Raw genomic sequence first — 57671 nt, forward strand, 5'->3', positions numbered from 1 at the left:
GATAGCTCTGATAGCTCTGTACAGATCAAACAAGGTTATTCCATATCAAAACCAAACCTTTGGTTTCCACTAACCAAACCCTGACATGCCATGTATGAAAAGCCGGACAATTGATTGGCATGAATTATATAAAGGAACCGGTAATGGAATTCACTGAGCAAGATAGAGATGCTTTGTACCAAACGTTGATGTCACAAAAATCTCGAATGCGAATTACGCAGATGGAGTTTTCAAAAAAGCTAGGAATGAACCAGTTGGATTTTTCGCGAGTGCTAAGAGGGGAGAAAGCATTAACCATGTCTTTCGTTAGTCACTTCTGTCGTTTGCTTCATTTGGATCCAAGGAATGTGCTCCCTTCACTTAAAGAAGACAATGAATCCGGGCCCAAAGTGGTTTATCTGAAAAGTAGAATGAGTGTTGATGGTGAGATCCAAAATGCTTATATCGAAGGCAATCAGGTGATCGTAGAGTATGCACATACCGTTCAGAACCATTGATTTTAGATCGAGCTCTGAGTTTTACCTCTTTTTCTACAACTTTTTCACTTAGGGTGTGGCATACTTATTTAATCCCTTGATTTACTTAAGTGCGTTATGAAACCTTTAAAAGTCCTTTTGCTTGTTGCAACCAGCATGTTTTTGTTTGGTTGTGCAGGCGGCCCAATTAAAACCGCTACTAAATTCACCAGTTATGAAGATTTTCGACCTGGCCCTGATGGAGGCGTTGATTTAGTTTGGGCAAGGATAGGGCTGCGTGACGAACAACGTTTGAAATCCAAGTTAGACGCTTATGACTCTGTGGTGATCGACCAAGTCTTTGTGTTGGCAGAAGAAGGCACATTAGATCAGGAAGACATTCAGGAGCTCACAGATCATATGGTGAGCTGTTTGGAAGCGAAAATATCGCCTCATAAAACGATTGTCGATGAACCAACAGGGAACACGCTACGTTTGAGTATTGCCTTAAGTAATGTTGAAACGCCCAATCCGATCTTAGCCGTGACAAGCAGTGTGCTGCCGTTTGGCCTTGCGATGTCGACTATATCTAAGGTGACGACAGGCGAGCACACCAACGTTGGGAGCGCCAGTGTTGAGCTATTGGTCAGTGATGCGCAAGACGGCACTCCATTGTTTGCAGCTATCGACCGCGAAGCGGGTAACAAAGACTTTTCTACTATGATTGATTCGTTAGATGATGCCAAAGATGCGATCAACTATTGGGTTGAACGTTTAGGTGATACTCTACAGAGCATCGACGACGTCTAGAAAGAGCTTGTAATGCTAGAGAAAGAGAACCTAATTAAGCTAGCCAGAATGCAAATGCCATTTGGCAAATACGCTGGCCGCACCTTGATTGACCTACCTGAAGAATACTTGCTGTGGTTCGATAAAAAGGGCTTCCCACAAGGTGAGCTGGGCGACTTAATGCAGTTATGCTTAGCTCTCAAGATTGAGGGCTTAGATTCTGTGGTGCAACCGCTTAAATATGACTATTAGTCCTAAGTAGCCCCAGTCCGTCCCCCCAAAGTTCTAAACTAAAACCCATACACATAAGTGACGAGTGGTGGTTTTTTGAGGAACATTTAAAAGGCAAGAACTGAATCTTGCCTTTCTAGTTTACCCCACTAGAGTCGCTGTAACTTTAATATCGCCCCTTATCACCTTTCCTCAAAGCTCTCGTCTTCATTATTAATTATTAGTCATCCACTATGTTCATTAATGACGAGTTCAAAATCTACTAGCTTTACCTTGCCCTCAGTGACCTGTACACACAGACAGTTTATTGCTTATTGAATCAATCATGGCCTAAAGAAGAGTGGCTTTTAACTCTGAGTGAGCACGAACTTAACGAGGGTGTTGGTGTTAAGTCGTTGAATGGTATGTGGATTTGTGGGTAACTAAGAATGATAACGAGCGTTACATCGGCGGCAATATGTGTTTGCACGTTGTCACACTGAATGTGTAGACCCGATTTTATATTAAATGCATAGCATCCAGTTGGTTATAAGCAACCTTTTTGATACATTGGCTGGGTGAATTCGTGTTTGCACGATATTAAAATGTTATGAGCTTCCAAGAATTAGAAGGAAAATATGGCAGTTTTAGAAATTCTGACAGCACCAGACCCAAGGCTTAAGGTCAAAGCGGAAAAGGTGCAAGATCTTTCGACGGTACAAACATTAATAGACGATATGTTGGAAACGTTATATGCGACTGACAATGGTATCGGTTTGGCATCGACACAAGTTGGTCGCAAAGAGGCGGTTGTTATTATCGACCTTTCAGAAAGTCGAGATGAACCGTTAATTTTGGTTAACCCTGAAGTGGTTAGTGGATCGGATAAAGCATTGGGTCAAGAAGGTTGTTTATCAGTTCCTGACTATTATGCAGACGTAGAGCGTTTTACTTCGGTTGTTGTGTCTGCTTTAGATCGCGAAGGTAAGCCAATTACTATCGAAAGTGATGAGTTTCTAGCTATCGTAATGCAGCACGAAATAGACCATTTGTCGGGAAACTTGTTTATTGACTATCTTTCACCACTTAAGCGTCAAATGGCTATGAAAAAGGTCAAAAAGTACGTTAAAGCGCACTCTCAACCCCGCTCATAACTAATAAGGATTAAGGTGTTGCGCAGCCAACACTAAATCCCAAGTGTTGAACAAGCCCGAAGCCACCTTATCAATCAGTTAGCTGTTTTTCGCTATACGCTTCAACGCCTATACGCATGAGTGGCATATTTGCTATTGTAGTCAGTAGTTTAGAGCGGATTACTGACTTATGAAGTAAGACCTTACCATTTTGGTCTACGGCATGAAGGCTAAAGTGGTTTTTAGCTAGGTCGATACCGCAGAAATAAGAATATTCAGACATGGTGCCTCCGGTGCAATTAAGTACCACATAAGTGTGGCAGATCCTCGGGAGGGGGAATCCATGTCATTCGTTATAAGCAGGAGAGTAAATTGAGAGAAATTTGGTATGAGCAATTAGAGAGGGTATATTCAAATATTCTTGCTTTCATAATTCTGGGTTTATTTTCTGGTTTTATAGTTGGTGGTCAAAGTACGTTAGAGAGCTGTGAGTGGTTAAACAGTTATCTAAAGTTTGCAAATATAGAAATAGATTATGGTGATTTTGGTAGTAGCCTTCTTTCAGAGCATCTAGCTCCAAATTCACTTACACTGATCCTTATTTTTACATTTATCTTATCAGCTCTGCATAGAATTTTTTTTGGAGCAATTGAAACTAAGCCAGGATATAAAAAAGGAGTTACTTATAGTTTAGTTAACTTTGGGTCATTACTCGCTATTGCGTGGCTTGGACTTATGGTGGGAATATCCTTTCCAGCTTTAATTTTTGATGGTTTTTCTACAGCAATGCGATTTTGGATAATATCAATATACCCAATAATGTTTTTAATTGAAGTTGTATTTTGCTTGAAGCTTTTATATTGGGGTGGGTTGTGCGAGATACCTGTTTATATCGAAGAAAGGAAAAAATGGAAAAGGCGAACACGTATTGAAGGCGTTTTTGTCTTAGCTGTGGCAATGTTTTTTGTTACTTTCTATGAGCAATATCAAAACTTTATGAATTATATAGTTGAATTTCTGAAATCTGCATTATAACAAAGCCATCAATACGACCACCAACGCTCGGCATTCTAGGTTTGAATTGGCTGTGGTGTTTTCGCTGGTCTATCAACATTATCGTAATGCGTTATGGCGTATTATGGTAGGCGTTATACGATAGGAGATAAATGTGGAATTTGGACTGTTGAAATCAAATCGTCGCTACGTAGCAGATGATATTGAAATTCGACCACTATGGGACATAGATAGAGTGATTTCTGAATTTCAATATGAGGCAAATATTAGTGATGGGTGGATATACCCTCCTTTAGTTGAAGCTCGTAAATTGAAACGAGAAGCCCACCCCAAAAAGTTCGATGTGTTTGCAGAGTACTATACCTTGCCAGCAACCCATTCTATTATCTTTCACCCCTACGATTATGAAAAAGCGAAGTTTCTTATTCTTGGTATAGGCTTCTTTTTTGGTGTTTACCTTTCGCCTGCTGAGTATTACAACATAGGCAAAGTGGCATACGCAGAAGGGAAATTAACAGGGGTTATACCTATTGGAAAAGATATTGAGTTAGCTCTGAATTATTTGGCTAAGTTTTATGATGATAGCTCAGACGAAAAGCGGGCTGGGATGTTTGCAGTAATTCATTGGTTCCTCATCGGACAATCACATTATTATCCATGGGATCGCTTTGAAGCTCAGTATAAAGTTCTGGATGGGCTGTTTAAGTTATCAGGTATTGCTCGTTGTCCTCATACTCAGCGACCTGCTGCGCTTGCTCAAAAGTATAGCCTCTTACTACCTAATTGGGCTGAGCTTGAAAACGGTAGTAGCGTTTTATCGAAATTAAGAAATGAATTGGCTCATGAGGCATTATATGCGGGGAAACCAATTGGCTATGCGCACCCAGAACAAAATTATGATGTTGATTTTTCAAGTTTCAACACTAAGTTGATAGCTGCAACATTAGGGATTGAATCAAGTTACTTGCAAGCTTCGTCACAGGATAGACAGTACAGCGCTTGGAATATCGTATAACAAATAAGGGCTAAGGTGTTATGCAGCCAACACTAAATCCCAAGTGTTGAACAAGCCTGAAGCCACTTTATTAAGTAAATTGTACGATTGGATTTTAAGGGCACATCGCTTTGAGGATTTTCTAAAAGCGAGCGAGGCCAAGATAAGGTTGCGATAGCAACCTTATCAACCAGTTAGCCATTTTTCATTTCTTTCGTCGTCACATCTGCTCCTGTTTCGCCTGTGTAATTTTCCACATACCACCCCTAAGTAGAAATCACCGAGTTTGAAGATCGTGTTCTTACCTGATAACTGCGCAATCGATAGCGTGTAAATAATGTTATACGGGGTGTTTTAAATATAAAACACAAAATAAATTGCGTTTTTTTTTAATTAGTGATTGAAACTGTGGTTTTTACTAGTTAAGTTACAGGGAACAAGAAGATAAATGCTGATGGAAAGTGACGTGAGATAACGTGCATTCAGCCTCAAGGATAGAAAATAGGAAGAAGTAAGCAATGTTCCAGACTGATGATGTAAGAATTAACAAAGTAAAAGAGTTATTACCACCTGTTGCTGTTTTAGAAAAGTTTCCTGCGACAGAAATTGCTTCTTCTACAACCTTTGAAAGCCGCAAAGCGATCCACAATATTTTAGAAGATAGCGATGATCGCTTACTTGTTATTGTTGGCCCATGTTCTATTCATGATACAGAAGCTGCGCTTGAGTACGGTAAACGTTTGAAAGTGCTACGCGACGAACTAGGCGATAACCTTGAAATCGTCATGCGTGTTTACTTTGAAAAACCACGTACCACTGTTGGCTGGAAAGGCCTAATCAATGACCCGTACATGAACGACACGTTCAAACTAAATGACGGTCTTCGCCTAGGGCGTAAGCTACTACTTGACCTAACTGATATGGGAATGCCTACGGCGAGTGAGTTCTTAGATATGATTACGCCGCAATATGTTGCAGATCTAATCAGCTGGGGCGCAATTGGCGCACGTACGACAGAATCTCAAGTTCACCGTGAACTGGCTTCAGGCCTATCTTGCCCAGTTGGCTTCAAGAATGGTACGGATGGCAACATCAAGATCGCAACAGATGCAATTCGCTCTGCAAGCGCTTCTCACCACTTCTTGTCGGTAACTAAATACGGCCACTCAGCTATCGTTGAAACCGCAGGTAACCCTGACTGTCATATCATCCTACGTGGTGGTAAAGAGCCAAACTATAGCGCAGAGCACGTTGGCAAGATTAAAGAAGAGCTAGAAGCTTCAGGTCTTCCACAGAAGGTGATGATTGATTTCAGCCACGCGAACAGCTCAAAGCAGTTCAAACGCCAAATGAACGTTTCTGATGACGTAAGCGCACAGATCTCTGGCGGTGACAAAGCTATCTTTGGTGTGATGATTGAATCTCACCTAGTTGAAGGTCGCCAAGATCTTGTTGATGGCAAAGCTGCAACCTACGGCCAATCTGTTACTGATGCATGTATTGGTTGGGAAGATACTGAAACAGTACTTCGCCAACTTGCAGGTGCTGTTGAAGCGCGTCGTAACAAGTAATCTAATTATTACGGCCAGTCGCTAAGCGGCTAAAAATTCAAAGCCCTTATTAGCAATCGCTAATAAGGGCTTTTTTGTGGATCTTAGTTTAAACGAAAAGCGCTTTGGACTCTTAAATGAGAAAAGACAGTAACTCGTCGACTTTAAGTGACAGTAAAGTTCTATCTTGCTTGGTTTCCACGTTAAGGCGTATCAACGGCTCTGTATTGGACTTTCTTAAGTTGAAGCGCCATGTGCCCATATTCATGCTGAGCCCGTCTGTGTGATCGATCTCAACGGCATCAACTTGATAGTGCGACAACACATAAGCCATGACTTGTTCTGGGTCTGAAACTCTGCGATTGATCTCTCCCGAAGAAGGGAATCTATCCATACTTGTGCTGGTCAGTTGGTTAAGAGACTGTTTGGTTTTCGACATCAGTTCAATAACCAGTAGCCAAGGAATCATTCCTGAATCGCAATATCCAAAATCACGAAAATAATGGTGTGCGCTCATCTCACCACCGTAGACAGCATTCGTTTCACGCATCTTCTCTTTGATCAGTGCGTGTCCCGCTTTAATCCCAATGGCTTTTCCACCACGTTTGTGAGCGATTTCAATCGTGTTCCATGTCATGCGCATATCGTGCAATACAGTGGCGTTAGGCTCTTTTAATAAAAATGCTTCAGCAAGTAACCCGACAATGTAATAACCCTCAATGTAATTGCCTTTCTCGTCAAAGAAAAAGCAGCGATCGAAGTCTCCATCCCAAGCAATACCAAGATCGGCAGAGTGTTGTAAAACGGCGTCTCTGGTGGCTGTTTGGTTTTCTTTAATCAATGGGTTCGGAATGCCATTAGGGAATGTTCCGTCAGGAGTATGGTGAACCTTGATGAAGGTGATCGGAATATCGAGCGTGACAAAGCGAGCTTCTAAATCATCAATAATACGCCCTGCGACACCGTTTCCTGCGTTCACCACAATTTTCATAGGTGAAAGCTCAGAAGGAGATATATAAGAGAGTAGGTGGTCTACATAAGGGGCGAGAATACTGGTCGATCTACTAGAGTTACTTGGTTGTGCATGAACGAACGGTAAATTGCAGTTCAGTTCTTGATTGAGTATTTTAATGCGTCGTTTGATTTCATCTAACCCACTGTTTTTACTTATCGGGCTAGCGTCTACACCTACTAATTTCATTCCGTTGTAATTGATTGGGTTGTGGCTTGCCGTAATTTGGATTCCGCCAATCGCTTTTAGGTGACGAGTCGCAAAGTAGACTTCTTCAGTGCCAGTCATTCCAAGGTCAACGACGGTTATCCCTGACTCGATTAAGCCTTTGGTCATGGCTTCTTGTAATGAAAGGGACGTTTCTCGGTTATCACGGCCAATCACGACTTTCTCCGATGCATCTGAATCTTTGGCATTTCGTGACAAAAGATATCCACCAAATGCTTTTCCAAGCAGATAGGCAAACGGTTCATTGATTTGGCGACCAATGATGCCGCGAATGTCGTTGTTCTTAAAGCAGCTAAGATCTAATGTTGGTTTCATTGAATTGTCGCCGCTTCTATTTCGATGTGTTGTTCTGAGGCGGAGAAGCTTGTTCGCTTCGAACATCTCGCCCATAGCTGTCTTGATATCGAATGATATCGTCTTCACTTAAGTGACTGCCAGTTTGAACTTCAATCATTTCAAGAGGTGTCTCGCCAGGGTTCTCTAGGCTGTGAATATGGCCCAACGGAATGTAAGTAGATTGATCTTCTTCGACGAGGTAGGTTTTCTCGTTGTTGATCACTTTCGCAGTGCCAGCCACGACTACCCAATGTTCTGCTCTATGGTGATGCATCTGTAGTGAAAGCTTATGTCCCGCTTTTACGGTGATACGCTTTACCTTGTCACGCTTACCTAGATCGACCACATCGTATTTACCCCAAGGCCTAAAGACTTCTCGGTGGTGAATGTGTTCTGTTCGACCCGCTTGATTCAGTTGGCTTACAATCGATTTCACGCCCTGAACCTTGTATTTATTCGCAACTAATATCGCGTCTTTGGTTTCGACAATGATCAGATTGTCGACACCTACAGTCGCAACCAGCTTATTTTCCGCGTGGATGTAGTTGTGTTGAGAATCGACGGTTAATACATCACCTTCAATGACGTTATTGTGCTCATCTTTTTCGCTTACATCCCAGATAGCGGACCATGAGCCAATATCGTTCCAGCCGACATCCATCGGGATCACAGCTGCGTGTGAGGTCTTTTCCATTACTGCATAATCGATTGAATCGCTCGGACTGCTTTTGAATGCTTCAGCGTCTATACGGATAAAGTCGAGGTCGGTATTTTGCTTTGTAAGAGCGAGTTTACAAGCCGCCAATATCTCGGGGTGGTGTTCGGCGAGTTCTTCAATATAACGAGATGCCTTAAACATGAACATGCCACTGTTCCATAAGTACTGTTCTGAGCGGATGTACGCTTCTGCAGTTTCTCTATCGGGCTTTTCTACGAAGCACTCTATGGTGTAGGCATGATGGACTGATTGCACTGTAGTGTTGGTTTCTATTTGCAGGCTAGCGGGAAGTGGTTGGCCTTGTTTGATATAGCCATAACCAGTCTCTGGAGCATTCGGGGTTATACCGAATGTCACCAGTTTCCCTTGTTTTGCGTAATCAACACCACGGCTAATTGTTTGTTGAAATTCAGAGGTTTTAGCGATGTGATGATCGGCAGCTAACACTAATAATATAGGGTCATATTCGTTCGATTTTTTATCCATTGATTTGCTTAGAGCCTGTAGGGCAGCAAGCGCAATAGCTGGGGCTGTATTTCTGCCTACAGGCTCTAATAGGATTCCACTGTGTTGGATTTTAGCAGCGCGAACTTGTTCTGCAGCAATAAAGCGGTGTTCTTCATTACAGATGATGAGTGGGGCATCGCAGGTACTATCTGTTAAGTGCTTCTCAAGCCCTTGCAGGCGTTGAAGTGTTTGTTGAAGCATCGACTGTTCGCCAGCAATATTGAGAAATTGCTTAGGGTAAAGTTCGCGAGACAGAGGCCAGAGGCGACTTCCGGAGCCGCCAGCTAGGATCACAGGTAAAATCATAGAGTGGTAATTAGGTGTATGTGAATACTGGCGCCATGTTACCACGCTTCACTCTGTTTATTTATCGATAACCAGTTTACTTATCGATAACCCATCGACTTAACGACAAGCTATAAACGATAAGCAATATAGATGTGCTTCTTAATGACCTTCTGAGTTGGAAATGACCATACCTTGAGCTTCGCCAAAATCTTGAGGATTGATCTTGAGCGTTTGTGTTGGGAAGGCGATATCAGCATTGTGCTTATGAATAATCGCTAACACCTGCAATAAAACATCTTGTTTCACTTCGTGGTATCTCACCCAATTAACCGTCTTGGTGAAGGTGTAGATAAAGAAGTTGAGCGTTGATGGCCCGAATTTATCAAAGTTAACGATCAGCGTCTGTTTGGCATCGATGTCAGGGTGCGTTTCAAGCATGGCTTTTACGTCATTCACAATCAGAGCAAGCTTGTTTGCGTCTTGATAGCGGAGCCCAAAAGTTTCATTGATTCTGCGGTTCAACATTCTTGATGGGTTCTCCACCACAATGTTACTGAACACAGAATTCGGTACGTACAAAGGGCGCTTATCAAAGGTTCTAATGATGGTCATGCGCCAGCCAATGCGTTCGACTGTGCCTTCGATTTGGCGGTCTGGTGAGCGTATCCAATCGCCAACTTTAAATGGGCGGTCGAAGTAAATCATCATCCCACCGAAGAAGTTCGACAGTAAGTCTTTAGCCGCTAAACCGACGATCAAGCCACCCACACCACCAAAGGTGAGTAAGCCGGAAAGGCTGAGCCCAAACGCCTGCATGATGGTCAGTCCGCCCATCACCATAAAGAACAAGCGAGCGACTTTCGCGATAGCTTGTACTGTGGTTTCGTCTCTGGTTTTTTGTTCTAAGACGTACGCTTCAGTGTTGGTGATCATTCGCAAGGTAAACCAAACGAAGGTACAGATAATTAATATGTGCTTAAGTGTTTTTAACCAATTAATTTCATTACCAAACTGGTCTTGAAGGATTAACCCCACAGAGACAGTTGCAGGCCAACACCAGAGTAATGTACTGACAGGTGTTTTTAGTGCCTCTAGCAGTAGGTCATCCCAGTGGAATGGGGTTTTCTGAACCAGAATTTCTAAGCGATTATGGATAATTCGCCAAGCGACCCAAGCGAGAAAGCTCGCAATAGTGATGAATAGGACGCTGTTTGCCCAATCACTATGGCTCTGGTTAATGTAGGTTTGTACTTGGGTTATGAATTCATTCATTGTGTGTACTGCCGCAGAAATAGTGGGTTAGAAATTAGCAGAAATCACTTTTGTTCTCTACCTTTATAAATCAAGCGATTAGCTGACAATTGTATCTCTATATGGATATATAGTCGTTTTTTTGTATGAAGACAATTTCATTATTTGTTTTCGATGCTACGTAGCTTTGTAAGTGGAGTAATAAATGAGTGACAAACAATATGCAGTTATTGGCTTGGGACGTTTTGGTCTCTCTGTTTGTAAAGAGCTACAAAGTTCAGGCTCACAGGTACTCGCCGTTGATATTGATGAAGAGCGAGTGAAAGATGCGGCGGCTTTTGTTTCTCAAGCGATTGTTGCGAACTGTACAAGCGAAGAGACAGTTAAAGAGTTAAGGCTCGATGAATACGACATGGTGATGGTGTCGATTGGATCTGACGTTAATTCCAGTATTCTCACAACGTTGGTCGTTAAAGAATCAGGCGCAAAAGCAGTCTGGGTGAAGGCGAATGATAAGTTCCACGGCAAGATTCTCTCTAAGATTGGTGCTGACCACATCATTATGCCCGAGCGAGACATGGGTATTCGTGTCGCGCGTAAAATGTTGGATAGACGCGTTCTTGAGTTTATCGACCTTGGCAGTGGCTTAGCGATGACGGAAATCGTTATTGGTTCTAATTTGTTGGGTAAGAAACTTGGTGACCTTAAGCTGTGTAAAGAAAATGGTGTTGAGGTACTTGGCTTTAAGCGAGGCCCGAACTTAACGAAAGCACCAGAACTGGATGTGAGTTTAGAAATTGGGGATGTGGTGATCATCGCTGGGCCGAAAGAGACTTTATCTAGAAAGCTACGCAATTGGTAATTGGTAATTGGCAATCGGCAATCGGTAAGTAAGGTAACAGTATGAATTCGGTAAAACGAAAAGGTACTTTCTACACCCTTAAAAGTGATAAGAAGCCACGCAAAGGCTCTGAACCTAAGATTATCCTTACGAGCTTCTTAGGTGTTCTTATCCCCTCAGCAATCTTGCTGACGCTGCCTGTGTTCTCGGTGACAGGGCTAAGCTTTACGGATGCACTGTTTACTGCCACGTCAGCGATCAGTGTGACAGGTTTAGGTGTTGTCGATACTGGTCAGCACTTCACCTTGGCAGGAAAAATCTTACTGATGTTCTTGATGCAAGTGGGTGGGTTAGGGCAGATGACCCTGTCTGCGGTACTGCTCTATATGTTTGGTGTCCGATTAAGCCTTAAACAACAAGCATTGGCAAAAGAAGCACTTGGACAAGATCCTAAGATTAACCTTCGTAAGTTAGTGAAGAAGATCATCATCTTTGCATTGGTGGCGGAGTTTGTTGGGTTTGTGTTGCTCTGTTTCCGTTGGGTGCCTGAAATGGGATGGGCAACGGGAAGCTTTTATGCACTCTTTCACGCTATATCTGCATTCAATAACGCAGGTTTCGCGCTGTTCTCAGACAGTATGATGAGTTTTGTTGATGATCCTTTGGTGATATTTACATTAGCAGGTTTGTTTATTTTTGGTGGACTTGGTTTTACAGTCGTCGGCGACTTATCGAGTAACTGGCGTAAAGGTTTCCAACACTTGCATTTACATACCAAGATTATGTTAACAGCGACACCAGCTTTGTTGTTGGTGGGTACGGTGATGTTTTGGTTATTGGAGAGAAATAACTCAGCGACGATGGAAGGCCTCTCTATACAAGGTCAGTGGTTAGCTGCTTTTTTCCAGTCTGCGAGTGCTCGTACCGCTGGTTTCAATAGTGTCGATTTGTCTCAATATACGCAACCGGCATTATTGGTGATGATAGTACTGATGTTGATTGGTGCTGGTTCGACTTCCACTGGTGGTGGTATTAAGGTCTCGACTTTCGCGGTTGCGTTTGTTGCAACTTGGACATTCTTGCGTCAGAAAAAGCATGTCGTGATGTTTAAGCGCACCGTGACTTGGCAAGCGGTAACAAAGTCATTGGCCATAATTGTGGTCAGTGGAGCGCTATTAACCACCGCGATGTTTTTGTTAATGCTCACTGAGCAAGCCGCGTTTGACCGCGTGATGTTTGAAGTGATTTCTGCCTTTGCGACGGTCGGACTGACTGCTGGGTTAACCGCAAACCTAACTGAACCCGGGAAATACATTATGATTGTGGTTATGGTAATCGGACGTATTGGCCCTTTGACTTTGGCGTACATGTTAGCTCGTCCAGAACCTTCTTTGTTGAAGTACCCAGAAGATACGGTGTTGACGGGCTAATAATGTTAACGGGTTAATAATGCTAACAGGCTAGGATTTATAGTTCTTGTTAGCGTGTTAGAAAACAAAGCCAGCGATATGCTGGCTTTGTTGTTATAGGTGTAGCTCTAATTTCTTAGCACTTAGCCTTCGAACATTTCAATATATTCTTCGTAGCCTTCTTCAGCCAATTTATCTGCTGGGATAAAGCGCATAGCGGCTGAGTTCATGCAGTAGCGTAAACCTGTTGGCTTTGGACCATCTTTAAATACATGCCCTAGGTGAGAGTCACCAAATTTACTACGAACCTCTGTTCTTGGGTAAAGTAGCTTGTAGTCAGTAGTTGTTACCACATAAGCTTCGCTGATTGGTTGTGTAAAGCTCGGCCAACCTGTACCTGACTTGTATTTGTCTTTTGAAGAGAACAAAGGCTCACCCGTTACGATATCAACGTAAATACCTTCTTGCTTGTTATCCCAGTATTTGTTGTCAAATGGGCGCTCTGTTGCGTCGTCTTGTGTGACATCGTATTGCAGTGAAGTTAGAGATGCTTTGATCTCTGCATCAGACGGCTTGGTGTATATTTTAGCATTAGCTGTCGCATTTTTGCCATCGATGATTTGGCGGATCGTTTTCGGATTTTCTTTTCTATCATCACCGAAGATTTTATCTAGGTACTGATCACGACCAGAAGCGTAGCGGTAGTAGTTATAACGAACCTTACTCTTCTTGTAATAATCTTGATGGTATTCTTCTGCTGGCCAGAATTTTTCAAACTTAATCAGCTCTGTTTTTAGTGGCTCACCAAAGATCTGAGCTTTGTCTATTTCCATCATGAAATTCTGAGCAACGTCTTTTTGCTCTTGGTTATGATAGAAAATAGCAGGTCGATATTGAGGACCTCTATCTACGAATGAGCCTTTATCATCGGTTGGATCGATGTGTCTGAAGAATTGGTCAAGTACCTGCTCATAGCTAACTGCATCTGGATTGTAAGTCACGTTGATCACTTCGATGTGTCCAGACTTACCCGAGGAAACTTGTTTGTAGGTTGGATTTTCTAATTCACCACCGGAATAACCAGAGATAACGTCAGTGACGCCGGTCAGTTTTTCTAGGTCGGATTCTGTACACCAAAAACAACCACCAGCCAGTGTCGCGATTTCACTTTTACCTGAATCCATCGCTTTATCCATTGTATTGGCAGTGCCAGTCTGGCTTACAAATAGCGAAGTCAGTGGTAGTGCAACCACGAGTGATACCAATATTTTAGATAATTTATTCATAGATACCTCATCTTGACGTTTTCTCATTCGATTTTGAATGTACGAATAGAGACAGGGTTTAGATGGAAAAAATTACACTATTCATGAAAAAAATATCTCAAACAGAAAATCTTGCTCATAAATGCTGCCAGTAGTAGGGTGTCCATTATTGATATAATAGATAATGATGGCGGTTTCCGTACATCTAAGGAACAACATGCAAGCAGAAGTTAAATGGGTCGAAGGCTTTAAATTCCTAGGTCAATCTCAATCAGGTCACTCTGTCGTTATGGATGGCAGTGGCGGTGCTACCGCGCCAAGCCCTATGGAAATGGTGCTAATGGCTGCTGGCGGTTGTAGCTCTGTTGATGTGGTTGATGGCTTGAAATCTGCAGGCCAAAGCATCACAGGCTGTAATGCAAAACTTGAAACGACACGTCGTGAAACGGCACCAAAAATCTTTACTGTGATTAACATTCATTTTGAAGTGTCGGGTGATGATCTTGATCCCGAGCTTGTAGCTAAGGTCTGTGCGGATTCATTAGAAAAGTACTGTTCAGTATGCTTAATGCTGGGTGCTGGTGTAGAGATGACCCACAGCTGGGAAATAGTCTAGTCTCTGATTGTACAGCTTGGCGGTAGACTGATTTTTACGGCTTCTACTTATAGCTGACGGCATATGGGGAGAGCCTGATAAAGGAAAGGGCGGAGCACTTGAAAGTGCTCCGCCCTTATTATTTTAATTAAGGTAGAGTGCTATTATTCAGCAGTTTCTACGATAACTTCTTCCATTTGCGCTTTTTCTTGGTATTCGAAGCTTGGGATCGTTGCGTCAACACGACGGTTTTGCGCACGACCTTCAGCTGTAGCGTTTGATGCTACAGGGTTTTCTTCCCCTTCACCTGAAGCTGCAATGCGGTCAGCTGCAATGCCTTGCTCTTCAATGTATGCGGCTACAGCAGCAGCACGCTTCTTAGAGATCATCATGTTGTACTCTGCTGCACCTGTTGAATCAGTGTGACCAACAACATTAACTGATGATTGAGGGTGAGCTTGCAGTACTTCAACTAATGGCATTAATGCAGTTTTGCCTTCTGAAGATAATTCAGTGCTGTTTGTCTCAAACATACCTTGAGAGAAGCTTTCAGTTTTAGCTTTAGTAACCACAACTTCTTCTTCAACAACAACGACTTCTGGTTCGGCAATTGGCTCTGCAGGAGCCTGTGTTACAACGGCTGCAGAAGCGGCTGCTGCTGAAGCCGTTGTGTTACCTGTACCAAAGTTGTAGCTAAGGCCAACGGTAACAAAGTTAGAGTTTAAGTCTTGAACATAGTTGTCATCGAAATCATCGAAGTATTGGTACTCAACACGAACAGCCCAATCTGAGGAAAGTTGCTTCTCTAGACCGATACCGGCTGAAAGAACAACGTCTGTTTCACCGCCGTGCGAGATGTAAGCAGGACCAGCTTTGAAGAATACATCGAACTCTTGTTGTACTGGTAGGCGGTACATTGGCGTTAGTGAGATAGCGATTAGAGGGTCGCTAAAGTTACTTGTAACCCCATTTTTGGAAAAGCTTGTATTGTAGTCACCTAAGAAATCAGAACTTAACTCGATACCTAGTCTGTCAGTGAAGTTATAGCCAGAGTATATCCCTGCACCAATTGCATCATCATCACACTTTTCACCGCTTACGCATGCGCTATCTAGCCAACCCATGCCTACTTTTGCACCAACATAAGTGGTTGCAGCAATAGAAGGAGCTGCCGCTAAGCCGGAAGCTGCGACGACAGCACACATGATTTTAGAAAGTTTTTTCATAATCTTATCCTTGGGTTGATTTTTATTGTTATCTGAACTGACCTGTAAAGCGATAACTTACTGGCTAAGACACTGCGACCGTAAGTAAATCAAGGCGTTGATTCAGGTAGAACTTTTAAGGAACTACTAATGTATTGTTAGTCTGATTGCGTATGATAGTCAATCGGATTGTTGGTATTCATAGTTTTCAAGGCGCTATTTATAGCTTTTTTGTTGATCAATTGTTGTCTTAAATGTTGGAAACGATGAAACCTCGTATCATTTTAAGGCGATATGAGGTTTCATCTTTTTGTGTGAACGGATTATTTGGCTACATAGCCTGAGTTGTAAGGTGGAGCGGAGGCTTAGCTGTTACGGACGCTCACCGGCTAACAAACGCTTTTCGATATCTGCAATCACTCTAGGTAAGTCGGCGATGGTATCGATCAGGTAGTGCGGGTTTGATTTGTTTAGCTTAATGCTTGCTTTTTCTCGCGCAGCTGCAAGTGTCGCTTCGTCGGCATCCACATATTCTTGGTAGGTTAAGCCTGCTTCGTTGCCTGATAGTACAAGGCCTACTGTCCACATGCCTGCGTTGTGACCTTCATCGATACCCGGTGCAGCGTCATCCACTTTCACACACGCAGCGACGTTCGTCACACCTAGGTCGATGACGTTTTTAAGTGCCATGAATGGAGCAGGGCGACCGCCTTGCGGTAAGTCGTCAGTTGCAACTACGTTGTCAGGAAGATAACCGTAATCTGCTGCAGCTGGAATTAGTACGTCCATCACCTCTCGTGGGTAACCAGAACAAGAGCCGATTTTTACGTTCTTTTCTTTTAAGTTATTCACGACTTCAATCGCGTTTAAAATTGGTGCTGCGTGGTCTGCTACTTTTGCTTTCTGAAGAGGCATGAATGCCGCGTAGATCGCATCAACGTCTTCACTGGTCATCGAGCGTCCGAATTGAGCATTCCAACGAGCGTTAACAGCTGGGATTCGACCAACTGCTTGGATGTGGTCCCATTTGCCGATCCCCATGGGTTCTCGCGCTTCTGCTAAGTCGATATCAAAGTCGAAACCTTGTCTGAATGCTTCAACGAAAATACTGGTTGGAGCAAATGATCCAAAATCAACGATAGTGCCAGCCCAGTCAAAGATAACCGCTTGGATAGGTGATGTTGTGTTCATAATAGTGTCCTATTTCTGTTCTCTCCCGGCTCAGGTTGTTCTGGGAGATGAATGATTGTTTTAAGTTATTGGCTAAATGATGGTTTAAAGGTATTCAAAGTCTTTGCAGACTTTTGCTATCGCTTTTTCTAATACAGACAGAGCGACTTCTAGTTCGCTGCGGCTGATGATCAATGGTGGGCTCAACTGAATCACGTTACCTTGTGACACCTTACAGCTCAGGCCATCGTTCAGACATTGGTAAAGTACTGCTTCCGCTTCATCGAACGCTCGGGCTTTGGTGATATGGTCAGTGACCAATTCCACGCCCCAAAGCAGGCCGATGCCGCGAACGTCACCAATGACTGGGTACTTCTCTTTCATTTGAAGCAGCTGTTCACGCACGAACAGGCTGTCTGTTTGCACTTTTTCGAGCAGATTCTCTCGTTCAATTACTTCTATGGTCGCGAGTGCTGCCGCGCAACCTATTGGGCTTTTTTCGTGGGTGTAGTGACCAAGAGATACTTGCGCTGCCGTGTTGTATTTGTCTTTAGTGATCATGGCTGCGATTGGTACTAAGCCGCCGCCAAAACCTTTACCGATACATAGGATGTCAGGTTCGATATCAAACGCTTGGTGAGTGAACCATTCGCCACTGCGACCCATACCGTTTGGAATGTCGTCGATGATCAACATGACGTTGTGTTTGTCACAGATCTCACGGATGCGCTTCCAATAAGCCTTACTTGGCACTTGAACGTCTGTGTTACGAACCGCTTCTGCAATGAAGGCGCCAATACCGCCTTCTTTTTCAATCACATATTCTAGGTAATCGGCATAGTGCACATCACATGCAGTCTCGTTTGAATCGCTAGCGTTATTCCCACTTAATGGAAAACTATCGCGAAGCGGGAAAGCACCGCGATAAGAGACGGCTGGTGGAATGCGTTCTACGCCAGCCATTAATGGCCCCATGCCTTCGCGGAAACAAGCTTCGCCACCCACTGAAATTGCATCGAGTGACGCACCATGGAATGAGTCCCACAATGACACTACTTTGAAATTGTTGGTGACATGTCGAGTAAGTTTTAGCGCTATGCCGATAACGGATGTGCCCCCGGGAGCAAACAACACGCGATTCAAATCACCACCGCAGATCTGTGTGAGTTTTTCAGCACACTGAACGGCCGTCTCATTGGTGAAGCGACGGGGTGAAAACGGCAATGACGCCATTTTCTGAGTCACTTTATTGATGATGTGTGGGTGGCCATAACCAAGCTGATGAACATTGTTACCGTGAAAGTCCATGTACTTTTTGCCCGTCGCATCTTGAATGTAGATGCCTTCGGCTGCTTCAAGTGTGTCTAGGCAAGGCGTTGACATGGCTTGATGAAGAAACACGTCAGCATCACGCTTTAACATCGCTTGAGTCGCATCATCGTTTAGCGATTCGTTCCATTTTTCGCGTGCTGGCGTGGTGTTCACATCGCCTTCACTTCGAAAGTGTGTCGCCTTTAGAACAGGTTCTTGATTGGTCGTGGTCATTATTTGATATCCCAGTACATAGCGTTTTTCACTGCGCCAATGAGGGCTTCAATGTCAGAAGGGTAAACCTCACCGATGTTACCGATTCGGAAGCAGTCTGCGTTTGAAACCTTGCCTGGGTAAATCACAAAACCTTGTTCTTTCAAACGGTCATAGAATTCTTTGAATTGGTAATCGCTATGAGTTGGAGAGTAGAAAGAGGTGATGATAGGTGAATGAAGGTCATCATTAAGCAGTGGTTCAAAGCCAAGAGAACGCATACCTGCAACCAATGTGGTTTGGTTGGTTTGGTAGCGATTATGACGAGCTTCGATGCCACCTTCATGTTCCAATTCAAGTAGAGCTTGGTAGAAAGCGCGCACCGTATGAGTCGGAGAGGTGAAGCGCCATTTCCCATGGTTGCTTTCCATACAGTGCCATTGGTCAAACAAATCAAGGCTTAATGAGCGAGCTTGGCCTTTACACTTCTCGAGATCTGATTGCTTGGCAATAACAAAGCCGAACCCCGGTACACCTTGAATACACTTGTTTGCCGAGCTGATCATGTAATCGATACCTAAGTCAGCAATATCCATAGGAATACCGCCAAAACTCGACATAGCATCAAGAATGACGGTTTTGTTGTGCTGTTTTGCCAATTTGGCAATCTCTTCAATTGGATTCAGCATGCCCGTAGTGGTCTCACAGTGCACAATCGCAACGTGAGTAATGTCTGAATCCATAGCCAATGCCGTCTCCATTTCGTTCAAGTCAGGCTGTGATGTTTCACCTGGGGAAACGACATGGCATGGAATGTTTAAATATTCTGCGATTTGAGCAATGCGAGCACCATACGCACCGTTATCAACCACAAGAAGCTTACCGCTGTTAGAGATAACGCTACCGATTGTTGCTTCAACTGAAGCCGTACCGCTGCCTTGCATTAATACACTTGTATATCCCGCCTGCTTAGTCGCCAAAGTCACAAGCTTGCTACGAATCACTTCAACAACGTCTTTGTTGTATTCATCATCCCAAGTACACCAATCTTTTAGCATCGCTTGGCGAACGGTTTCAGAAGTAGATAGAGGACCCGGTGTCAGTAGTAGGTATTCGTTTCTCATGTTCAATTCTCGTAATTTGTATTTTGGACTATACCAATGCTTAAGGTTACTTTAACAACCAATTTAAACGGTCGTAAATAGCCCAAACGTTATTTTCACAAAAGCTTCATATTCAAATTCGTCACTGGTGTTGAGAAATTTTCCGATCTTGAAATTGCCATTTTTTGTTCATTTAATCGTCATAAAAGCCAGTTAGCTTAATACTTGAAATCTGGTACATACCAATAAAAAGGCATGTGCTCACAACCTAAATGAATTTATGGATATAGAAGCCTCTAGATGGAGCTTCTAGCCTTAACAACTTTAACCTTGGCAATTCCTAACCTTGGCATCGGGCCTGACTGGAGAAAATGATGAAAAACCGTTTTATGAAAGGATCACTTGCAGCATTAGTTACTCTACTAGCTGGTAATGCTTATGCAGCACAGGAAGTGACGGTTTACACCGCTTTTGAAACTGACATTTTAGCGAAATACAAGAACGCATTTGAAAGTGAAAACCCAGACATCAACATCAAGTGGGTGCGTGATTCAACAGGGATCATGACGGCAAAATTATTGGCCGAGAAAAACAATCCTCGCGCAGAGGTAGTTTGGGGACTTGCTGGTTCTTCAATGGCACTGCTTAAAGAAGAGGGCATTCTTAAGCCTTACACTCCTCAAGGTGTAGAAGCGCTGCGTGCAAATCTTAACGACCCGCAATCTACTCAAGCTTGGTATGGCAACGACGCATTCTTCAATGCGGTTTGTTTCAACGAAGTAGTTGCTAAGCAATTGAACCTACCTGCACCTAAATCTTGGGATGACCTAACGAAGCCTATCTACAAAGGCCACATTGCAATGCCAAACCCTGCGTCTTCTGGTACGGGCTACATGCAGGTTTCGGCTTGGTTACAAAACATGGGTGAAGACCAAGGTTGGAACTACATGCAGAAGCTAGATCAAAACATTGCTCATTACACGCACTCCGGTTCGAAGCCATGTGTTCAAGCGGGTATGGGTGAAGTGGCTATCGGTATTTCTATGGCGAGCCGCGGCGCGAAGCTGAAGACTCAAGGCGCGCCACTTTCTGTGATTACACCGGAAGGTATCGGTTGGGAATCTGAAGCGGTAGGTCTTGTTAAGCCTTCAGATGCAGCACAACGTGTTATCGATTGGTCTATCTCTAAAGCAGCGAATGAACTTTACATCGAAATGTACCCAGTTGTTGGTCACCAAGATGTAACAGGTAAAGCAGAGAACTTCCCGAACGTAGAGAAGAACATGGCAAAAATGGACTTCGCTCGTATGGGCAGTGAACGTGCAGATGTTCTGAAAACATGGTCTGAGAAGTTTGACGCTAAATCAGAGCCAAAATCTTAATCTGACGACCTATTCAGTTACTTAACTATTTAGTTCATTAGAAGTTAGAAATCAGTAAAGGAAGGCTTCGGTCTTCCTTTTTTAGTTTTACGCCTTTAGGTTTTAAGTAAGGTACAACAAATGAAAAAGCACTACTCATATTGGTTCAAGCAAGCATTGGAACAGGAATTTGGAAGCATCAATGCTGGGCTAGAATCCGCCAAACCGCTTCAAAAAGACGTTAACTGTGATATCTCCATTGTCGGCGGTGGTTACACCGGTTTATGGACGGCGATTTTAATCAAACAACAACAGCCTCAAAAGCACGTTGTAGTGATTGAAAAAGGCTTGTGTGGCAGCGGTGCTTCTGGCGCGAACGGCGGGTGTATGCTGACTTGGTCAACCAAATATCCAACGCTGAAAAAACTCTATGGAAAAGAGCAAGCCAAATGGCTGGTTAAGGAATCTGAAAAAGTCATTTACGAGATCGAAGCGTTCTGCAACGAGCATAAAATCGATGCGCATCTTTATAGAAGTGGCACTTACTACACGGCAACCAATGAATCTCAAAAGGGCGGAATGAAGCCTGTCCTTAATGAGTTGGTCAAGCAGGGTATCAACAGCTGGAAGAAGTGCGATCAGTCATTGCCTGATAAAGCTGGGTCGGATCGTCATATTGAAGGTTATTACTCGGAAGCTGCTGGTAGCGTTCAGCCAGCGTTATTGGCGAGAGGCTTACGCCGCGTTGCGATCGAATTGGGTGTCGAAATTTACGAAAATACAGAGATGACCTCTCTTGATTACGGCTCGCCAGCTCGCGTCCAAACTAAGGGTGGGACGATAACTTCCGATAAAGTGATCTTAGCGCTCAATGCATGGATGCTCGATCACTTTAAAGAGTTCAAACGCAGCATTGTGGTTGTCTCGTCTGACATGGTAGTGACTAAGCCTATTCCAGATAAACTCAAGCAGTTTGGTCCCGAAAAAGGAGCGGCGGTAGTGGACTCACGTATCTTTGTTCATTACTACCGTGACACTGAGGATGGACGACTCATGTTGGGCAAAGGCGGCAATAAATTCTCGTTTGCGAATCAGGTTGAAAGCATGTTCAACCAAACGACTAACTACCTACCGATTCTCAATCAATCTTTCCAGAAATTGTTCCCTAAACTGGAGCAGAATGAATTCGATTACAACTGGTCGGGCGGTTCTGACCGATCCGTCACAGGATTGCCATTTTTCGGTAATCTAAAAGGCCAAAACAACATCTATTATGGGCTCGGTTACTCAGGTAATGGTGTGGCTCAAACTCGCATGGGAGGCAAAATTTTGTCTTCAATGGTGTTAGGAGATGATAACGAATGGACACGTAGTGGTTTAACTAGCGGTCCACGAGGCTATTTCCCGCCAGAGCCATTCCGTTGGGTTGGGGCAATGATGGTTAGAGATGCTGTTCGAAGAAAAGAGAACGCGGAAGATTCTGGTAACACGCCATTGTGGCTGGATAAGCAATTGGCAAAGCTCGCGGGTGCGGCAGGTAAAGCCGACAAGGTTGAATCATAAATAAGATTTAAATTAGAGGTACACACTAAGGCTCTCAGTGACTAATGGGCTAGTCATTGAGGGCTTTCTGAACTAACTTTTAATGCCGATTAAATAGCAATCTTTAACGCTTATTATTTCTGCAATATAACTGTCATTTAGCTTCTATAAATTTGTCACTCAACTGCAATATTCAAAGTTTAAATTTGGTATATACCATTTAAAGAGTGCTGTAGTATGAGCAACCAAACTTATTTGAATATTGAAAACGTTGTAAAACAATTTGGCCAATTTACAGCGTTAAAAGACATATCCCTATCGATCGAAAAAGGTGAGTTCGTCTGTTTCCTTGGCCCGTCTGGCTGCGGTAAAACGACACTACTACGTGCGATTGCAGGACTGGATTTACCGACCTCAGGATCTATTGAGCAGAACGGTAATGATACGACCTTCTTGCCACCAGAAAAGCGCGACTTTGGCATCGTATTCCAATCTTATGCTCTATTTCCAAACTTGACTGTGGAAGAGAACATCGCAATTGGATTGAAGAACCAAGGGATGTCGACCAAAGAAGCTCTGGAAGCGGTAGAATCTTGGTTAGAAACCATTGGTTTACCAACTTCTGGCCAAAAATACCCAAATCAGCTGTCTGGTGGACAACAGCAACGCGTGGCTCTCGCTCGTGCATTGGCCTTGTCTCCAGGCTTGTTGCTACTCGATGAACCGCTGTCTGCGTTGGATGCGAAGGTAAGAACACATCTGCGTGACGAGATCTGCCAACTGCAACGCAAGTTGGGTATCACCACTATCATGGTGACGCACGACCAAGATGAAGCCTTAACGATGGCAGACCGAATTGTGGTGATGAACCATGGTGTCATTGAGCAAGTAGGTGCCCCACAAGAGATCTACCAAAAACCCGTCAGTCGTTTTGTGGCTGAGTTTGTTGGCAGCATGAACTTCATTCAAGCTTCTGTCGCAGCGCAAGGCAAGATACGTATTGCTGAGTCGATGTTACCGTTGCCGGGTTTAGATAACCTCACGCCAAAACTTGGTGATGTTTTCGATATTGCCGTTCGTCCAGAGCAAATCCAGTTTGTGGATCGTTTTAGTGAGTCATTACCCGTGAGAATCGTATCAAGCGAATTCTTAGGGGCGTTTTATCGTGTTGAGTGTCAATTGCAACATGATTCCACGGCGAAAGAGATCATCGTTGATGTATCAGTCAAAGAGTTCAATCGATTGAAGCTGCGTCGCAGTGATATTCGTTATGTGGCGTTTGACCAAGAAGGCCTGAGAGCTTACCCATCGAAAAGCCTGCAAGTGATGAAAGACGAGGCGGCGTAAATAATCATGGAATTGACTCAAATGATGCAATCTAAGCTGCTAATTCAACGACGAGTAACGCCTTTTCTTGCTCGGTTAAGTAAAGACAACGTAATCCTATTCGGGCTTCTGGCTTTTTTGTCAGTGGTCATGACGCTATTCATTCTGATGCCACTGTGGGCAATGTTGAAAAAGAGTGTTCAGAACGCAGACGGTGAATTTGTAGGATTACAGAATTTCGCAACGTATTTTGCTTCGCAGAGCCTCTGGCAGTCGGTAGGTAACACGTTTACGCTTGGGCTATTAGTAACGGTTGTCGTGGGTGTATTAGCGTTTGGTTATGCCTATGCGTTGACTCGTTCATGTATGCCTTTCAAGGGGCTTTTTCAGGTGTTGGGTTCAGCGCCGATTCTAGCTCCGTCGTTGCTTCCTGCGATCAGTTTGATCTTCTTATTTGGCAACCAAGGTATCGCCAAAGAAGTATTAGGGGGAAACGCGGTATACGGTTTGATTGGTATATCACTCGGCTTGATATTCTGGACTTTTCCACACGCCTTGATGATTCTGACCACCTCGTTAAGAACCTCTGATGCTCGTCTGTATGAGGCGGCACGTGCACTCAATACTTCATCGCTTAAAACCTTCTTCATGGTGACGCTACCTGCGGCAAAGTATGGTTTGATCAGCACTCTGATCGTTGTATTTACGCTGGTGGTTTGTGACTTTGGTGTGCCAAAGGTGATTGGTGGCAGTTATAACGTTCTATCGACTGACATCTTTAAACAAGTGGTAGGGCAACAGAATTTCTCTATGGGTGCAGTGACCAGTATTTTGTTGCTGTTGCCTGCGTTGCTTGCGTTTACAGTGGATCGCTGGGTTCAAAAGAAACAGAAGAGCTTGTTTGATACTCGATCCGTCGCGTACCAACCTGAACCAAACACTCTACGTGATGGCGTGTGTTTGCTCTATTGCACCATCATCTCTGCTGCTGTTGTTATCGTGCTAGGCATGGCGATATACGGTTCTATGGTCACGTTCTGGCCTTGGAACAAAGCACTCACCTTGAATAACTATAATTTCTCAGAAATGAGTACCTACGGTTGGACGCCGTTCTTCAACTCTCTAACGCTCGGTGCTTGGACTGCTATTATCGGTACAGTGTTGATTTTCTTGGGTGCATATTGCATTGAGAAAGGCAGAGCATTTGGTCCAGTTCGTCAAGCGATGCAAATGCTCAGCGTTGTGCCGATGGCGGTTCCGGGTATGGTGTTGGGTTTGGGGTACATCTTCTACTTTAATGACTTGAGCAACCCACTTAACTTTTTGTATGGCACGATGGCGTTCTTGGTGATCAACACCGTGGTTCACTACTACACGGTAGGGCACATGACGGCATTAACCGCATTAAAACAGCTGCCTGAAGAGATAGAAGCAACGGCGGCTTCAGTTAACCTACCGCAATACAAGCTGTTCTTTAAGGTAACGGTGCCGGTTTGTTTGCCTGCGATTTTAGATATTGCGACATACTTGTTTATTAATGCACTTACCACGACATCTGCGGTAGTATTCTTGTATTCTACCGATACGATACTTGCGTCAGTTTCAGTACTGAATATGGACGATGCGGGACAAACCGGTGCAGCAGCAGCCATGGCGGTGATGATTATGATATCGGCAGCGAGCGCGAAGTTGATTCATATGCTAATCAACAAGTTATTTGAGAAGCGCACCCAAGCTTGGCGCAAACGCTAGCGAACCATTTTATATTGCAGTTGGCCAAGGAATGGCTGACGACAAGAACAAGAATAAAAGGAAATGAAGTGCAGTACGTAAAAATCAAAGACGTCATCGTAGAGCAGATAGAGTCGGGCATGTTAACGCCACGACAGAAGCTGCCTGCGGAGCGCAAACTGGCTGAATCGTTTGATACAACACGAGTAACGTTGCGTGAAGCGCTGTCTTCACTTGAAGCTGAAGGGCGTATTTATCGAGAAGACCGCCGTGGTTGGTTTATCTCTCCAGCGCCACTGCGCTACGACCCAACTCAAACGCTGAACTTCACTAATATGGCTTTGTCGCAGAATCGTAAGCCGAAAACAGAATTAGTGGCAGCGAAAGGCATGTTAGCAACCAAGGAAGCAACTAAGCTTCTTGAGCTACAACCTTTTTCGGATGTTTATCGAGTAGACAGAGTTCGTTACCTTGAAGACAGACCGGTTGTGTATGTGACCAACTATATTCGACCTGAACTGTTCCCTAACTTGCTTGACTACGACTTGTCTAAGTCGTTGACGGACATATACCGAGAGCACTTTGGCGTGGTGTATCAGAAGATTCGTTATCGCGTGAGCACAACGTCATTACTGGGTGAAACAGCACAAGCTCTGCGTGCGACTTCTGGCTCTCCTGCTATGGTGGTTGAGCGTGTTAACTACAATCAGAACGGTGATTTGATTGACTGCGATATTGAGTATTGGCGTCATGATGCGATCAGCATTGAGTCGATAGCCCAGCTAGAGCGCTAGTCATACTTTAGAATGCTGGCATATCTGCAATTATGCAGTATTGCCCAATTGAAACGATCAAAGGTCTCTTATTCGGAGGCCTTTTTTATCACCGGTTGTCAGCCGTTGTGCTAATTCATCAATAATTTAGGAATGAAATGGAATTCTCTGCCATTGTAATCGTGATTATTTCGGCTTTGCTTCATGCGGGTTGGAATGTTCTAGGTAAATCTAATCAAGGATCGGGTTCGTCTTTCTTCCTAGCCTCTGGCTTTGCCGCCGCAGCGATATTGACACCTTACTTGCTCTGGTATGTTCACAGTGTAGGGCTGTCAAATATCTCACTTCCATTCTGGCAACTGGTCTTCTTAAGTGGGATCTGCCAAATCGTCTATTTGATTGGGTTAGGCGCGGCCTATAAACAGGCTGATATCGGTGTGATTTACCCAATGGCACGAGCACTGCCTGTGTTGATGGTGGGTTTAGGCACGGTGTTGATCGGCTATGAATTGTCAGTGAATCAATGGATTGGGTTCACTTTAATAACATTAGGCTGCATGTTTGTACCACTAAAGCAGTTTTCAGATCTTAGGTTAAAAGCGTATCTCAACCTCGGCGTGTTGTGGGCGTTAATCGCCGCTATTGGTACCACGGGCTATTCCATCATTGATAAAGAGGCGCTTCTATTATTAGAGCCTCTAAGCACACCCACCGTTACTAACAAACACACTGCGATTTTCTACCTAGGCATTCAGTTTTGGGCGATTGTGATTCCGCTGAGTGTTTGGTTATTCGTAACCAACCAAAGAATCGAGTTTACTAATGCTTGGATACTGCGAAAGAAAGCCACAGTGGCCGGCATCATGATGGCTTCGACTTATGGTTTGGTGTTATTTGCGATGACTATGACAGAGAACGTCAGCTTGGTTGTTGCACTTAGGCAAGTAAGTATCATCTTCGGCGTAGTGATGGGGATCTACTTTTTAAAGGAAAAGTGGCACGTTACACGTGGTGTAGGCGTCGTTTTTATCATTGCTGGCTTAGTTATCTCACTGACTTAAAAAGAAATTAAATCCTACCTCCAACCTATAATGTGACTTTTCAGTCGCATTTTTCTTATTGATAGCAAACGTTTTACTAATGTTAAAGATGTGATCCTTCTCATAGACAAGGCTGTGAAGTTACCGGTAACATTCACCTCAACGTTACCGGTAACATATAATTACAAACCGGACTCTGTGAAACTCATAAGGATACCCAAATGAAAGCTCTGACTAAAACGCTGATTGCTGCCTCCCTCACTGGTCTATTTGCTACTTCAGCAATGGCTGCAGACTTTAAACTTAAAATTCAATCTTCAGACCCATCTGGTGATTTGAACTTCAAGGTTCAGCAGAAGTGGGCTGAGCGCGTAGAGACGATGTCTAACGGACGTATTGATATCGATCTTCTGCCTGTAGGCGCTGTGGTTAAGCATACAGAAACGCTAGGCGCGATCAAAATGGGCATCCTAGATGGTCACATCACAGCAACAGGTTACTTCTCTGGTAAAGATCCAGCATTTGGTCTTATCGGTAACATGGTCGGCGCATGGTCAGACACAACACAACTGCTTCAGTACATGAACTACGGTGGTGGTAATGAGCTAATGACCGAACTGTACAAGCCTTACGGTGTTCAATTTGTTGGTGCTTCTACGACGGGTGTTGAATCTTTCATTTCTAAAAAGCCAATCGATGGTGTTGCGGATCTTAAAGGCCTGAAATTACGTGCGCCTGAAGGCCTAGTTCAACAAGTATTTGCAGCGGCGGGTGCGACTCCAGTAAACCTGCCGGGTTCTGAAGTATTTACTGGCCTAAGCAAAGGCGTAATTGATGCTGCGGACTACACGGTATTTTCTACCAACCAAAAAGCGGGCATGAACGATATTGCAACACATCCAGTTCAACCTGGCTTCCACTCATTGCCGCTTATCGATATCTCTATTTCTCAGAAGAAGTGGGACAAGATGCCAGCTGATCTACAAACAATGCTGCAAACGTCAGTTCGTGACTTCTCTTACGACATGACAACTCAGCTGAAAATGGCTGACCAAGCTGCGCTTAAAGAAGCTCAAGCGAACCCTGAAATTACTATCCACGACTGGTCTCAAGAAGAGCGTAAGAAGTTCCGTGAAATCGCGAAAGGCCAATGGAAGGTATTTGCCGAGCGTTCTGATAACGCAGGAAAAGTTTACACTTCAGTGACTGTGTTCTTAGAAGAAAACGGCTTGCTGTAACTTAAACTTAGTTTACTGACGGGGGAGGGCATTGCTCTCCCGTATTCTCCCAGGAAATTTGGCCCATGACCGATAAAATCCCCCACGCCCCAGCTGAAAACGACGAGCAACCAAGAAATGCGCTTGATCGTTTTGTTATAAAGTTCAGTAATCTCGTGAGCTGGTTGTTTATTTTTACTGTATTGATTTCATTTTATGAAGTTGTGATGCGTTACGCATTCGATGCCCCGACCACATGGGTACATGAAACAGCTTCTTTCATCGGTGGTTCTTTATTCATTATTGGTGGTATCTACGCGTTTGCTGCGAATAAGCATGTACGTGTGGTTCTTATCTACGATTCAGTGTCTAACCAAGCACGCAAATATCTTAATCTTGTTCACCACATTGTTGGTTTAGCCTTTGCTGGCATGCTCGCTTACGCGGCTTACTTCACTGCGGAAGAAGCGTGGTTTGCACCATGGGGTGAATTCCGCCTTGAAACATCAGGTTCAGTGTTAAACGCGCCTTATCCTGCGTTGCTGAAAGGCCTGATTTTTGTCGTTTTGTGTGTTCTTGTTGTCCAGTTTGTATTGCACCTAATCCAAGAGTTGATGGGTCTAAGGAAGAATGACGATGTTTGATTTATCTTCTATTGGTATCGCATGGGGCAGTTTGCTCATGCTGGTTATGATGATTGGCTTGCTACTGACCGGTATGCAGCTAGCGTTCGTAACAGGCTTTGTCGCGATTTTCTTCACTCTATGTTGGTTTGGTCCTGATGCCCTGCCTTTGATCGCAAGCCGTACCTACAGCTTTGCTTCTGGTTATGTTTTCCTTGCCGTTCCCATGTTCGTATTGATGGCGGCTTTATTAGACCGTTCGGGTATCGCGCGAGACCTGTTTGATGCAATGAAATCTGTCGGCCGTAAGGTTCGTGGTGGTGTTGCAGTTCAAACGCTACTAGTTGCGGTTCTATTGGCTTCGATGTCAGGCGTTATCGGTGGTGAAACGGTACTACTGGGTATTCTTGCACTGCCACAAATGCTTCGCTTGGGTTATGACCGTAAGCTTGCTATCGGTACAACCTGTGCGGGTGGCGCACTTGGTACCATGCTTCCACCAAGTATCGTACTGATCATCTACGGTATGACAGCCAGCGTATCGATTGGCGACCTGTTTAAAGCGTCATTCTTACCAGCGTTTATTCTTGCTGGCTGTTACATCGGCTACGTGCTGGTTCGCTGTAAGCTCAACCCTTCTCTTGCGCCAATTCCAAGTGATGATGAGACAGAAGAAGACATCGCCAATCAGCCAAGTTACTTCAAAGCTCTGTTCTTCCCATTGCTTTCTGTCGCAACGGTTTTGGGCAGTATCTACACAGGTATCGCATCAGTAACAGAAGCGTCTGCTTTGGGTGTAGTTGGCATCATGATCAGTGCACTAATCCGTGGTGAGCTGAACTACAACATGCTGAAAGAGAGTGCCATCGCAACCATGCGTACCTGCGGCATGATCATGTGGATTGGTATCGGTGCAAGCGCATTGGTTGGTATCTACAACCTGATGGGCGGCATTGATTTTGTTGAAGAAACCATCCTTGCGCTCAGTGGCGGTAACGCGACAGTAACGCTATTAATCATGATGGCTATTTTGTTGGTACTAGGCATGTTCCTTGACTGGGTAGGTGTAGCACTTCTAACAATGCCAATCTTCGTTCCAATCATCACTGGCCTTGGTTTTGACCCAGTATGGTTCGGCGTTGTGTTCTGCCTAAACATGCAGGTGTCGTTCTTGTCACCGCCGTTTGGTCCTGCGGCATTCTACTTGAAATCAGTAGCACCAAAAGACATCAGCTTAGGTGAGATTTTCTCTTCACTACTGCCGTTCATTGCACTTCAAGTATTGGTACTGGCACTGGTTATTATCTTCCCTCAGCTCGCGCTTTGGTGGCAATAACAACGAAGGTTCCAGAGTGAATTTAACGCTCAGGAACCGATCAGCAGCAACACAAGTTTAACTATTAGATTCGATTGTCAGCCCCAGTTTTGGTTGGGGCTTAGGGAAGGCTTGCCTTATGAAAAGCAAAAAAATACTCGTGATGGGCGTATCTGGATGCGGAAAAAGCCTGATTGGTAGCCGTATCGCACAGGCTTTAGATCTTCAATTCTTTGATGGCGATGACTTCCATCCGCAAAGCAATGTAGAAAAAATGCGCCAAGGTATTCCGCTGACTGACGAAGATCGTCAAGGATGGCTAGAAACACTTAACAAGCAATACATTGAACAACCAAGTGCTGTGATTGCTTGCTCTGCATTGAAACCACAATACCGCGACATTCTACGAAAGAACAATGAAGGCTTAGTTATCGTGTACCTACAAGGTAGCTTCGACACTATTTGGAACCGCCATAAAGCGCGTGAGAACCATTACTTCAATGGTCAAGAAATGTTGAAAAGCCAATTCGCAACCTTGGTTGAACCGAGTGAAGGCGAGGCGTTGTTTGTTGATATCTCACAAGATGTTGAACAGGTAGTAGAAAGTGCACTCAAACAAATTAAGCAGATAGGCTAAACCATGACTCAGACAAAAAATGACATTGCGATGATTGGTTTAGGAGTGATGGGTAAAAGCCTGGCACTCAACCTACTTGATAACGGCTTTAATGTCGCAGGCTTTGACCTCAATACAGACAACATTGAGCGTGCTAGCTCTGAAGCGAAGCAGCTCAATGAGACATTTGAAGGAAAAGGCCTCTTTACTAGTGGTGTTAATCTTGAAGACATTCTTCAGGGGTTAGCGAAACCACGTGTTATCGCGTTATCGGTTCCTGCCGGAAAACCTGTCGATATCGTCGTAAATAATCTGCTTGATGCAGGTTTGGAGAGCGACGATATTGTTATCGATACGGGTAACAGCTTATGGACAGATACCGAAACGCGTGAACAGAATTACAAAGGTAAGCTTCGTTTTTTCAGCACCGCAGTGTCTGGTGGTGAAGAAGGCGCTCGTGTTGGCCCTGCGCTCATGGCCAGTGGTGACCAATCGGCTTGGCAATATGTGAAACCGATGTGGGAAGCGATTGCTGCAAAAGTGGATGCGAGTGGACTACCGGTTGCTCAGTTTGAAGCGGGTGAAGCGTGCGCGGCGTATGTTGGTCCTTCTGGCACAGGGCACTATGTGAAAATGGTACACAACGGTATTGAATATGCCGACATGCAGCTAATTTGTGAAGTTTACCAGTTCATGCGTGATGTGCTTGATATGCCAGCTCAAGAGGTTGGACAAGTCTTTGAACAATGGAACAACGGTGTACTTAATAGTTACCTGATGGAAATCAGTGCCGATATTCTTCAACAAGAAGATGTTGTAACGGGTAAGCCGTTCGTTGAGGTTGTGCTTGATAAAGCAGGGCAGAAAGGTACGGGTTTGTGGACGGCAGTTAACAGCCTTCAAGAAGGGTGTCCAACCCCAACCATTGCTCAAGCGGTTTATTCACGCGCGATGAGCGGCCAAAAGTCACAGCGAGTTCAGGGTAGTAAACTCTTGAAAGGCAATATTGTGGATAAGAGTCAGCTGGATAAAACAGAGGTTATTTCTGAGCTTCACGATGCCCTATATTGCGCCAAACTGTCTGTTTATGCCCAAGGTTTTGATTTATTGAAGACAGCGTCAGACAAAGAAGGTTGGAATCTCGATTTCACTCAAATAGCTAAGATCTGGCGAGCAGGTTGTATTATTCGTGCAGCATTCTTGCAAAGTATCACATCGGCTTACCAACAAAATAGTGAGCTTGAGAACCTGTTATTTGATGAGGCTTTCATCAAACAAGTGGAAGAGCGTGAGCTTGCTTGGCGCATCGCGGTAGCGAACTCAGCTCTGTATGGTGTGCCGATGCCGGGAATCAGCTCTGCTCTGAGTTACTTCGACTCATTACGTTGTGAGGTGTTGCCTGCAAATCTGCTGCAAGCGCAACGTGACTATTTTGGTTCTCATACTTATTCGCGAGTCGATAGAGATGAAGCTGAAAAGTTTCACGTGACTTGGAGTCAGTCTCCAAGAACTGAAGTAAAAGTGAACGCTTAAACAATCAATAACGCCCTCAACAAGAGGGCGTTTGTAATTATGACGCTGTATCAACATTTTACTAAATTAGGCTTCAAATTCCACGTCAGTCGGATACACTGTTACCAGTAACATAACTCAAAAATAATAATTACTAATTATGTCGAATAAGAAAAAACGTCCCACATTACAAGATGTTGCCAACCTAGTTGGTGTCACCAAAATGACCGTCAGTCGCTGTCTAAGAGACTCTTCACAGGTATCAGAAGCACTGCGAGATAAGATCAGCGCTGCAGTCGACGAGTTAGGTTACATCCCTAATCGTGCGCCAGACATTCTTTCTAACGCAAAAAGCAATGCTATCGGTGTTCTTGTTCCCTCGTTAACTAACCAAGTTTTCGCCGAAGTTATCCGTGGCATTGAACAAGTCACCGCGCCTGCAGGCTACCAAACCATGATTGCCCACTATGGCTATAGCGCAGAACTGGAAGAGCGAAGCATCGCTTCACTGCTTTCTTACAACGTTGACGCGATTATCCTGTCAGAAAATGTGCACACAGATAGAGCGCGTAAAATGCTGCAGACTGTTTCTATTCCTGTGATTGAAATTATGGATTCGGTGTCTCCCCGTATCGAACAAGCAGTGGGCTTTGATAACTTTGAAGCGGCTAGAGCGATGACCAAAACCATGCTCGATCGAGGGCGTACCAATATCGCTTATTTGGCTGCTCGAATGGATGAACGTACTCGCTTGAAAATGGCGGGATATGAGCATGCGATGCAAGAAGCCGACAAAACGCCAGTAACGCTGCAAACGGAAGACGCGTCCTCGTTTACTTTAGGCGCAAAACTGATTGGTGAGTTACTTGATAAGCACTCTGAAGTGAATGGTATTTTCTGTACTAACGATGATTTGGCCATTGGTGCTTTTTACGAATGCGTACGACGTGGTATTCAAGTACCCGAGAAGATGGCGATTGCAGGTTTCCACGGACACGACATCACAGTGGCGATGACGCCTCGTTTAGCGACTGTAGTAACACCAAGGGAGCAGATTGGTAAAGTCGCTGCACAGCAAGTTGTAGCGCGTTTACAAGGCAATAAAGAATGGGTCGCGAAGCTGGATCTCGGTTATGAGATTGAAGTGGGAGAGAGTATTTAATCTTACACTTCGGCTTTGAGCTTCATCGGATTCAAACTAAAACGCCCTTAACGAGACGAACTTCGCTAAGGGCGTTTTTTATTTATCTGGCAAAAGATGTATGTGGTAACAGACTTAACCCACTAAAGCTTGAGCATCTTGTTGCTTCAACACTTTGTGGCCGTCTTCAGTGACGCCACGCTTCCAATAACTGCTGATGTAGATGTTCTCTTTCGCGACTTCTTTTTCGTTTCGGAAGTATTGTCTCAGCTCGCGCATGCTTTCAAATTCACACGCTGTCCAAATCGAAACCTGACCGTCTAACCATTCTAAATTGCGAACCGTTTGTGAAAGTGTTTCTTCAGTTTCATCTTCAATTAACCAAGTGACTTTTATACCTTGAGGTGCTTCAAGCGTTTGTTTATCTGCTGTTGAATTGATCTGGATGACGGCGTGCCCTACGGCGTGCTCTGGAAGCGATTTTACTTTTGCAGAAAGCGCAGGTAGGGATGTCATATCTGCAACTAAGAAGAACCAGTCTGACTCTAGGTTAAGTCCTTGAATTAAACCTGGGCCAGCCACTGAAATTGTGTCACCCACTTCTGCGTTCATTGCCCATCTTGCAGCGAAACCACATTGCAAATCTGTAGTGATGTGGCGAACGAAATCAACCTCAATAAATTGTTCAACAGCATTGTACTGACGAATGGTGTAAGTACGCATGATTGGGCGCTCACCGTCATTTAGTTGGCTTAAATCGGTTGTGCCGAGTGGCGAGAATAAAAGCTTGATGTAGCCGCCGGCACATTCGGTTGGATACTTACTTAATCCTTCACCGCAAAGCGTTATACGCTGCATGTTCGGTGTAATGGTTGAGGTTTGAGTAACAGTTAATGTGATAGGGCTAGGCTTGCTCATATAAGGCTCTCTTAGGTTTTGATTCCGACATCATAATCTTGAACTAAAAAACACTCAATACTAATAGTTATCATTTACTTTGATTTACACAGCGCAACGTAACTTGAATCACCAATCTATTTACCCTGGCATCCATACCGACAAAAAAGCCCTTTAGAAAACTAGAGGGCTTGAAGTGTTATAGCTATTTAACGTGAGCAGAATTAGCTGTTTGCTTGCTCTAGTTCAATCGTCTCATCTGCGGCTTTCGCTGCGTCTAGCATCTTACGAATAATGAACGATGCTGCCATTGCGATACCCACCATTACAACCGCTAAAACAGTCAGCATTTGGAAGTAATCACCGTAAACCGTTTGAACGATCTCTTGTGTGATCTCTTGGCCTTTCTCAAGTGCAATAGACGTTGAGAATACGGCACCAACAATACCTGACATTGCGATTGCTACAGAGAATAAGCTTACTGAGAAGTTCTCGATGTGCTTAGGTGCAACAGACAGAATGAAGGCTACAACCATAGAACCAACAATAACTTCACCAAATGCCAGGAAGAAGTGGATTGCTAAGAACACTTCAGGGCGAATCAGAATATCTTCACCTACGGTCGTTACTGCCATCGTTAAGATACCGAAAGCGATCGCCGTCAGAATGAAAGAGAAACCTACTTTGGTTGCGGTAGAGAAGTGAATGTTTTTCTTTTCTAGCTTAGAGAAGATACCCGTAATAATAGGGCCTGCAACCATACACCAAAGTGGGTTCATTGCCATTGAAGCTTCTGGGGCTACAGGGATGAAGCCCAGTAGATCGCCACGCATTGTGTTGATCGCTACCATTGTCATCGACGTCATCATTTGGCCGTAGTACACGAAGAAGCATGTCGTCAGGAATGTGATGATTAAGATAGTACCCATTTTCAGCATGTCTGATTTCTTCGATTTCATCATCAAAGAGACAAAGTAGATGATTGCTGCCGCGCCGATCGCGTAAACGATGTTCTGGCCAATATCCATGTTAGAAAACATGAAGAATACCAAGCCAATCATTGCAGCAGAAAGACCGAGGAACGCAGCCCAGTTTTTCGTGCTAACTGGTTGTTGATCGATTTCAGCACTTGCTTCAACAAGGCCTTTGCGAACAAAGAGCATCATCAGAAGTGCAGCACCGGCTAGAACACCTGAAAGAAGGAAGCCACCGTGGAAACCGACAACTAGCACTAGCATTGGGAACAAGTATTGACCTAATAGAGCACCAATATTGTTTACTGAGTAGTTGATTGGGTAGCAATTTTCGAAATCTTCTTGAGTTTTGAACGTGCGTTTGTAAAGACTTGGGTAAGAAGGGGACATCAAACCACGCGCATAACTCGCTAAAGCAATACCACATAATGCCATTGGAACATTAGTCGCTGCGGCACCGAGTACTAGTAGACCGTAACCACTTGCGAATCCGAGAAAGGCAATGGTCAATGATCGGTATGCGCCTAAAAATTTGTCGGCGATGAAACCGCCTGCGATAGCAAATAGCGGCCCGATTGCAGAGAAAGCACCAACAACCATCATGGTGTCGGCTTCGTTGTAGTTCAGATCTTCAAGGAAGAAACGAGTCAAGATCACCATGACGCCATAGAACGAAAGTCCGAACATCATCTGGCAGAACATCATTGATTTGTTTAATCTATTCCACATTATTTTATTCTCACATTTGTGTTGATATGTAGTGTAATTACCCAATTATAATATCATTAATAGCAATACATAAAATGAAACATTTGCTGTGTTCGTTACTTTGCTCTCTATATCTTTTCTTATCGGGCGATTCATTTTTCTCATGCGTTAAATATGCAATATTAGATTTTGCTAGTGGATGGTTGTGTAAATGTCGGTCAGATTTATTTGTTGCTAATCCGCGAGCCAAGAAAGGAAAGTTACGGGTGGTAATCTTGTAAAATATTCAAGTGAGTATCACTTTCAATTAGCTGTTGGATTTTAGCCAATAAAAAAGCCAGCTTGGTGGCTGGCTCTGTTTGGGTATCGAAAACGACGTTTACGAGAATGCCGTCTCTACAGCGGCTTTCTCGACACGTGTTCTTAGCGGTTATTCACAAGGAGGAGCCATGTGGATCACGGCCAAGCCACCTAAGGACGTTTCACGGTACTTTTTGTTCATGTCTTTACCTGTTTGGTACATGGTTGCGATAACCTTGTCTAACGAGATAAGACACTTACTGGTGCGTTTCAGCGCCATACGTGATGCGTTGATGGCTTTCATTGCGCCCATTGCATTGCGCTCGATACATGGCACCTGAACAAGACCACCGATCGGATCACATGTCATGCCTAGTGAGTGTTCCATAGCGATTTCAGCTGCAATACAGATTTGCTCGTTGCTACCACCGCGTAGGGCGGTTAAGCCTGCTGCTGCCATTGATGAAGACACGCCAACTTCGCCCTGACAACCCACTTCTGCACCAGAAATCGAAGCGTTGGTTTTGTACAAGATGCCAATAGCGCCAGAGACTGCTAAAAAGTCTTTCAACTGCTTGGTGTCTAGCTCTTTGATGAAGCGGTGGTAGTACATTAGTACCGCAGGGATAACGCCAGCCGCTCCGTTAGTTGGCGATGTTACGACTTGTCCACCCGCAGCGTTTTCTTCACTCACAGCAAAGGCAAATAGGTTAATCCAATCCATGATCTCCATTGGATCGTTTTCAATCGAAGCATTGGCCTCAAGCTTTTTCAAAAGAGCAGGGGCTCGACGCGTCACTTCAAGACCGCCATCAAGGATGCCTTCGGTGTCGAAGCCTCGCTGCATGCACAGAGACATCACCTTCCAGATTTGGTCGGCTTTCTGGTCAATCGCATCCATACCTTGGAAAGACACTTCATTACGCAGGATTAAGCCTCCAAGGCTAAGTCCTTGTTGCTCTGATAATTCAAGTAGCTGGTCAGCAGAAGTAAAAGGGAACTCAACTTGCGTTTTCGCTTCTTGCTTGCCATTTTGTAGCTCATCAGCGGTTGCGATAAAGCCACCACCAATTGAGTAATATGTTTCCATCTCTAAAAGACTACCGCTTGCGTCAAAAGCAGAGATGGTCATGCCATTTTCATGCAGCGGAAGGTTGGTTTTATGGAACAGCAAGTCGCTTTCTACGTCGAAGTGAATTTCATGGTTACCGCTAACCAGTAGAGACTTATCTTCAATTGCTTTACGCATTGCTTTGTTAGCACTGGTAATTTTAATGGTGTCGGGGCGGTTGCCGAGTAAACCTAATAAGGTTGCTCTGTCTGTATGGTGACCAATACCCGTTAATGATAACGAGCCGTATAAGTCGATTTGAATACGCTCTACTTGTGTAAGCTGAGCATCAATTTTTTGGGTAAAGTTAAACCCAGCGATCATTGGTCCATTTGTGTGGGAGCTGGACGGTCCAACCCCAATTTTGTAGATATCAAAAATAGACAGCATAGTAACTTCCTGTGAAGACGGTTCGATGAACGAACTCTGTGTAAAATTTGTATTTCGTTAGTTCCACTTCTGTGAGTGAACCTGTTCTTTGGGTGAAGCAGTTCTTTGGCTGAAACAGTTATTCGATTGAGCTGGCTCTTTGCTTTAAAGGTCTCTTTTATTGAAACTCGTGTTGAGCAAGCATAGAGCGATGAAATACAAGAGCGTGCTATGTTTGCTTTAAAGCGACACGTCTATTCTTGTATGACCCGAGATGTTGCTATCAATAGTGAGCATTATTGATAGCAACATGTAAGAATTTCAAAATACTTTTGTTAATAAGTATTGTATACATAATTCACTCCATCTAATCACTAAAACGAGACTTGAACATAAAATGAGCATTATTCACCTCCTTATTGTGCTAGGTAAGCGACTTAATGAGAATAAATTGACTAATGAAGGAATCAGTCGAGTTGATGCTTTAGTTGAGTATCTGGCTGGGCCTTTGGCTGAAGAGTCGAACCAGCAAACGGCTGTGGCGTTCTGTGGTGGGGTGACACAAGGCCAAACCGTTTCTGAAGCCGATATGATGCACGAGTATTTTCGAGAGCTTGAAAATCAACGTGAGTATCCGTTTCCCATAGGGGCGGTTTTACTTGAGCAGCATTCGACAAATACGGTTGAGAACATTCAAAACTTGGCCTCAGAGATGATTGAAAGTGGGCTGTTTACACGCGGGCAGAGTGTGACGGTGACGTTCGTTTCTAATGACTACCACTTACAACGTATCTTCGAGATTCAATCGCTGATGGACGAGCAAGGTTTGCTTAAGGTTTTGGTCGAGAAGTGCTCTGCACTTGGAGTGGAACTACAAATAGATCCTCAGCGAGAGGCTCATGTCGCAGTGCCATACCCTCATCAAACAGAGCAAGGGCAATTGTTTCTGTTAATGGATGCTCTGACGACCTACCGAGTCTATCTTGAAGGTGTCTCTGTGGGTGCATTTAAGAGGGATTTGGATTCAGTAAGACGAGAGCCAGAAAGATTGTCTTTGGAAGCCTTGTTAGCGGCAAAGGAGTTAGTCGGGCGTTCATCTCATTTTGATATCGTAGAAAGCTTGCTTCCAGTGTTGGAGACCTGCATCCAAAATACCCCAGTCGGAATCGACATAGAAAAAGTTAGGGAGTACCTAGCATTGCTCGATACTAACCTGACTTTATTGAATCGTTATTTAGATCCAGAATTAGATCACACACATCGCTGGTGGAGATAGCGAAAACACCAATATTAGTAATACAGATAGGTAGCCCAAAGGTGATGTGTGTACAAAGTTGATGTGTATAGTAAGGTAAACCGACCGCTCGATAGCGAACAGTTTACCTAATGTCATGTCATTTGACAGGGTGGCATTAGTGAAGGGTCAACGTCGTGTATAGGTGTTACGTCAACAGTTCACGATGTCGCAGCTTAGCTTTCTTCTTTTTGCTCATGGTTGTTGCGGTAGTATTCCCACTGTTCGATACGTTCACCGTCATCAAATACACAATAAGTAGTGCGTTGATTGTTTTCAGTTACGGTGTCTAATTCACCATCTTGTTGAACACAATAAACCGCAGCTGGGTTAGCCACTGAAACACGTTGGCCTTCGCTATATTCTGCATAGTCGTTTGCACAACCGCCCAACACAACGGCAAATACAGCCATCAAACCAATTTTCTTCATGTTTATCTCCTACGTGATAACTCTATAATCGAATGCGTTAAGTTCTACAGAACCAGATTAGAAGCTCTATGAAACTAGTATATTTTAGATTTCAGAAAAGGTTGTTCTAATTTGGTCAAGATATTGAAATAGGTTGATATTTCGCTATTTTTAACGGATTTTTGAGTGTTTGATCATGCTGGCATAGCTGGTGCTCTAACAGGAACGGCCTCCGTCAATAAGGTGCTACTTGATGGTTATTTCTACTAGATAGCAGTGGGGGAACAGCGATCAAAAGCAGAGGTTATGTGTTCTTTCAGGGGACGGAGAACGTCGAATCTATTGATGATTATGATATGATGCCGCCAAATTCAGTAGAGCAGTCAGAATCATGAGACACCTAAAAACCACTATTCACCCTGATATCGATCACCTAGACAATAAGACGGTATATAAGCGCAATGCTGCACGTGCGATTGTGTTAGATGGCGAAGACATTTTGATGCTTTATACAGAGCGTTATCACGACTACACCATTCCTGGTGGTGGTTTGGATGACGGTGAAGATGTGATCGCAGGTATGGTCCGTGAGCTTGAAGAAGAAACGGGTGCAAAGAACATTCACAGTATTAAACCGTTCGGTATTTTTGAAGAGTTTCGTCCTTGGTATAAAGATGACGCGGATATAATGCTCATGATTTCTTACTGCTACTCATGCAAGATTGATCGTGAGCTTGGCGAAACAGCTTACGAAGACTACGAAGTGAAAAACGGGATGAAACCGGTGTGGATGAATATCCATGAAGCGATCGCTCACAACGAAAAGACCATGGCTGAGAGCCCTAAAAAAGGCATGAGCATTGAACGTGAAACCTTTTTGCTGCATTTAATCGCAAAGGAAATGCTGTAACCCTTTTAATAAATCAAAACTGTTTAAAAGTAGAATGTTTTAAACAGTTTTGTTCACCATGAACCAACAATATTTCCTCCCTCCTTTAGTTGAGCTAACCCATCGTAATTTTAGTTTTAAGCAAAACGCCTCCAGTCCGTAAACAACCTATCCGTTTCCAACCAGCATAGAACGTTTCCTTATCTAACAGACTTTCAAGTTGACTAACCTCTCATCAAATTGATTCTTATTTTGAAGAAAAGACCGTTTCATTCTGACTGTCATTTAAATTTAGAAAAATAAGTCTTACTTTTCAATGTTATACAGTGGTTTTAAAACGATCGGAAACTTGGCTTCTCTTTTGCTTCTTTGTATTAAGCAGCTCGCGTTATCGGCACCAACACAATCAACAAAGATGCGAATAGTTTGTTTCAGAGTTAACTGAGACGCTTCTTTAACTTGCCGTTCAGAGTTCACACACTTTTCAAGGAAATCGCTCATGCGAAGAAGAAGTTGAGGTTTACTATGAAATACAAGCAAGTTATTTATCTTATGACGGCAGTTGCCAGTGCCCCTGTCTATGCAACGACGGTAGATTTGGACTTTTCAAATCATGTAGAGGCGACGAACGGCAGCAGTTCGTGGGCTGGGCCAACCTATGATGGATCTTCGATGCACTTCCTCAATGTTGGTACACATGATGGAAAAACAATAGATGCCAAAGTGTCTAGTAGTGTGTTCGGTGATGCGACATTTTTGTTTCATGCTCCTAACTACAAAGTTGGTGCAACACAACCCTCAGGAGATATTGGTTTTCTCTATCAAACTAACTCTGCGGGCTCTGCAGGTCTAACCTATACCTTTGAATTTTATGATGGTACGGATGGACTCTCAGGTACGTTCTCAGTGCCTTATACACTTCCCGAATTTGACATGATTGGCTATGACATTGATGGCGAACCCGTGCAGTCGGAGCAAGTAAGAGTGTTTAAAAGTGAAGGTTTCTACAGTTATCAACTTGGTAGTGCTAGCGCGAGTTTGACGGCGGAAGAGAGTGCCGATGGAACGTCGGTTCTATTCACCGGGTCAGGTACGAACTATTCGGAAACCGACACTTCCGGTGCTGTAAAATTCACCTACAAGAATACCTCGATTGTAACTCTACAATTTGAAACGGTTACGAGCAGTAGCAGTAGTTTCCCCAACCCGATTTTCTCGGCATTTGACGGTAACTGGGACTTATCTGGGTTTACTACGCCAATAGAAAGTTCAGATGAATCTGATTTTGGTGACGCTCCTGATAGTTATGGAACGTTGCAGGCGAGTAACGGTGCTGAGCATGCGATATCTTCCACACTGTACTTAGGTGCTAGTGTTGATGCCGATACAGATGGCCAACCTGGTGCATCATCCAACGGCGATGATTTGGATGTTGGCGGAAATGATGAGGACGGAATTACATTGTTGACGAACCTTGAAGTTGGCTTAGACAGTTTAATTAATGTCAACGTTGTGGGGAGTGGTTATCTGCAAGCTTGGGCTGACTGGGATATGAATGGATCTTTTGAGGATGACGAGCAGATACTAAAAAATCATTCTGTTGTAGATGGAAGCCAAGTCGTCCCTATTCGAGTGGGTGATGATGCTGTCGTTGGGAGCGTACAAACTCGATTCCGTTTAGCGAGTAGCCCTAACATTCCGAGTGACGGTTATGTTGGTGATGGTGAAGTTGAGGACTACGTGTTTAACGTTACGGATCCTGGCACAACGGTTCAACATTCGAATTACTATACAGCGGCCTTCGAAGATAATTGGCCAGAAGTTGGTGACTTCGACTTAAATGACGTTGTGGTTTACTACCGCACCACCATTTTAAGTAAAGAGGACGCAGTGCTTCGAATGGATATTACGGGAACCATAATGGCCTACGGTGCTTCTTATGGTAATGGACTGGGATGGAAGCTTGATGGCTTCGATGAGTCAGATGTCGATCTTCAAACGGCTCGAGTGCAAAAGAATGGCGCGACTCGGGTAAATATTTCGCCGTTTACGGGTGAAGACAAAAGTGTTGCATCGCCAGGAGGAGACCTCGTTGTTGTCGCGTCGTTGAACCTAAAAAATGATCTGCCGATTAACGGTGAGTGTATGTTCCACCGCACTAACCCTTCTTGTAGTCTGACTTTAGAAGCTGACCAAATGACGTTCAGTATTTCTCTGCCGTTTGCTTCTGGAAACGAGCCCACAGCGAGTTCACTGATGCCATTAAGTGGCTTCGACCCATTCATCTTTGGTGCGGGAGCGGGTTATTACCATGGTGACAGTTTCTCTACATCGCCAGGGAAAGACTTAGAAATCCATACTGCGGACTTCCCACCAACGTCGCGTGGCACGTTAGTGAGTGATTTCTATGGTATTGCACAAGATGATTCAGACCCGTCTAGTGATAAATATTACCGAACGACACAAAACATGCCTTGGGGTATCTTAATTTCATCACCTTGGAATCATCCATCAGAATACATTGATGTTAGTGAGGTGTACCCCGAATTTGCTGAGTGGGCTACATCAGGCGGTGCTTCAAAACCAACGTGGTACCAAAACCCTAACGCCAACAAAACTTGGTCAACGGAAGATTAATCAGGAGGATTTATGAAAACAATCAAACTAATTTTGAGTGGTGTAGGCTTTGTATTCCTTTCAGCTTGTGGCGGCGGAGGTGGAGGTGATAGTACCGCTTCATCTCCAAGTGCTGTCGCTCCTCCGAGCAATACTACGGCTCCGGTCCCCGTCACTCCTCCGAGTAATTCGACCGTTGGTAGCAATAACGTGGTGACACCTGCTCCAGTAGTGATACCGCAGTCTATTAAATCATCTGAGTTATCTATACCGGAAGGTTTTGATTTTTCTACGGAGAGAGAAGTGTCTGTAAACGTTGACGTAGCAAGCTCGCAAAGTTCTCGAGGTTTTATGAGTATTTATACAGAATTCAATGGTGATGTTGTCGATTACACCTCACAAGTGCTGAGGAGCCCAATCAATCAAGATATTGAGTTCTCTACAACTCTCCTTTTACCCAATCATGTAGATAAAGTATGGGTTGAAGTCTGGTATCCGTCGGCAATGGGAAGTGAAGTGAAACTCCTTGTAAATATTGAGGACGATAATGTAGACGTGATTCTTTAATCTTTATCTGCTACCAAACAACGTTACCGCTATTTCGGCGGTAACGTTGTTTTAGGCGCTTTTGTTGTGAATTTTTCTAACATCGAGACCTGAGATAACCTGTATAAAATGAATGGAGTGATATTATCAATCCGGTGTTTTAGGTGTATCTTTACTTAAGTGACGCTCGTTTCTAGCTTTACGAAATCACCAAAACTCGGTGAGCCTGCCCTAAACAAAGAAGACTATGAATAAAAGACAGTTTGTTGCCCATTATTTGCGCATGAATCGCACCTCGTACTTACTGGCGATTGTGTTCATTTTTCTCGTTAACTGGTTACAGGTAGAGATCCCTCGTTATATCCAACTTGCCATCGATCTTATTGAGGATGCTTCAACAACGGGCCATCAGCAGCTTCAAACCTATGTTTGGATCGTGGTCGGTATGTCGGTTGCCATGGTGGTGGTGAGAATTCTGTCTCGTATCTATGCGCTTAATCCGGGGCGAATTACAGAAGCAGCACTAAAGAGTACACTTCTACAAAAGCTGAATCGCTTACCGAGCAGCTTTCATGAACGTTTTGCATCTGGTCGGCTAATTTCAATCATGAATAATGACCTTAGCGGCATCCGACTGATGTTTGGTGTGGGGTTTCTTCAGTTCTTCAACGCGTTACTCGCGTTATCGCTGACACCTCTTTATATGTGGCGTATATCGCCAGAACTCACACTGTATTCGATTATTCCTATCTCAATCGCTTTTGTGATTTTTCGGGTGGGCTTCAAGCGTATGAAAACGCTGCATTTAGAGCACATGAAACGTCTGCAAAACTTGTCTGCTCAGCTAATGAGTTACCTGTCTGGGATTGATTTGATTAAGAGCCAGCAGATGTCACCTTGGGTGAAAGCTGAAACTGAAAAGCTGAATCAGTTATTACTTGAATGCCGCCTTAAAATTACACGTATTCAAGTCTTCTTTATGCCAGTACTCGACTACGCCAATGACCTGATGAAAATCATCATTCTTGGGCTCGGTGGCTACATGTTAATGAGACAGGAACTCACACTTGGTGAGATTACTGCCTTTCTGACTTACTCGGTTTTGCTCGCAATGCCATTGATGCAGCTTGGCAGAATCGCGACCATTTATCAGCGTGGCATGGTCGGCATTCAAAGTGTACAAACCATTCTTAATGCAAAAATTCCAGACCTTGATGAAGATAAGCTCACTGAGTTAGATGTTGAATCTCTGAAGGGAAAAACGTTTTCTATTCGCAACCTCAGCTTCAGCTATTCAGGTGAAGAGCGTCTGATTCTCGATGACATCAGCTTTGACATTCCAGCAGGTAAGAAAGTGGGTGTGCTAGGCGGAATCGGAGCGGGTAAAACGACATTAGTGAATTGCTTGAACCATCACTTGGATGTACCAGAAGATTCAGTTTTCCTAGGCGAAAGAGATGTCACTAGCTTCTCACGCAGTGATTTGCGCCGTTACGTGAAAACCGTGACGCAAGACCCTTATCTGTTTTCTGCAACCGTCGAAGACAATATCCGCTTCGGTAGCTTAGATACTGACTTGGCAAAGAGTCAGGTTGATGAGGTTTTAGAACTGAGTCAGTTAGCCAATGACGTTACACGTTTTGAGCATGGCGACCAAACCTTAGTCGGTGAGAAAGGGATCATGTTGTCGGGTGGTCAGAAACAGCGCTTGAGCATTGCTCGATCTTTATTGCAACCCACCGACCTGATCATCATGGACAACGTTCTATCGGCTGTCGACTATGAAACAGAACGTAAGATTTTAGAGGGCTTGTTTAAGCGCTTGGAAAATCAATCGGTACTTGTGGTTTCACACCGTGTTAATGCCCTTGAATATATGGATGAAATTATCGTGTTGAACGAAGGTAAGGTGATTGCGAAGGGCGACCACGCGACGTTATTGAAAACGTGCGATTACTATTACGATACATGGCAGTTACAGCAGAATGAAACGGAGGCAGCAGCATGTTAAAAGGTGTTGATCTCAAGTACCTCAAGCACTTTTTTAAGTTTGCTAAGAAATACAAAGGCTCTGCGATTCTGGGCATCGCTATGCTTCCTCTTTCTGTCATCACGAGCTTGTTGTTCCCTTGGCTGATCATTCAAGTGATCGATGTTCACCTGAGTCATGGGGATATGGATGGTCTGCTCGAATACGTCTTCTATCTCGTTGCCGTGCTGGTGGCGAGCTATGTGGTGGATACCACCTATTCGTACAACCTGCGTAAAACCGGGCAATACACGATAACTGACATGCGCTCAGTGTTGTTTGCTCGTGTGCTCAAACTACCACGCAGCTATTTTGATAACACACCGATTGGCGTAACGCTTTCACGATTAACCAGTGATTTGGAAACCATTGGCGAGACGTTTGTTCAGTCGGTTGTGGGGCTAGTTAAAGACAGTATCAACACCATTGCTCTGTTGGTGATGATGTTCTTCATTGATTGGCAGTTAACGATGATTGTATTGATCATTATGCCGCCGGTGATGTATTTGACGGTGTATGTGAGAAACCGACTTCGTGAACTGTACAAGGTGACTCGTTCTTCGCTCGCTCGCGGTATTGGCTTTTTACAAGAAGTCTTATTTGGTATGAAAACCGTTCAGATGTACCGAGCGGAAGAGCAAGTAGAACAGCGTTACCAAGGCTATACCGATGAGTTTTTAAGAGCGCAGAAGAAGATCAATAAATACGATGCGATTTTGTTCTCGTTTATCTCTGGCATCACCTCTATCACCATCGCGATTATGATCTGGTATGGCTCTGAGCAAGTGATAGAAGGGGCACTCACGTTGGGTGTGCTAATTGCGTTCATCAACACCTTAGAGAAAGTGTTTGTTCCGATCCGTGACTTTACTTCGCAGATTGCTTCGATTCAGAGTTCATTTGCAGCGTTTGACCATATTGAAGAGCTGTTTGTTGAGCCGACTGAAGAGGAAGGACGCAACCTGCTGCCATCTAACAAGGTTGAAAAACAGCTCGAACAATTTGTGAGTCTAGAGTTCAAGAACGTGAGCTTCCGTTACAAAGACGACTCTCCCTATGTTCTAAAGAATGTCTCGTTTGTATTGGAGAAAGGGCATCAAATCGCCCTTGTGGGTTCGACGGGTTCGGGTAAGTCGACGATTCTGCGTCTAATCTCTAAAACCTACCAAGACTATGAAGGCAGCATTTTGTTGAATGGATTAGAGCTGTCTCAGATCTCAAGCGAAGACTCTGCTCATTTGTTCTCAATGATGATGCAAGACGTGCACTTATTTGAAGAGACCATCCAATTCAATATCGCGCTGGGTAAAACGCATCTATCTAGAACTGAGGTTGAACAGGCTGCGCGCTATGTTTATGCCGATAAGTTTATTGAACAATTGCCACAAGGTTATGACTTCCACTTGGAAAAGAACGGATCCAACTTGTCTGTAGGGCAAACGCAGCTTATCTCGTTCGCTAGAGCGGTTGCACAGGGTGGTCAATTGATGATGCTTGATGAGGCGACCAGTTCGGTAGATTCAATCACCGAAGACCTAATTCAAAAAGCAATGCAGCGCCTTTTCAAGGAAAAAACCGTGATTGCGATTGCACACCGTTTGAGTACCGTTCGTCACTCAGATACGATTTTGGTGTTGGAAAAGGGTGAAATTGTTGAGCAAGGTAATCATCGACAGCTAATAGCACACAATGGAATTTATGCAGGATTGTTGGAAGAGTCCGTGGTTGGAGGAATCGATTGTAGAAGTGAGTGACTATCGAGCTATAAATAACTATTAACTAATACGAATAAGCCAAACTTGTCGACTTCCTAGCTTGTATGACTATTACAAGATACAGTTAGCCTAAAGATGAAACATATAAGGAATGTATAATGCTTCGAATCTTATTGATTGCAGTTATCTCGGTGTTCAGCACGATGAGTTTTGCAAGCGAAGAGGTTGAGTACTCAGAATTGGACTATTTAGATCGACCGTTGATGGAACGCTATATCTTGGATGAATTGAAGCAGCTAAGAATGGACCAACAAGATCTTGAAAGACGTTTGACTATTCAGATGACCGACCGTGAGCTCGCTGTGGCGGACAAATCGCTGAATTACGCCAACGTGACTGTAACCTATTTTTTCTACATTATTGCGGGTGTCGCTTCACTTATCGCATTAGTTGGGTGGCAATCGCTTAAAGAACTCAAGCACACAACCAAAGAGATGGCTGACCAGCGATTGAATTCTATCGCTCAAGAGTACGAGAAGAAGTTTAACGTTCTTGAAAGGGATCTAAAGCGTAAGACTCGAATTATCTCAGAGAACAACCGAGAAATTGAAATCATCAATGAAATACACAACTTATGGTTGAGAGCGCAAAATGCTCAAACCGCCGAGCAAAAAATTGAAATTTACGATGAGATCTTAAAAGTCCGCCCTGGTGATTTAGAGGCGCTCACTTATAAAGCTGATGCCGCAATGGACATGCAGGAATACCATTGGGCAATGAGCTTATGTAACCGTGTATTGGAAGTGGATGATCAAAATGCTCACGCCTTGTACCAACGAGCTTGTTCGTATGCAAGATTAGGTGCTGAAGGTCAGGCAATCGACGACTTAGAGCGCTCTATCGAAGCCAGTGGCTCAATGCGAGAGTTGCTAGCTGAAGAGCCAGATTTTGAGATGCTACGCGGCTTAGATCGTTTTGAAGCGCTTTGTGAAGAGTAATTATTTAATGGCATGGTGAGCTTCGTACGCTTACTATGCTTTTAATCATTTTTACGGAACGGTTTCTTACATTTCGTTTATTTTATTGAATTAATTGTTATGTTATAACATTTGAAAAGTTCATTGTGATAACCGTTGAGTATTTTTATGAAGTTCCTCCGCACTGGCCTGATAGTGACTGCTATCAGCGCATTTTCACTTGCTTTATATCTTTCTCTTTCTCCTGAACCACCAGAAGACATCGCTATCAAAATTACACCTTACCAAGGTGTGGTTTCGGCTGATGAGAAGCCATCGAGTTCAGACGTTGAGTCAAGTTCTCTGGTAAGAGTTCATTATTTTGTCAAAGTTGGGGATACACTCAGTAATGTATTTACCTCTTGGAAACTCCCTTACGGAACGGCTCAAAAGATACTTGAGGCCGATCTAGAATCACTGAAACTGGACACGATCAAGCCTGGTGATCATCTAGAGTTGTTGTTGGATAGTGACTCTAAGCAGCTAGTCGAATTGATTTACCATGAGAGCTTGGTTGAGCAGGCTGTTTACACAGAAAATGATGACGGTAGTTTTAGTTATCAGTTCATCGAGACTCCTGGGGAATGGAAAGAAAAGCTGTACGCAGGTGCGGTGCAGGGTAGTTTTTCCACGTCAGCTTACAAGGCCGGTTTAACCAGTGCCCAGATAGCCAATATCACACGAACGCTGAAAGATAAAATTAACTTCTCCAAAGATCTCAGAGCTGGCGACAGCTTTAATGTTTTGGTTAAAGAGCAATACATGGAAGATCACTTAACGGGTAAGACTGAAGTGCAAGGGGTCTCTATCAAGCTACGAAATAGGGAAGTGGCGGCTTTTCTTGCTGCGGATGGACGTTTCTATGACCGAGAAGGGAATAGCCTTGAGCAAGCTTTCAATCGATACCCAATAGACAAACAATTCCGAAGAATCACTTCATCATTCAACCCATTCCGAAAGCATCCTGTGACTGGACGTGTATCGCCGCATAATGGTACTGATTTCGCCACACCTGTGGGTTCACCCGTTTATTCAACGGGAGACGGTAGGGTTGTGGCACTTCGTGACCATCCATACGCAGGGAAATACATAGTGATAGAACATAACAGTGTTTACAAAACTCGTTATCTGCATTTGAGTCGATTCTTGGTTAAGAAAGGGCAACAGATTAAGCGTGGGCAGGAAATTGCGTTGTCGGGTGCAACAGGCCGTTTAACAGGGCCTCACTTACATTTTGAAGTGTTGGTACGTGGAAGGGCGGTCGACGCGATGAAGGCTGACCTGCCTTTGGCAAGCTCTATATTACCGAAAGACAAGGGGGCGTTCCTCGCTCGAATTGCCTCTTTTGATGAGATCATCTCTGAGCAAGAAGGCAGAACGAGTTAAATTCACTTCAGCCACGGCTTATCCTTATTCCAACCTTCTGGTGATAAACAAACCGAAGGTTGGAATAAGCATTTATTGAATCAAATAATTTCAGATTCGATTAAGCGACGACAACCGCCGTGCCGCTCGCTGATACCATCAACATGCCATTACCTGTTCCTAAGACTTCATAATCGATATCGACACCAACCACTGCGTTTGCACCCGCTTCAATCGCCTTCTGCTCCAGCTCTTTGAATGCGTAGTTACGTGCTTTCTCCAGTTCCTTTTCATAGGTGCCAGAACGTCCACCGACGAAGTCGCGAATACCTGAAAACATATCCTTGAATACGTTAACCCCTAGGATGGCTTCTCCGGCGATAACCCCTTTGTAGTCGACAATGCGTTTGCCTTCAACAGATTGAGTGGTGGTAATAATCATAATGGCCTCTGTAAGTTAGATAAGTTGTTACTAGATGATTGGTTACTAGATGATTGGTTACTAGATGAGTTGTTACTAGTTGATTAGTTATTTGATGATTAGTTACTTGCTGAGTTTTGTCTCTGAGCGAGTGAATTCATGCCTCAACCATGTTCTCAGTTTTAGCACACTTTCTTGTTTTAATTTGTTTTTTGGACAAACGAAATAGAAATCTTGATGGGGGTTAGCCACTGGCTCACTAATTTCGACCAACATGCCATGGCTGATGTCATCTTTCACAAACAAGCGGTGAGTGACTAATACACCAAGCGAACGAATGGCAGCCTGTACGGCTTGAATCGAGACATCGAACGTCAAGTTACTGTGGAACGTCGGCATGGGTGTTTGGTAATGATCGCACCACACTTGCCAGTCATGCTGTCTTCTTGGGTTGAAGACACCAATGGTTGGGTTTTGTTTCACCAGTTGTTCAACGCTTAATCCCATTTGGTTTTTCAATAGTGCTGGGCTGCACACCAATACCAGATCATCGTCACCGAGCTTTTCGCTGTAATATCGGTCCCACTCGCTCGGTTTACCGTGCACCAGCGCGATGTCCACACCTTCTTGTTCTATGTCGAAAGTGCCCGTTAGCGTGGATATACGAATATCAAGAGAGGGGGCAAAGCTTTGGAATTCCGAGACTCGCGGGATCCACCAGTGCATGGCGAGTGAGTTCACCATGTTGAGGGTGATGCGGTGGTCGTTAGGCGTTTTGGCGAGTTCTTCTGTGGCTTCTATTACTTGTTCCAGTGCGGGTGCGACTTTTCGATAATATCGCTTACCTGCGGCATTTAGAACAACACGACGACCCACACGTTGGAACAGCGGCTTATTGACCAGTTGCTCTAATGATTTTATCGCTTGGCTTACTGCTGAATGACTGACGTACAACACGCGAGCGGCTTCGGTCATGCTGCCTGTTTCGGCGACAGCAATGAAAGCATAAACGGATTTAAGTGGAACGAGCTTCTTCATTGGTAAGTTTTCCTTACAGTTGTGGTTAATATTACTCGCTATTTTTCATCACGTCACGCCTCTAAAATAACTGTCATAGGAGGTGATAATTATGTCTGATATTACCAAGGCGACGGCTTTCATGTTGTTGTCGACGTTCAGTTTGTTTTTAAGTGGCTTAATGGCCAAGTATCTATCGGTATCAATGCCCGTTTCATTTTTGAGTTTCGTGCGTTTTTTGTTACCCAGTCTGTTTTTATTCTTATTTTTGATGTTTTACAAAATCACGAAACCTTCACTCGATATGTGGAAACCTTTAGTGATGCGTGCTAATGTTGCTGTAGACTTTAGAATCACACTGCTTAAATTTATTTTGATACAAATTAGACGGCAATAAAAAACTGGCCTACTATCTTGGAGTCGAATTTTTGTTCGGGGACTCTTAAAATGGGGAGGCACAAACGATTAGCACCAAAGGATATGGGGAATGGAGAATATTGCTATGTCGATATAACTGTTGAAAGAAAGCCTCAAATTGAGTTTGTTGTCAATGAACAATCTGGCGCAATCGCTCCTCAACTAAAGGGTCGAAGAAATCCGACTTTCATTACCTTCCCTATTTTGATCGATCCTAATGGTCTTAATGTTTTTGAAGCTAATCTCTTTATGCGTTCACTAGCACAATCTGGGCTTACTCATCACTCTTTGGATGCGCACATTAGAGCCTTGTTGTTGTTCTATCGCTGGATGAAACTTGAAGGTAAAACAATTTACGGTTGCACTGATGAACAGGAGCTTGGTGCTGTATATCTATTTCGTGACTTCTTAGTGGAAAACCTTAAACGAGACGAAATTGATAAGAATGGAAACAGCGTTGAAAAAGGAGTTTACCAGCCGAGTACTGCAGCGTCATATGTGAGAACTATTATACGCTACTACGAGTTTCTACATGTAGAGCGAATAATAAGATTTTCTAAAACATTTGTGCCTTTTGAATACAGATTGGTAAAAGTAAAACGTAAAGCAAAATCGAATGACCACAATATGCTAGGTCATATTAAATCAAACGAATCACGGACAATCGAAGTCGAAACAACAGGGCTGACAAGACCTTTTGGACGCGTGCAAATTGTCAAATCACATCACAGATTATCTCCGATGCGCGAAGATGAAAAACAAATACTTTTGAGCTATTTAAGTATAGACGACAGCAACTTTGAACTTAGCCATGATGTTAAGAATCTTATGTTGTATACCGCTATTGAGACAGGCTTAAGATTAAAGGAATTAGTTACATTTCCAGCAACAGAAGTTAGAGAGCTATCATTTCACGAGGAAGTAGCAAATGTCACGATTAGTGAGGTGCGAAATGGTTGCAAAACAAAATCTTCCAAAGAGCGTACAATTGAAGTTCCACGTCACATTATGGAAATTCTGCTTCAATACAAACATAGCAAGGCACGACTAGCCGCTCAATGTCGTTGCAATATTAAACATAACGGATTATTTCTCAACCCAAGAGAAGGCTTACCATTCGCGCCTAACACACTTGAAACTTACTTCTCTGATGTTCGCAATGAAATAATTAAAAAGCACCCCGATTGGTATTTTACGGTTCACGACCTTCGGGCAACATACGCAACGCATTGGCTTTACCGTGAACATTCTAAGCGCAATTTGCTTTTTGAGGTGCTGATTAATGAATTGGCTGACTTGATGGGGCATTCGTCGACTCAAATGACAGAAAAATACATTTCATACATGAATACCGACAAGTATTGGCTCGAATTTGCAAGCCGAAAAAACTCTCATCTCGCTATTTTAATGGAGTAACTGATGGCAAAGAGTCCTATTGCAAAAAGCGTAGGAAATAGAACAAGAAAAGTCGTCTTGAGCCAAAAATCTATAGAATCCACAAACGTTACTGACCTAGATCTAAGCGTTACTTTTGTGCCAACGATGGGAAGCCCAACTAGCTTTAACTTTAGAGACTGGTGCCATATCCATTGTGACCCTACGGCGAGGCTGTTTAAGCCCTCCCGCTTTGACTATATGCTCGGTTTATACCGATGGGTTGAACGTCAGCGTAAAGACATGCTGTCAGATATTTATATTTGTTGCTGTATCAGAACCTTTATGTCATACATCAAGTTCTGTGATTCAATAGGTTCAAATGCTTTTGATAGAATCGGGTATTTGGCTTACTGTGGCAATGACGGTGAGTTATGGCGTCAAGTGAAATTAGCAATAGAGCCCAAAAGATACCTTTTTCAATACCATAATAACGAAGAGTTGGGTATATCTGAACTCAGTGCACAAGGCATAAGAACTCAAATTAATAAAATCCTAAACTCAATAGGGTTTGATGTGAGTGCCTATCAATACAGGTTAAAGCCACTTAAAGCGGGAAGAAGGCTAAATCCATGGAATAACCCTTATCAACCTGTCGAATGGAACACGATGCTGCGCCGGCTTAATTTCTATTTTACTTCATTGGCAACGCAGTTAATCGCTCATCGAGACGATAACCCCAATTCACCGCCGCCCAATATGCTAGAAGTAGAAGTCGACCAAATTAACGGCAGATACGCAACAGTAACAGTTGGCGCAAATATTCAAGGCCTAACACACGGCTACACAGCAAGCTCGCCATTCTACCAATGCATGCTTTCTGGCTATCTATTATTTTCGTATTACACAGCATTCAACACTTCGAGCATATTAGCTGTCCGTCATCCTATTAGTCCCATGAAAAAAAGTGGCGAAGGAAAAACAAATTCATATGTCAAGGTTAAAGCATATAAGGGAAGAGCCAATAAAGATGTAGAAGCACTGTTTTTAAGTGCTAGCGAGGATTCTCACCCTCAAGCAGTTGATGATGCAGCGGGTTTCATTGTTGCTGACGTTAACAAACGAGATAAAAACGGCATACAAGATGGAGTAAGCTTCATTGAGGTAATGTCTATGTTTTCTGAAGCCTACAGTAATGAAAAATATGGACGACTTTTCTACACCTACAATAAAGAAAACAAACTTATGGGCTTAGATATTGGATTTTCCTTGGGGCCACAAGTTCTCTCTGAAAAACTCGGTGTTTTCAGCCATGACCGTTCAAACTTAACGGATTATTTCGTTGAACTTTGTGAAGATTTAATGGAAGAGAGCGCTTATCCAGCGTTCACGAAAGTAACTTCGCCACAAACTGGCTTTATCGTCATAAAGAAAGAAAACAAACTGGCTTACAAGACTCGCATCAAGAGTCGAGTCATAGAACTAGCTTTTGCTTCATTAACTTGCCTTACCGATGTCCAGCTTAATGGCATAGTCATGCCACTATACTATTCAAAAAAGGAAGAGGATGGCACTATAACCATTGATTTCAGATATGCCGATGGCACAAAAGGCAGTTTCAAAATTGCAGCCAAATACCAACTCTTTCTTGAAAAAGTTGAAGCTTTTTCTCAACGCTATAACCCAACACATACAAAATATGGACACCCTAGCAAGACTAAAATCCCACCCTATTTATTACCGTTAGGAGGAAAGTGGAAGACTTATCAATGGGAAAGTATTGAAAGCATCATTAGCCACAGAATTCTCTGGGGTTATGGTATTGGTCACGGTGACTTTTTACTAAATGTCACTGCATCACGTATACGCGCAACGACCAGTATACTTGAGTATCGAGATGGTGATAAGGGATTTAGTGCTCGACAAATACTCCAGCACACGATTCAAACACAAGAAAAATCTTATGTGAATGGACACCCTACAGAGAATTCTAAAATGGTCTCACAAGGCCTGAGTACACTGATTAAGATAGCTAAGGGGCAGCACCGAAATAACGCCGTAGAAGAAGTCAAAAAAGAACTAAGTATTCCCATTTTAGCTTATGAGAAGTACAAACAGAGAAACATGCCAACAAATCCAAATGGAATTGCTTGCGATGGCAGACCTAGTTTCCTAAATACCCAGGACTTTCATTATTCTGCGCGTAAATTTGCAGAGCATGAAGGAATAATTGATGAAGTTGGTGATATCGCTTGTTACCAATATGATCTATGCGTTTTTTGTAAAAGCGCACAATTGGTTGATGACCCTCACTCTGTATACAAGTTACTAAGTTTTCTTGAAGCAATACAAGATGCATCAGACCTTTTTCCTGAACGGTCAGAACTCATAAATCGTAAGGTTGAGCGCTTTAAACATCATATATCCTCACTTCCATTGGAAACTGTAGATTCAGCGGAAGCGCTACTCGATGAGCATGGCCGTTATTTTATGTTCAAGATCACTGATAGCGTCATTCAACACCTATCATTTCGATAGGCCATAAGGAGACAAGCATGTTGAGGCTTGACAATGAAAGCGATTTTGATGCTCTTAGCCACAAGATGAATGCGCTTTGTGCTGGTGCCAAATGCGGTGGAAATTATATAGAAGATATCTTGCGTCCTGCCATCAAAGAAGGAAACTGGGTAAAGCTTAACGAGATGATTGTTTATCAAGACGGTAAGAGAACAATTCGCTTTAGAGAAGATGATTGGTTTTTTTCTGATACCGATTTGAAATGTAAAAGTGTATGTAATCTACAATTCAGTCTTGAGCTAGATATCCCAGGAATTATCGTAATATTCAACGGTAATAGCCGTCAATTTATAAACGAAATTAAATGCCTAGCACTTACAAGGATGTACTTCTCAAAAGAGTCAGTTTTACTAGCGACCATCAGGCGCTCAGTGATGTACCTGCGCAATAATGCCAACGCACTACTTAGACGCAACATCTCAAGCTTTGGAAACGTCACTGAGGATACCCTGAGAGATCTGGCTTCTGATGGTGTCGACTTCACTTATGAAAATGCGTTTGTAGGCCTAAACGCCTTGCATACATTACAAAGAGGCTTACCTTTTAAAGTTCAATATGATCGGCTCACTCACTCTACCTTAAACTTGAAGATGGCCGAAGGAACACAATTTCCAGTTATCCCTCCAAGACTATATTTTTCAATAATCAACCAGTTTTCTGCTGAGATAGAAAAAGCTTATGCGCTTCGTGACGAAATAGAAAAGTCTGTGGAAAAGAGGATAAATCTCCGACATGCTGCGATTCAGGAAAGAATCAAAAAGATAAGAAAGGGCAAGAGTGGATTCGATTCTCACGAATTACAAGCGAAATCAACTAAAAAGTTTTTAGCCTGTTTAGAGTCGGAAGGGATTAACATTGTTGATAACGAGAAAGATGAACGATGGATGCAAAGATACTATGAAACTAAACCTTGCATTAGAGAAGTTACGACAAAAGACTTGGTGACTCAGATAGGTGGTAAATCCTATCGTACAGCTGATTTTAAGCGATATTTGCATGACTTGAATGATAAGGCGGCATGGTATTGCTTGTTATTAACGGGCATGAGGGTGGATGAATTGAGTAGCTTACACCCGGACTTTGGTGCTCAAAAGGTAACCATGAATAACGAAGGGGGCGTTGGGAAAGAAATCATTTACTTATTAACAACGCGTCAATCAAAGATAACAATGAACAGCCAAAAAAAGGATGATGCTTATGTAACAAACCTTACTGGATATAAGGCATTCCATGTACTAAACGCAATAAACTCCCCTTACAGAACAAGGTGTTCGCAAGATGAACGCCATCGAATGTTTGCAAAAATAGATAAGACTCAATGGTGCTTCGCTAAAAACAAAGGGGCGCTGACGACTCAGCTAATTGCTGCTATCAATGGGCGTATTCGCATCGATCCTGCTTTAACTCGTGAGGACATTGAGTATTTAAACGCTTCAGAAAAAAAACACAATTATTCTATCGGAGATACTTTTCACATAACAAATCACCAGTCTCGACGTTCACTAGCATACTATTTGGTGGGCTATGAGCTATGCTCGTTTCCTGCATAGAAGCAGCAGTTAAGTCATTTTTCCATAGCAATGACAAGGTGGTATTCGCGCAATGCCTCTTCTTACAGAAAGTTCTGGAACGAAGTGAACGACGAGCGTATCGAACAAAAAGCAGATATTTATGTTCGTATCTTCAAGCAAATGGCAAACGGCGAACGGATCGCTGGAGGTAAGGGAAAAACGCAGCTTCAAGCAATAGCTAAATCGGGCACAAACTATTTTAAAGATGGTGTCAACAAGCGCCTGTTGACCAAACAATACTGGAAGGAGATGTTAACTAAC

The 57671-nt window shown here is 43.6% G+C and carries 48 protein-coding genes and 2 pseudogenes (1 of these 50 running past the window's edge); 35 read left to right on the top strand and 15 right to left on the bottom strand.

What is annotated here, in order from left to right; genetic code table 11:
• Nucleotides 1–143: 143 nt before the first annotated feature.
• From AB4589_RS07490 to def, 4 genes are all read left to right on the top strand, one after another.
• Nucleotides 144–497, top strand: a complete 354-nt coding sequence (locus tag AB4589_RS07490) for an XRE family transcriptional regulator (RefSeq protein WP_372099963.1) — start codon at nt 144–146, stop codon at nt 495–497.
• Nucleotides 498–593: 96 nt separating this feature from the next.
• Nucleotides 594–1265: a DUF3313 domain-containing protein gene (locus AB4589_RS07495; RefSeq protein ID WP_372099965.1), complete on the top strand. Its 672-nt coding sequence runs from the start codon at nt 594–596 to the stop codon at nt 1263–1265.
• 12 nt (nt 1266–1277) lie between these two features.
• Nucleotides 1278–1496: a DUF3820 family protein gene (locus AB4589_RS07500; RefSeq protein WP_009845653.1), complete on the top strand. Its 219-nt coding sequence runs from the start codon at nt 1278–1280 to the stop codon at nt 1494–1496.
• A 596-nt stretch (nt 1497–2092) separates the two neighbouring features.
• Nucleotides 2093–2608, top strand: a complete 516-nt coding sequence (gene def, locus AB4589_RS07505) for a peptide deformylase (RefSeq protein WP_269334699.1) — start codon at nt 2093–2095, stop codon at nt 2606–2608.
• Nucleotides 2609–2705: 97 nt separating this feature from the next.
• Here the strand turns inward: def and AB4589_RS07510 are convergent.
• Nucleotides 2706–2870: pseudogene (locus AB4589_RS07510) on the bottom strand (IS110 family transposase); the annotation flags it as partial.
• 89 nt (nt 2871–2959) lie between these two features.
• Between AB4589_RS07510 and AB4589_RS07515 the strand changes: the two are divergent.
• From AB4589_RS07515 to aroG, 3 genes are all read left to right on the top strand, one after another.
• Nucleotides 2960–3622 (top strand): hypothetical protein, encoded by a 663-nt coding sequence (locus tag AB4589_RS07515; RefSeq protein WP_372099967.1) that lies wholly within the window; start codon nt 2960–2962, stop codon nt 3620–3622.
• A gap of 133 nt (nt 3623–3755) precedes the next feature.
• Nucleotides 3756–4616 (top strand): hypothetical protein, encoded by an 861-nt coding sequence (locus AB4589_RS07520; protein WP_372099969.1) that lies wholly within the window; start codon nt 3756–3758, stop codon nt 4614–4616.
• 497 nt (nt 4617–5113) lie between these two features.
• Nucleotides 5114–6166 carry a 3-deoxy-7-phosphoheptulonate synthase AroG gene (gene aroG, locus AB4589_RS07525; protein WP_012600346.1) on the top strand — a complete coding sequence of 351 codons (1053 nt, stop codon included), beginning with the start codon at nt 5114–5116 and terminating at the stop codon, nt 6164–6166.
• A 112-nt stretch (nt 6167–6278) separates the two neighbouring features.
• Here the strand turns inward: aroG and AB4589_RS07530 are convergent, their stop codons facing one another.
• From AB4589_RS07530 to AB4589_RS07540, 3 genes are all read right to left on the bottom strand, one after another.
• A complete protein-coding gene (locus AB4589_RS07530) occupies nt 6279–7700 on the bottom strand; it encodes a phosphomannomutase CpsG (RefSeq protein WP_372099971.1) in 1422 nt (473 codons plus the stop codon).
• Between the two features lie 16 nt (nt 7701–7716).
• Nucleotides 7717–9252, bottom strand: coding sequence for a mannose-1-phosphate guanylyltransferase/mannose-6-phosphate isomerase (locus AB4589_RS07535; RefSeq protein WP_372100030.1), 1536 nt, complete (start codon nt 9250–9252; stop codon nt 7717–7719).
• A gap of 141 nt (nt 9253–9393) precedes the next feature.
• On the bottom strand, nt 9394–10506 hold the full coding sequence (locus AB4589_RS07540; protein ID WP_372099973.1) for a mechanosensitive ion channel family protein: 1113 nt from the start codon (nt 10504–10506) through the stop codon (nt 9394–9396).
• 184 nt (nt 10507–10690) lie between these two features.
• Here AB4589_RS07540 and AB4589_RS07545 point away from each other — a divergent pair, with 184 nt between their 5' ends.
• Together AB4589_RS07545 and AB4589_RS07550 are read left to right on the top strand one after the other, a co-directional pair.
• Complete coding sequence (locus AB4589_RS07545; protein ID WP_017098401.1) at nt 10691–11347, top strand: TrkA family potassium uptake protein; 657 nt, start codon at nt 10691–10693, stop codon at nt 11345–11347.
• 41 nt (nt 11348–11388) lie between these two features.
• A complete protein-coding gene (locus tag AB4589_RS07550; protein ID WP_372099974.1) occupies nt 11389–12756 on the top strand; it encodes a TrkH family potassium uptake protein in 1368 nt (455 codons plus the stop codon).
• Between the two features lie 122 nt (nt 12757–12878).
• Here the strand turns inward: AB4589_RS07550 and msrB are convergent, their stop codons facing one another.
• Nucleotides 12879–14021, bottom strand: a complete 1143-nt coding sequence (msrB, locus tag AB4589_RS07555) for a peptide-methionine (R)-S-oxide reductase MsrB (RefSeq protein WP_372099976.1) — start codon at nt 14019–14021, stop codon at nt 12879–12881.
• Nucleotides 14022–14217: 196 nt separating this feature from the next.
• Here msrB and AB4589_RS07560 point away from each other — a divergent pair, with 196 nt between their 5' ends.
• Nucleotides 14218–14616: an OsmC family protein gene (locus AB4589_RS07560; RefSeq protein ID WP_017104208.1), complete on the top strand. Its 399-nt coding sequence runs from the start codon at nt 14218–14220 to the stop codon at nt 14614–14616.
• 143 nt (nt 14617–14759) lie between these two features.
• Here AB4589_RS07560 and AB4589_RS07565 read toward each other — a convergent pair whose 3' ends face one another.
• The 4 genes from AB4589_RS07565 to phnW form a co-directional block, all read right to left on the bottom strand.
• A complete protein-coding gene (locus tag AB4589_RS07565) occupies nt 14760–15821 on the bottom strand; it encodes an OmpA family protein (RefSeq protein WP_017104207.1) in 1062 nt (353 codons plus the stop codon).
• A 351-nt stretch (nt 15822–16172) separates the two neighbouring features.
• Nucleotides 16173–16991 (bottom strand): phosphonoacetaldehyde hydrolase, encoded by an 819-nt coding sequence (gene phnX, locus AB4589_RS07570; RefSeq protein ID WP_012600354.1) that lies wholly within the window; start codon nt 16989–16991, stop codon nt 16173–16175.
• 84 nt (nt 16992–17075) lie between these two features.
• The gene (locus tag AB4589_RS07575; protein ID WP_372099979.1) at nt 17076–18515 is read right to left on the bottom strand and encodes an aspartate aminotransferase family protein; all 1440 of its coding nucleotides are present in this window, start codon (nt 18513–18515) and stop codon (nt 17076–17078) included.
• Nucleotides 18515–19618 (bottom strand): 2-aminoethylphosphonate--pyruvate transaminase, encoded by a 1104-nt coding sequence (phnW, locus tag AB4589_RS07580; RefSeq protein ID WP_372099981.1) that lies wholly within the window; start codon nt 19616–19618, stop codon nt 18515–18517. The genes AB4589_RS07575 and phnW overlap by 1 nt, the downstream gene beginning before the upstream one ends.
• A 350-nt stretch (nt 19619–19968) precedes the next feature.
• Between phnW and AB4589_RS07585 the strand changes: the two genes are divergently transcribed.
• The 12 genes from AB4589_RS07585 (at nt 19969) to gntR (ending at nt 33815) form a co-directional block, all read left to right on the top strand.
• On the top strand, nt 19969–20979 hold the full coding sequence (locus tag AB4589_RS07585) for a putative 2-aminoethylphosphonate ABC transporter substrate-binding protein (RefSeq protein WP_017104203.1): 1011 nt from the start codon (nt 19969–19971) through the stop codon (nt 20977–20979).
• A 120-nt stretch (nt 20980–21099) separates the two neighbouring features.
• Nucleotides 21100–22521 (top strand): FAD-dependent oxidoreductase, encoded by a 1422-nt coding sequence (locus AB4589_RS07590; protein WP_372099983.1) that lies wholly within the window; start codon nt 21100–21102, stop codon nt 22519–22521.
• Between the two features lie 216 nt (nt 22522–22737).
• Nucleotides 22738–23847, top strand: a complete 1110-nt coding sequence (locus AB4589_RS07595; protein WP_372099985.1) for a putative 2-aminoethylphosphonate ABC transporter ATP-binding protein — start codon at nt 22738–22740, stop codon at nt 23845–23847.
• A 21-nt stretch (nt 23848–23868) separates the two neighbouring features.
• A complete protein-coding gene (locus tag AB4589_RS07600) occupies nt 23869–25578 on the top strand; it encodes a putative 2-aminoethylphosphonate ABC transporter permease subunit (RefSeq protein ID WP_372100032.1) in 1710 nt (569 codons plus the stop codon).
• 68 nt (nt 25579–25646) lie between these two features.
• Nucleotides 25647–26351 carry a phosphonate utilization transcriptional regulator PhnR gene (gene phnR, locus AB4589_RS07605; protein ID WP_016789432.1) on the top strand — a complete coding sequence of 235 codons (705 nt, stop codon included), beginning with the start codon at nt 25647–25649 and terminating at the stop codon, nt 26349–26351.
• Between the two features lie 137 nt (nt 26352–26488).
• Nucleotides 26489–27391, top strand: coding sequence for a multidrug transporter (locus AB4589_RS07610; protein ID WP_372099990.1), 903 nt, complete (start codon nt 26489–26491; stop codon nt 27389–27391).
• Nucleotides 27392–27591: 200 nt separating this feature from the next.
• Entirely contained in the window at nt 27592–28608 is a 1017-nt protein-coding gene (locus AB4589_RS07615) for a TRAP transporter substrate-binding protein (RefSeq protein ID WP_009845626.1), read from the top strand.
• Between the two features lie 65 nt (nt 28609–28673).
• A complete protein-coding gene (locus tag AB4589_RS07620) occupies nt 28674–29231 on the top strand; it encodes a TRAP transporter small permease subunit (RefSeq protein WP_004730132.1) in 558 nt (185 codons plus the stop codon).
• Nucleotides 29224–30546 (top strand): TRAP transporter large permease subunit, encoded by a 1323-nt coding sequence (locus AB4589_RS07625; RefSeq protein ID WP_135442551.1) that lies wholly within the window; start codon nt 29224–29226, stop codon nt 30544–30546. Before AB4589_RS07620 ends, AB4589_RS07625 begins: the two co-directional genes overlap by 8 nt.
• 118 nt (nt 30547–30664) lie before the next feature.
• A complete protein-coding gene (locus AB4589_RS07630; protein ID WP_048608819.1) occupies nt 30665–31162 on the top strand; it encodes a gluconokinase in 498 nt (165 codons plus the stop codon).
• A gap of 3 nt (nt 31163–31165) precedes the next feature.
• Nucleotides 31166–32674 carry an NADP-dependent phosphogluconate dehydrogenase gene (gene gndA / locus AB4589_RS07635; protein WP_372099993.1) on the top strand — a complete coding sequence of 503 codons (1509 nt, stop codon included), beginning with the start codon at nt 31166–31168 and terminating at the stop codon, nt 32672–32674.
• Nucleotides 32675–32813: 139 nt separating this feature from the next.
• Complete coding sequence (gene gntR, locus AB4589_RS07640; RefSeq protein WP_372099995.1) at nt 32814–33815, top strand: gluconate operon transcriptional repressor GntR; 1002 nt, start codon at nt 32814–32816, stop codon at nt 33813–33815.
• A 114-nt stretch (nt 33816–33929) separates the two neighbouring features.
• Here the strand turns inward: gntR and AB4589_RS07645 are convergent, their stop codons facing one another.
• From AB4589_RS07645 to AB4589_RS07655, 3 genes are all read right to left on the bottom strand, one after another.
• On the bottom strand, nt 33930–34712 hold the full coding sequence (locus AB4589_RS07645) for a siderophore-interacting protein (RefSeq protein ID WP_372099997.1): 783 nt from the start codon (nt 34710–34712) through the stop codon (nt 33930–33932).
• A gap of 203 nt (nt 34713–34915) precedes the next feature.
• Nucleotides 34916–36394 (bottom strand): peptide MFS transporter, encoded by a 1479-nt coding sequence (locus tag AB4589_RS07650; RefSeq protein ID WP_029222987.1) that lies wholly within the window; start codon nt 36392–36394, stop codon nt 34916–34918.
• 409 nt (nt 36395–36803) lie between these two features.
• Nucleotides 36804–38174 carry an L-serine ammonia-lyase gene (locus AB4589_RS07655; RefSeq protein ID WP_017100653.1) on the bottom strand — a complete coding sequence of 457 codons (1371 nt, stop codon included), beginning with the start codon at nt 38172–38174 and terminating at the stop codon, nt 36804–36806.
• A gap of 376 nt (nt 38175–38550) precedes the next feature.
• On the opposite strand from AB4589_RS07655, the gene AB4589_RS07660 reads away from it, so the two are divergent.
• Nucleotides 38551–39429 carry a YdcF family protein gene (locus AB4589_RS07660; RefSeq protein WP_372099999.1) on the top strand — a complete coding sequence of 293 codons (879 nt, stop codon included), beginning with the start codon at nt 38551–38553 and terminating at the stop codon, nt 39427–39429.
• A gap of 194 nt (nt 39430–39623) precedes the next feature.
• Here the strand turns inward: AB4589_RS07660 and AB4589_RS07665 are convergent, their stop codons facing one another.
• Nucleotides 39624–39878, bottom strand: a complete 255-nt coding sequence (locus AB4589_RS07665; RefSeq protein WP_009845615.1) for a DUF333 domain-containing protein — start codon at nt 39876–39878, stop codon at nt 39624–39626.
• A 370-nt stretch (nt 39879–40248) separates the two neighbouring features.
• Here AB4589_RS07665 and AB4589_RS07670 point away from each other — a divergent pair, with 370 nt between their 5' ends.
• From AB4589_RS07670 to AB4589_RS07700, 7 genes are all read left to right on the top strand, one after another.
• A complete protein-coding gene (locus AB4589_RS07670; protein WP_372100001.1) occupies nt 40249–40767 on the top strand; it encodes an NUDIX hydrolase in 519 nt (172 codons plus the stop codon).
• 504 nt (nt 40768–41271) lie between these two features.
• A complete protein-coding gene (locus AB4589_RS07675; protein WP_372100003.1) occupies nt 41272–43383 on the top strand; it encodes an LruC domain-containing protein in 2112 nt (703 codons plus the stop codon).
• Between the two features lie 12 nt (nt 43384–43395).
• Entirely contained in the window at nt 43396–43929 is a 534-nt protein-coding gene (locus AB4589_RS07680; RefSeq protein WP_017098380.1) for a hypothetical protein, read from the top strand.
• Nucleotides 43930–44155: 226 nt separating this feature from the next.
• Nucleotides 44156–45919 (top strand): ABC transporter ATP-binding protein, encoded by a 1764-nt coding sequence (locus AB4589_RS07685; protein WP_102249343.1) that lies wholly within the window; start codon nt 44156–44158, stop codon nt 45917–45919.
• A complete protein-coding gene (locus tag AB4589_RS07690) occupies nt 45913–47691 on the top strand; it encodes an ABC transporter ATP-binding protein (RefSeq protein WP_371710164.1) in 1779 nt (592 codons plus the stop codon). Before AB4589_RS07685 ends, AB4589_RS07690 begins: the two co-directional genes overlap by 7 nt.
• 119 nt (nt 47692–47810) lie before the next feature.
• Nucleotides 47811–48650 carry a tetratricopeptide repeat protein gene (locus AB4589_RS07695; protein WP_009845608.1) on the top strand — a complete coding sequence of 280 codons (840 nt, stop codon included), beginning with the start codon at nt 47811–47813 and terminating at the stop codon, nt 48648–48650.
• Nucleotides 48651–48797: 147 nt separating this feature from the next.
• On the top strand, nt 48798–50054 hold the full coding sequence (locus AB4589_RS07700) for a peptidoglycan DD-metalloendopeptidase family protein (protein WP_017098377.1): 1257 nt from the start codon (nt 48798–48800) through the stop codon (nt 50052–50054).
• A gap of 100 nt (nt 50055–50154) precedes the next feature.
• Here the strand turns inward: AB4589_RS07700 and AB4589_RS07705 are convergent, their stop codons facing one another.
• Together AB4589_RS07705 and AB4589_RS07710 are read right to left on the bottom strand one after the other, a co-directional pair.
• A complete protein-coding gene (locus AB4589_RS07705) occupies nt 50155–50475 on the bottom strand; it encodes a heavy metal-binding domain-containing protein (RefSeq protein WP_004730185.1) in 321 nt (106 codons plus the stop codon).
• A 102-nt stretch (nt 50476–50577) separates the two neighbouring features.
• The gene (locus AB4589_RS07710) at nt 50578–51492 is read right to left on the bottom strand and encodes a LysR substrate-binding domain-containing protein (protein ID WP_371710165.1); all 915 of its coding nucleotides are present in this window, start codon (nt 51490–51492) and stop codon (nt 50578–50580) included.
• Nucleotides 51493–51583: 91 nt separating this feature from the next.
• On the opposite strand from AB4589_RS07710, the pseudogene AB4589_RS07715 reads away from it, so the two are divergent.
• The 5 genes and pseudogenes from AB4589_RS07715 to AB4589_RS07735 all read left to right on the top strand — a co-directional run.
• Nucleotides 51584–51802 (top strand): annotated as a pseudogene (locus AB4589_RS07715) (EamA family transporter); the annotation flags it as partial.
• Nucleotides 51803–51918: 116 nt separating this feature from the next.
• Nucleotides 51919–53304, top strand: a complete 1386-nt coding sequence (locus AB4589_RS07720; protein ID WP_372100006.1) for a tyrosine-type recombinase/integrase — start codon at nt 51919–51921, stop codon at nt 53302–53304.
• 3 nt (nt 53305–53307) lie between these two features.
• On the top strand, nt 53308–55800 hold the full coding sequence (locus AB4589_RS07725; protein ID WP_372100008.1) for a hypothetical protein: 2493 nt from the start codon (nt 53308–53310) through the stop codon (nt 55798–55800).
• A gap of 17 nt (nt 55801–55817) precedes the next feature.
• Nucleotides 55818–57389: an integrase gene (locus AB4589_RS07730; protein ID WP_372100009.1), complete on the top strand. Its 1572-nt coding sequence runs from the start codon at nt 55818–55820 to the stop codon at nt 57387–57389.
• Nucleotides 57390–57473: 84 nt separating this feature from the next.
• A protein-coding gene (locus AB4589_RS07735) for a hypothetical protein (RefSeq protein WP_372100011.1) crosses the window boundary here: on the top strand, nt 57474–57671 show its 5' end (the start). The gene runs 333 nt beyond the window's last position; 198 of the gene's 531 nt are visible here — the first part of the coding sequence; it begins with the start codon at nt 57474–57476; the stop codon falls past the right edge of the window.

The sequence above is a fragment of the Vibrio sp. 10N.222.49.A3 genome, assembly GCF_041475145.1.
Taxonomy (GTDB): Bacteria; Pseudomonadota; Gammaproteobacteria; order Enterobacterales; family Vibrionaceae; genus Vibrio; species Vibrio tasmaniensis_A.

Bases quoted from the DNA above. Each gene is read 5' to 3' on its own strand.
- aroG (WP_012600346.1), top strand. From the start codon at position 5,114: ATGTTCCAGACTGATGATGTAAGAATTAACAAAGTAAAAGAGTTATTA.
- AB4589_RS07660 (WP_372099999.1), top strand. From the start codon at position 38,551: ATGAGCATTATTCACCTCCTTATTGTGCTAGGTAAGCGACTTAATGAG.
- AB4589_RS07675 (WP_372100003.1), top strand. From the start codon at position 41,272: ATGAAATACAAGCAAGTTATTTATCTTATGACGGCAGTTGCCAGTGCC.
- AB4589_RS07540 (WP_372099973.1), bottom strand. From the start codon at position 10,506: ATGAATGAATTCATAACCCAAGTACAAACCTACATTAACCAGAGCCAT.
- AB4589_RS07565 (WP_017104207.1), bottom strand. From the start codon at position 15,821: ATGAAAAAACTTTCTAAAATCATGTGTGCTGTCGTCGCAGCTTCCGGC.
- phnW (WP_372099981.1), bottom strand. From the start codon at position 19,618: ATGAGAAACGAATACCTACTACTGACACCGGGTCCTCTATCTACTTCT.
- AB4589_RS07665 (WP_009845615.1), bottom strand. From the start codon at position 39,878: ATGAAGAAAATTGGTTTGATGGCTGTATTTGCCGTTGTGTTGGGCGGT.
- AB4589_RS07560 (WP_017104208.1), top strand. From the start codon at position 14,218: ATGCAAGCAGAAGTTAAATGGGTCGAAGGCTTTAAATTCCTAGGTCAA.
- AB4589_RS07530 (WP_372099971.1), bottom strand. From the start codon at position 7,700: ATGAAACCAACATTAGATCTTAGCTGCTTTAAGAACAACGACATTCGC.
- AB4589_RS07730 (WP_372100009.1), top strand. From the start codon at position 55,818: ATGTTGAGGCTTGACAATGAAAGCGATTTTGATGCTCTTAGCCACAAG.
- AB4589_RS07680 (WP_017098380.1), top strand. From the start codon at position 43,396: ATGAAAACAATCAAACTAATTTTGAGTGGTGTAGGCTTTGTATTCCTT.
- AB4589_RS07575 (WP_372099979.1), bottom strand. From the start codon at position 18,515: ATGACCACGACCAATCAAGAACCTGTTCTAAAGGCGACACACTTTCGA.
- AB4589_RS07500 (WP_009845653.1), top strand. From the start codon at position 1,278: ATGCTAGAGAAAGAGAACCTAATTAAGCTAGCCAGAATGCAAATGCCA.
- AB4589_RS07600 (WP_372100032.1), top strand. From the start codon at position 23,869: ATGATGCAATCTAAGCTGCTAATTCAACGACGAGTAACGCCTTTTCTT.
- phnX (WP_012600354.1), bottom strand. From the start codon at position 16,991: ATGAACACAACATCACCTATCCAAGCGGTTATCTTTGACTGGGCTGGC.
- AB4589_RS07695 (WP_009845608.1), top strand. From the start codon at position 47,811: ATGCTTCGAATCTTATTGATTGCAGTTATCTCGGTGTTCAGCACGATG.
- AB4589_RS07610 (WP_372099990.1), top strand. From the start codon at position 26,489: ATGGAATTCTCTGCCATTGTAATCGTGATTATTTCGGCTTTGCTTCAT.
- AB4589_RS07645 (WP_372099997.1), bottom strand. From the start codon at position 34,712: ATGAGCAAGCCTAGCCCTATCACATTAACTGTTACTCAAACCTCAACC.
- AB4589_RS07725 (WP_372100008.1), top strand. From the start codon at position 53,308: ATGGCAAAGAGTCCTATTGCAAAAAGCGTAGGAAATAGAACAAGAAAA.
- gndA (WP_372099993.1), top strand. From the start codon at position 31,166: ATGACTCAGACAAAAAATGACATTGCGATGATTGGTTTAGGAGTGATG.
- AB4589_RS07685 (WP_102249343.1), top strand. From the start codon at position 44,156: ATGAATAAAAGACAGTTTGTTGCCCATTATTTGCGCATGAATCGCACC.
- AB4589_RS07670 (WP_372100001.1), top strand. From the start codon at position 40,249: ATGAGACACCTAAAAACCACTATTCACCCTGATATCGATCACCTAGAC.
- AB4589_RS07710 (WP_371710165.1), bottom strand. From the start codon at position 51,492: ATGAAGAAGCTCGTTCCACTTAAATCCGTTTATGCTTTCATTGCTGTC.
- msrB (WP_372099976.1), bottom strand. From the start codon at position 14,021: ATGAATAAATTATCTAAAATATTGGTATCACTCGTGGTTGCACTACCA.
- AB4589_RS07705 (WP_004730185.1), bottom strand. From the start codon at position 50,475: ATGATTATTACCACCACTCAATCTGTTGAAGGCAAACGCATTGTCGAC.
- AB4589_RS07690 (WP_371710164.1), top strand. From the start codon at position 45,913: ATGTTAAAAGGTGTTGATCTCAAGTACCTCAAGCACTTTTTTAAGTTT.
- AB4589_RS07630 (WP_048608819.1), top strand. From the start codon at position 30,665: ATGAAAAGCAAAAAAATACTCGTGATGGGCGTATCTGGATGCGGAAAA.
- gntR (WP_372099995.1), top strand. From the start codon at position 32,814: ATGTCGAATAAGAAAAAACGTCCCACATTACAAGATGTTGCCAACCTA.
- AB4589_RS07720 (WP_372100006.1), top strand. From the start codon at position 51,919: ATGGGGAGGCACAAACGATTAGCACCAAAGGATATGGGGAATGGAGAA.
- AB4589_RS07545 (WP_017098401.1), top strand. From the start codon at position 10,691: ATGAGTGACAAACAATATGCAGTTATTGGCTTGGGACGTTTTGGTCTC.
- AB4589_RS07590 (WP_372099983.1), top strand. From the start codon at position 21,100: ATGAAAAAGCACTACTCATATTGGTTCAAGCAAGCATTGGAACAGGAA.
- AB4589_RS07595 (WP_372099985.1), top strand. From the start codon at position 22,738: ATGAGCAACCAAACTTATTTGAATATTGAAAACGTTGTAAAACAATTT.
- AB4589_RS07655 (WP_017100653.1), bottom strand. From the start codon at position 38,174: ATGCTGTCTATTTTTGATATCTACAAAATTGGGGTTGGACCGTCCAGC.
- AB4589_RS07615 (WP_009845626.1), top strand. From the start codon at position 27,592: ATGAAAGCTCTGACTAAAACGCTGATTGCTGCCTCCCTCACTGGTCTA.
- def (WP_269334699.1), top strand. From the start codon at position 2,093: ATGGCAGTTTTAGAAATTCTGACAGCACCAGACCCAAGGCTTAAGGTC.
- AB4589_RS07620 (WP_004730132.1), top strand. From the start codon at position 28,674: ATGACCGATAAAATCCCCCACGCCCCAGCTGAAAACGACGAGCAACCA.
- AB4589_RS07585 (WP_017104203.1), top strand. From the start codon at position 19,969: ATGATGAAAAACCGTTTTATGAAAGGATCACTTGCAGCATTAGTTACT.
- AB4589_RS07495 (WP_372099965.1), top strand. From the start codon at position 594: ATGAAACCTTTAAAAGTCCTTTTGCTTGTTGCAACCAGCATGTTTTTG.
- AB4589_RS07535 (WP_372100030.1), bottom strand. From the start codon at position 9,252: ATGATTTTACCTGTGATCCTAGCTGGCGGCTCCGGAAGTCGCCTCTGG.
- AB4589_RS07625 (WP_135442551.1), top strand. From the start codon at position 29,224: ATGTTTGATTTATCTTCTATTGGTATCGCATGGGGCAGTTTGCTCATG.
- AB4589_RS07700 (WP_017098377.1), top strand. From the start codon at position 48,798: ATGAAGTTCCTCCGCACTGGCCTGATAGTGACTGCTATCAGCGCATTT.
- AB4589_RS07490 (WP_372099963.1), top strand. From the start codon at position 144: ATGGAATTCACTGAGCAAGATAGAGATGCTTTGTACCAAACGTTGATG.
- AB4589_RS07550 (WP_372099974.1), top strand. From the start codon at position 11,389: ATGAATTCGGTAAAACGAAAAGGTACTTTCTACACCCTTAAAAGTGAT.
- AB4589_RS07650 (WP_029222987.1), bottom strand. From the start codon at position 36,394: ATGTGGAATAGATTAAACAAATCAATGATGTTCTGCCAGATGATGTTC.